The 56101-nt window shown below is 60.5% G+C and carries 55 protein-coding genes and 1 pseudogene (1 of these 56 cut by a window edge); 43 read left to right on the plus strand and 13 right to left on the minus strand.

Translation table 11 applies throughout. The features are described 5' to 3' along the window. The 4 genes from traN to F1C16_RS20785 all read left to right on the plus strand — a co-directional run bounded on the left by traN (position 1) and on the right by F1C16_RS20785 (position 3350). Complete coding sequence (gene traN / locus F1C16_RS20770; RefSeq protein WP_185284579.1) at positions 1 to 1107, plus strand: conjugative transposon protein TraN; 1107 nt, start codon at positions 1 to 3, stop codon at positions 1105 to 1107. Positions 1108 to 1233: 126 nt separating this feature from the next. Next, entirely contained in the window at positions 1234 to 1422 is a 189-nt protein-coding gene (locus F1C16_RS20775; protein ID WP_139252276.1) for a hypothetical protein, read from the plus strand. 207 nt (positions 1423 to 1629) lie between these two features. Beyond that, complete coding sequence (locus F1C16_RS20780; RefSeq protein ID WP_073285669.1) at positions 1630 to 2379, plus strand: DUF6088 family protein; 750 nt, start codon at positions 1630 to 1632, stop codon at positions 2377 to 2379. After that, positions 2364 to 3350, plus strand: coding sequence for a nucleotidyl transferase AbiEii/AbiGii toxin family protein (locus F1C16_RS20785; RefSeq protein WP_084549025.1), 987 nt, complete (start codon positions 2364 to 2366; stop codon positions 3348 to 3350). Before F1C16_RS20780 ends, F1C16_RS20785 begins: the two co-directional genes overlap by 16 nt. Before the next feature lie 44 nt (positions 3351 to 3394). On the opposite strand, the gene F1C16_RS20790 is transcribed toward F1C16_RS20785, so the two are convergent. From F1C16_RS20790 to F1C16_RS20810, 5 genes are all read right to left on the minus strand, one after another. Beyond that, on the minus strand, positions 3395 to 4924 hold the full coding sequence (locus tag F1C16_RS20790; RefSeq protein WP_185284580.1) for a hypothetical protein: 1530 nt from the start codon (positions 4922 to 4924) through the stop codon (positions 3395 to 3397). A gap of 315 nt (positions 4925 to 5239) precedes the next feature. Next, entirely contained in the window at positions 5240 to 5863 is a 624-nt protein-coding gene (locus F1C16_RS20795) for an AraC family transcriptional regulator (protein ID WP_244535947.1), read from the minus strand. A gap of 11 nt (positions 5864 to 5874) precedes the next feature. Further along, positions 5875 to 6252 (minus strand): cupredoxin domain-containing protein, encoded by a 378-nt coding sequence (locus tag F1C16_RS20800; protein WP_073285678.1) that lies wholly within the window; start codon positions 6250 to 6252, stop codon positions 5875 to 5877. Positions 6253 to 6264: 12 nt separating this feature from the next. Beyond that, the gene (locus tag F1C16_RS20805; RefSeq protein ID WP_073285681.1) at positions 6265 to 8529 is read right to left on the minus strand and encodes a heavy metal translocating P-type ATPase; all 2265 of its coding nucleotides are present in this window, start codon (positions 8527 to 8529) and stop codon (positions 6265 to 6267) included. A gap of 134 nt (positions 8530 to 8663) precedes the next feature. Then, entirely contained in the window at positions 8664 to 9575 is a 912-nt protein-coding gene (locus tag F1C16_RS20810; RefSeq protein WP_139252278.1) for a trypsin-like peptidase domain-containing protein, read from the minus strand. A gap of 390 nt (positions 9576 to 9965) precedes the next feature. Between F1C16_RS20810 and F1C16_RS20815 the strand changes: the two genes are divergently transcribed. From F1C16_RS20815 to F1C16_RS20890, 17 genes are all read left to right on the plus strand, one after another. Further along, complete coding sequence (locus F1C16_RS20815; RefSeq protein ID WP_073285686.1) at positions 9966 to 10433, plus strand: hypothetical protein; 468 nt, start codon at positions 9966 to 9968, stop codon at positions 10431 to 10433. 128 nt (positions 10434 to 10561) lie between these two features. Next, positions 10562 to 10693, plus strand: coding sequence for a hypothetical protein (locus F1C16_RS23165; protein ID WP_258049174.1), 132 nt, complete (start codon positions 10562 to 10564; stop codon positions 10691 to 10693). Between the two features lie 45 nt (positions 10694 to 10738). Then, on the plus strand, positions 10739 to 11686 hold the full coding sequence (locus F1C16_RS20820; protein WP_185284581.1) for a heavy metal-binding domain-containing protein: 948 nt from the start codon (positions 10739 to 10741) through the stop codon (positions 11684 to 11686). Between the two features lie 49 nt (positions 11687 to 11735). Next, the gene (locus F1C16_RS20825; protein WP_073285692.1) at positions 11736 to 12443 is read left to right on the plus strand and encodes a DUF305 domain-containing protein; all 708 of its coding nucleotides are present in this window, start codon (positions 11736 to 11738) and stop codon (positions 12441 to 12443) included. 55 nt (positions 12444 to 12498) lie between these two features. Then, positions 12499 to 13041: a heavy metal-binding domain-containing protein gene (locus F1C16_RS20830; protein ID WP_073285695.1), complete on the plus strand. Its 543-nt coding sequence runs from the start codon at positions 12499 to 12501 to the stop codon at positions 13039 to 13041. 103 nt (positions 13042 to 13144) lie between these two features. Continuing rightward, entirely contained in the window at positions 13145 to 14389 is a 1245-nt protein-coding gene (locus F1C16_RS20835) for a TolC family protein (RefSeq protein ID WP_073285698.1), read from the plus strand. Position 14390: 1 nt separating this feature from the next. Next, positions 14391 to 15005 (plus strand): hypothetical protein, encoded by a 615-nt coding sequence (locus F1C16_RS20840; protein WP_073285701.1) that lies wholly within the window; start codon positions 14391 to 14393, stop codon positions 15003 to 15005. Next, positions 14989 to 16134, plus strand: a complete 1146-nt coding sequence (locus tag F1C16_RS20845; protein ID WP_073285703.1) for an efflux RND transporter periplasmic adaptor subunit — start codon at positions 14989 to 14991, stop codon at positions 16132 to 16134. The genes F1C16_RS20840 and F1C16_RS20845 overlap by 17 nt, the downstream gene beginning before the upstream one ends. 65 nt (positions 16135 to 16199) lie before the next feature. After that, entirely contained in the window at positions 16200 to 19421 is a 3222-nt protein-coding gene (locus F1C16_RS20850; RefSeq protein WP_073285706.1) for an efflux RND transporter permease subunit, read from the plus strand. A 9-nt stretch (positions 19422 to 19430) separates the two neighbouring features. Further along, positions 19431 to 20072: a helix-turn-helix transcriptional regulator gene (locus F1C16_RS20855; RefSeq protein ID WP_084549026.1), complete on the plus strand. Its 642-nt coding sequence runs from the start codon at positions 19431 to 19433 to the stop codon at positions 20070 to 20072. A gap of 60 nt (positions 20073 to 20132) precedes the next feature. After that, positions 20133 to 20471: a four-helix bundle copper-binding protein gene (locus F1C16_RS20860; protein WP_073285712.1), complete on the plus strand. Its 339-nt coding sequence runs from the start codon at positions 20133 to 20135 to the stop codon at positions 20469 to 20471. A gap of 137 nt (positions 20472 to 20608) precedes the next feature. Continuing rightward, positions 20609 to 20818 (plus strand): heavy-metal-associated domain-containing protein, encoded by a 210-nt coding sequence (locus F1C16_RS20865; protein ID WP_073285755.1) that lies wholly within the window; start codon positions 20609 to 20611, stop codon positions 20816 to 20818. A gap of 287 nt (positions 20819 to 21105) precedes the next feature. Continuing rightward, positions 21106 to 21564: a DUF305 domain-containing protein gene (locus F1C16_RS20870; RefSeq protein WP_073285715.1), complete on the plus strand. Its 459-nt coding sequence runs from the start codon at positions 21106 to 21108 to the stop codon at positions 21562 to 21564. Between the two features lie 368 nt (positions 21565 to 21932). Next, on the plus strand, positions 21933 to 22109 hold the full coding sequence (locus F1C16_RS20875; RefSeq protein WP_185284582.1) for a hypothetical protein: 177 nt from the start codon (positions 21933 to 21935) through the stop codon (positions 22107 to 22109). Between the two features lie 6 nt (positions 22110 to 22115). Beyond that, the gene (locus tag F1C16_RS20880; protein WP_073285718.1) at positions 22116 to 23924 is read left to right on the plus strand and encodes a ThiF family adenylyltransferase; all 1809 of its coding nucleotides are present in this window, start codon (positions 22116 to 22118) and stop codon (positions 23922 to 23924) included. Next, positions 23921 to 24406 (plus strand): Mov34/MPN/PAD-1 family protein, encoded by a 486-nt coding sequence (locus F1C16_RS20885; RefSeq protein WP_170865260.1) that lies wholly within the window; start codon positions 23921 to 23923, stop codon positions 24404 to 24406. The genes F1C16_RS20880 and F1C16_RS20885 overlap by 4 nt, the downstream gene beginning before the upstream one ends. Positions 24407 to 24507: 101 nt before the next feature. Beyond that, the gene (locus F1C16_RS20890; protein ID WP_073285721.1) at positions 24508 to 25467 is read left to right on the plus strand and encodes a tyrosine-type recombinase/integrase; all 960 of its coding nucleotides are present in this window, start codon (positions 24508 to 24510) and stop codon (positions 25465 to 25467) included. Between the two features lie 33 nt (positions 25468 to 25500). Here the strand turns inward: F1C16_RS20890 and F1C16_RS20895 are convergent, their stop codons facing one another. Beyond that, positions 25501 to 28590: a DEAD/DEAH box helicase gene (locus F1C16_RS20895; protein ID WP_185284583.1), complete on the minus strand. Its 3090-nt coding sequence runs from the start codon at positions 28588 to 28590 to the stop codon at positions 25501 to 25503. Positions 28591 to 28941: 351 nt separating this feature from the next. Between F1C16_RS20895 and F1C16_RS20900 the strand changes: the two genes are divergently transcribed. From F1C16_RS20900 to F1C16_RS23265, 3 genes are read left to right on the plus strand one after another with little or no spacing between them, the layout of a single operon-like run. Then, complete coding sequence (locus tag F1C16_RS20900; RefSeq protein ID WP_185284584.1) at positions 28942 to 30528, plus strand: site-specific DNA-methyltransferase; 1587 nt, start codon at positions 28942 to 28944, stop codon at positions 30526 to 30528. Positions 30529 to 30540: 12 nt separating this feature from the next. Beyond that, a complete protein-coding gene (locus tag F1C16_RS20905) occupies positions 30541 to 33093 on the plus strand; it encodes a DEAD/DEAH box helicase family protein (RefSeq protein ID WP_308461665.1) in 2553 nt (850 codons plus the stop codon). Then, positions 33086 to 33208 carry a hypothetical protein gene (locus F1C16_RS23265; protein WP_308461666.1) on the plus strand — a complete coding sequence of 41 codons (123 nt, stop codon included), beginning with the start codon at positions 33086 to 33088 and terminating at the stop codon, positions 33206 to 33208. Before F1C16_RS20905 ends, F1C16_RS23265 begins: the two co-directional genes overlap by 8 nt. A 45-nt stretch (positions 33209 to 33253) precedes the next feature. Here the strand turns inward: F1C16_RS23265 and F1C16_RS20910 are convergent, their stop codons facing one another. Continuing rightward, positions 33254 to 34102 carry a phospholipase D-like domain-containing protein gene (locus F1C16_RS20910; RefSeq protein WP_185284585.1) on the minus strand — a complete coding sequence of 283 codons (849 nt, stop codon included), beginning with the start codon at positions 34100 to 34102 and terminating at the stop codon, positions 33254 to 33256. Between the two features lie 170 nt (positions 34103 to 34272). Between F1C16_RS20910 and F1C16_RS20915 the strand changes: the two genes are divergently transcribed. From F1C16_RS20915 to F1C16_RS20950, 8 genes are all read left to right on the plus strand, one after another. After that, complete coding sequence (locus F1C16_RS20915) at positions 34273 to 34743, plus strand: DUF4236 domain-containing protein (protein WP_073285395.1); 471 nt, start codon at positions 34273 to 34275, stop codon at positions 34741 to 34743. Next, complete coding sequence (locus F1C16_RS20920) at positions 34736 to 35497, plus strand: IS5 family transposase (protein ID WP_073285398.1); 762 nt, start codon at positions 34736 to 34738, stop codon at positions 35495 to 35497. Before F1C16_RS20915 ends, F1C16_RS20920 begins: the two co-directional genes overlap by 8 nt. Before the next feature lie 713 nt (positions 35498 to 36210). Next, complete coding sequence (locus F1C16_RS20925; RefSeq protein WP_044518448.1) at positions 36211 to 36762, plus strand: DUF4158 domain-containing protein; 552 nt, start codon at positions 36211 to 36213, stop codon at positions 36760 to 36762. Positions 36763 to 36767: 5 nt separating this feature from the next. Next, a complete protein-coding gene (locus F1C16_RS20930; RefSeq protein ID WP_084549014.1) occupies positions 36768 to 37880 on the plus strand; it encodes a sensor histidine kinase in 1113 nt (370 codons plus the stop codon). After that, positions 37877 to 38656: a LytTR family DNA-binding domain-containing protein gene (locus F1C16_RS20935; protein ID WP_044518450.1), complete on the plus strand. Its 780-nt coding sequence runs from the start codon at positions 37877 to 37879 to the stop codon at positions 38654 to 38656. The genes F1C16_RS20930 and F1C16_RS20935 overlap by 4 nt, the downstream gene beginning before the upstream one ends. Before the next feature lie 267 nt (positions 38657 to 38923). Beyond that, entirely contained in the window at positions 38924 to 39241 is a 318-nt protein-coding gene (locus F1C16_RS20940) for a DUF305 domain-containing protein (protein WP_258049180.1), read from the plus strand. Positions 39242 to 39374: 133 nt separating this feature from the next. Then, the gene (locus F1C16_RS20945) at positions 39375 to 40781 is read left to right on the plus strand and encodes a YncE family protein (RefSeq protein WP_044518525.1); all 1407 of its coding nucleotides are present in this window, start codon (positions 39375 to 39377) and stop codon (positions 40779 to 40781) included. 42 nt (positions 40782 to 40823) lie between these two features. Then, positions 40824 to 42296, plus strand: a complete 1473-nt coding sequence (locus tag F1C16_RS20950) for a YncE family protein (RefSeq protein WP_185284586.1) — start codon at positions 40824 to 40826, stop codon at positions 42294 to 42296. A 101-nt stretch (positions 42297 to 42397) separates the two neighbouring features. On the opposite strand, the gene F1C16_RS20955 is transcribed toward F1C16_RS20950, so the two are convergent. The 5 genes from F1C16_RS20955 to F1C16_RS20975 all read right to left on the minus strand — a co-directional run bounded on the left by F1C16_RS20955 (position 42398) and on the right by F1C16_RS20975 (position 45913). Beyond that, positions 42398 to 42682 (minus strand): DUF202 domain-containing protein, encoded by a 285-nt coding sequence (locus F1C16_RS20955; RefSeq protein WP_073285404.1) that lies wholly within the window; start codon positions 42680 to 42682, stop codon positions 42398 to 42400. Between the two features lie 11 nt (positions 42683 to 42693). Then, positions 42694 to 43356, minus strand: a complete 663-nt coding sequence (locus F1C16_RS20960; RefSeq protein WP_073285406.1) for an MBL fold metallo-hydrolase — start codon at positions 43354 to 43356, stop codon at positions 42694 to 42696. A gap of 62 nt (positions 43357 to 43418) precedes the next feature. Continuing rightward, the gene (locus F1C16_RS20965) at positions 43419 to 44489 is read right to left on the minus strand and encodes a YeiH family protein (protein ID WP_230687945.1); all 1071 of its coding nucleotides are present in this window, start codon (positions 44487 to 44489) and stop codon (positions 43419 to 43421) included. Between the two features lie 283 nt (positions 44490 to 44772). Then, positions 44773 to 45684, minus strand: a complete 912-nt coding sequence (locus tag F1C16_RS20970) for a LysR substrate-binding domain-containing protein (RefSeq protein WP_073285409.1) — start codon at positions 45682 to 45684, stop codon at positions 44773 to 44775. A gap of 88 nt (positions 45685 to 45772) precedes the next feature. Continuing rightward, complete coding sequence (locus F1C16_RS20975; protein WP_179225616.1) at positions 45773 to 45913, minus strand: hypothetical protein; 141 nt, start codon at positions 45911 to 45913, stop codon at positions 45773 to 45775. Between the two features lie 458 nt (positions 45914 to 46371). Here F1C16_RS20975 and F1C16_RS20980 point away from each other — a divergent pair, with 458 nt between their 5' ends. The 3 genes from F1C16_RS20980 to F1C16_RS20990 all read left to right on the plus strand — a co-directional run bounded on the left by F1C16_RS20980 (position 46372) and on the right by F1C16_RS20990 (position 48289). Beyond that, positions 46372 to 47070 (plus strand): SH3 domain-containing protein, encoded by a 699-nt coding sequence (locus F1C16_RS20980; protein WP_073285412.1) that lies wholly within the window; start codon positions 46372 to 46374, stop codon positions 47068 to 47070. Between the two features lie 227 nt (positions 47071 to 47297). Further along, positions 47298 to 47723, plus strand: coding sequence for a hypothetical protein (locus tag F1C16_RS20985; RefSeq protein WP_073285415.1), 426 nt, complete (start codon positions 47298 to 47300; stop codon positions 47721 to 47723). Continuing rightward, positions 47720 to 48289 carry a recombinase family protein gene (locus F1C16_RS20990; RefSeq protein ID WP_073285417.1) on the plus strand — a complete coding sequence of 190 codons (570 nt, stop codon included), beginning with the start codon at positions 47720 to 47722 and terminating at the stop codon, positions 48287 to 48289. Before F1C16_RS20985 ends, F1C16_RS20990 begins: the two co-directional genes overlap by 4 nt. Before the next feature lie 29 nt (positions 48290 to 48318). Here F1C16_RS20990 and F1C16_RS23430 read toward each other — a convergent pair. After that, positions 48319 to 51339: pseudogene (locus tag F1C16_RS23430) on the minus strand (Tn3 family transposase). An 86-nt stretch (positions 51340 to 51425) separates the two neighbouring features. Between F1C16_RS23430 and F1C16_RS21000 the strand changes: the two are divergent. The 8 genes from F1C16_RS21000 to F1C16_RS21035 all read left to right on the plus strand — a co-directional run. Beyond that, a complete protein-coding gene (locus F1C16_RS21000) occupies positions 51426 to 51701 on the plus strand; it encodes a hypothetical protein (protein WP_125433150.1) in 276 nt (91 codons plus the stop codon). Beyond that, complete coding sequence (locus F1C16_RS21005) at positions 51688 to 52038, plus strand: helix-turn-helix transcriptional regulator (RefSeq protein WP_073285423.1); 351 nt, start codon at positions 51688 to 51690, stop codon at positions 52036 to 52038. Before F1C16_RS21000 ends, F1C16_RS21005 begins: the two co-directional genes overlap by 14 nt. Before the next feature lie 40 nt (positions 52039 to 52078). Beyond that, on the plus strand, positions 52079 to 52543 hold the full coding sequence (locus tag F1C16_RS21010; protein WP_073285426.1) for a DUF6428 family protein: 465 nt from the start codon (positions 52079 to 52081) through the stop codon (positions 52541 to 52543). Positions 52544 to 52615: 72 nt separating this feature from the next. Continuing rightward, a complete protein-coding gene (locus F1C16_RS21015) occupies positions 52616 to 53389 on the plus strand; it encodes a metallophosphoesterase (RefSeq protein WP_073285429.1) in 774 nt (257 codons plus the stop codon). A 32-nt stretch (positions 53390 to 53421) separates the two neighbouring features. After that, the gene (locus F1C16_RS21020) at positions 53422 to 53865 is read left to right on the plus strand and encodes a DMT family transporter (protein WP_073285432.1); all 444 of its coding nucleotides are present in this window, start codon (positions 53422 to 53424) and stop codon (positions 53863 to 53865) included. A 36-nt stretch (positions 53866 to 53901) separates the two neighbouring features. Beyond that, complete coding sequence (locus F1C16_RS21025) at positions 53902 to 54474, plus strand: GNAT family N-acetyltransferase (RefSeq protein WP_073285435.1); 573 nt, start codon at positions 53902 to 53904, stop codon at positions 54472 to 54474. Continuing rightward, positions 54461 to 55591 (plus strand): ACR3 family arsenite efflux transporter, encoded by a 1131-nt coding sequence (gene arsB / locus F1C16_RS21030; RefSeq protein ID WP_073285438.1) that lies wholly within the window; start codon positions 54461 to 54463, stop codon positions 55589 to 55591. Before F1C16_RS21025 ends, arsB begins: the two co-directional genes overlap by 14 nt. Then, on the plus strand, positions 55588 to 56101 hold the 5' portion of the coding sequence (locus tag F1C16_RS21035; RefSeq protein ID WP_073285441.1) for a universal stress protein. Its footprint extends 299 nt past the window's final position; 514 of the gene's 813 nt are visible here — the first part of the coding sequence; it begins with the start codon at positions 55588 to 55590; its stop codon lies off the right edge, out of view. Before arsB ends, F1C16_RS21035 begins: the two co-directional genes overlap by 4 nt.

Here is a 56101-nt window from a genome sequence, read left to right on the forward strand (position 1 = left end):
GTGGCGCCCGCCCTCGCCCAATCCACGACGCTGGCCAGCACCCAGCCCGCAGCGCCGGCGAAGCTCGCGACGTATCCGCTGTTCGTGTCGGAGCAAAAAACCACCCACCTGGTTTTCCCGTCCCCGGTCACATATGTTGATTTGGGCAGCGCCGGGCTGATTGCGGCCAAGGCTACGGGCTCCGAAAACATCGTGCGGGTCAAGGCGGCCGGCAGCGGCTTCAGCGAAACCAACATGACCGTGCTCACGGCCAGCGGCAAGCTCTACTCCTTCGTGGTGGGCTACCAGCGCAACCCGCGCCAGCTGGGCCTGGACCTGGGCGCAGCCAGCGCGGGCCCGGCCAAGCTGCCCGTGCTCCCGCTCTACGTCTCGGACCAGAAAACTACCCACCTTGTGTTTCCCTACCCGGTCACCTACGTCGACCTGGGTAACTCGGGCATTCTGGCCGCCAAGGCCACGGGCGCCGACAACATTGTGCGCGTGAAAGCGGCCAGCAACCACCTGACCGAAACCAACATGACCGTGCTTACCTCCGGGGGCAAGCTGTACATGTTCGTTGTCAACTACCAGCACGACCCCAAGGTGCTAAGTCTGGACCTGAGCACGATGACCAGCTCCACTGCCCAGGCCGGCAGTGGCAGCGAGGCCATCCTGTCGAACACGCCCATTCCCCAGGGCAACCTGGATGCCTATTCTAAGCAGGCCCTGGCGCGCGGCGGCTCGGCGGCCAGCGACACGAAAAACCAGCTCAGCGTGCGCGCGGGCAGCGTGGGCTACCAGCAGGAAACTTTGTTTTTCCCGCTCCACCTGCGCAACCGCTCCAATGTGACGTATGACGTGGATTTCGTCAAGTTCTACATCCAGGACAAGAAGATAGCCAAGCGCACGGCCGAACAGGCCATTGAGCTCACGCCCACCTATGTCTACAACGGCAACCTGAAAAAGATTGAAGCCGACGGAAAGCTCCAGCAGGTATTTGTTTTCAAGAAATTCACTATCCCCGACCAGAAAAACCTGGTCGTCGAGGTGTACGAGAAAGGGGGCGGGCGCAATATTACGCTCAAGCTTTCCAACAGCGACCTGCTCCGCGCCCGCGGCTTCCGGTAGCCTTAATTCTCCTACGTGCCTTGCTTATTGGCATCGTTGCGTGCACCAAACCAGTATCATTTCGTTTACCTAGTAGAGGAAACAGGGCGAACGACCGGCTCGGTACTCACTTTCATCCCTACTGTTATGCGTATTCTGCTGCTTATCGCCTTAGTTATCTTTCTCTATTCATCCTGGGCGCCAAGTTGGGGAGCCCAGGTGGCCACCTGGGGCCTGCTGCTGTATTTCGGCTACAAGTTCTTCCGCCTTTCCAGCTCCGTCATGCACCGGGCTTCCCGTAGCCCACAGGACCGCTACGACCCTTACAACCACTAGCAGCTCCACTTGGGTTGATATTTCCTGAACACCCTCGTGTTGCCTTGGAAAGGTAGCGGGAGGGTGTTTTGCATTTAGGTATTTGGTGAAACCACTAATAGATCTGCTACTGCCTGAGCCGCAAATTACCCGGAACACAGAGAATGATTTGTAATGTTTTACAGCAAAAAAACTTTACATTAAGTGTATCTTTACTGGCCGTAGCAGATGGAAAAATCGACCAAATCCACGACCGCCCGTCAGAAAATCATCAACCGCTTGCAGAAGCTGGAGCCGGGCGCCCTCGTGCGCTACCAGGATTTCGCCAGCCTCGGCATCGCGCCGGGCACGGTGGCCGTGAACCTGAGCAGGCTGCGCCAGGAAGGCGTGGTGCAGCAGGTCACCAAAGGCACCTACCGCCTCCCCTTGCAGAGCCGGTTCGGCCCGGTACCGGTTTCCGAGCAGCAGGTGTTGCAGGTGCTGCTGCAAACCTCCAGCAAAAAGCTGCGGGGCTACCCCACCGGCGTAGCGGCCTTCAACCGCCTGGGCCTGACCACGCAGGTACCGCAGGAAATTCAGATCGCTACCTCCCGGCCGGGGCGGCCGAAGAAAGTCGGCAACGTGCGCGTGCGCTTCGTGCGCAGCCGGGCCGATGTGAAGCCGGAGGAAGTAAAGCTCTGCCAGTTGTTGGATGCCCTACGGCAGATTAAGCGCCTGCCGGACACCTCGCCGGCCGTGGCCCTGCTGCGCCTGCGCGAGCAGGTAAAGCAGCTGCCACCGGCTGAGCAGGCCACCTTGGTTAGCCTAGCGCAGGACTACAATCCGGCCACGCGCGCCCTGCTGGGGGCCCTGCTGGAAGGGCTGGGTGAAGTCAAGTTAGCCACTACGCTGAAAGCCAGCCTAAATCCCTTATCCACTTATAAGCTTGGGTTGTCCGAACAAGCCTTACCCAACCGTGCGCAATGGCAAATCCGATGACCCTGCACACCCACGAGCAGGACTTTCGCAACCTGATTACCATCACGGCGACGGCCCGGGGAATGCGGCAAAGCTTTATTGAGAAGGACTACTGGGTAACCTGGGTACTGCGCAACCTGGCCGATTCGCACGTGGCCGACCACGTCGTGTTCAAGGGCGGCACCTCGCTTTCCAAAGGCTACGGGCTAATTGAGCGGTTCTCAGAAGATGTGGACCTGGCCGTTATCCTGCAGGAGCAGCAAAGCGACGGCGCGCTGAAACGGCTCATCCGCGACATCCACAAAATTGCTGCTGGCGACTTGCCCGAAGTAGACATACCGGGCTCTACCAGCAAGCGCGGCCACAACCGGCTCGTGTACCATCAGTACCCGCACCTATTCACCGACCCGGTGCCGACGGCTACGGAGCACATTCTACTGGAAATAACGGCCTTCGGAGAACCGGAGCCGCATAGTAAGCGGCCCTTGATTTCTTACCTAGGGCAGTACCTGCTCGACCATGGACAGCCGGAAGCCGTGCAGGAGTACGGCCTGGCAGCCTTCGACTTCAACGTGCTGAGCCTCTCGCGCACGTTTGCCGAGAAAATCATGGCCCTAGTGCGCGCCTCTTACGAAGAAAACCCGCTCGCAGCCACGGGCCGCAAGGTGCGCCACCTCTACGACCTGCACCAGCTGGCCAGCCAGCCCGAGGTGGCTGCCCTGCTGGCTGGCCCCGGCCTAGCCCAGCAGCTCGCGGCCGTGCAGCGCGACGATGCGCGGGCGGGCGTCATCGGCCCGACGTTGGAATGGAAAACCAAGCCCCTGACCGCCTGCTGGGCTTACGCCGAGGAAGCGGCAAACTTGCGTCAGCTTCAGCAGCATTATGAGCAGGAGCTGCCAAGTCTGCTGCACAGCCCACTTCCCGCGTTTGACCAGGTGCTACATGTCATCCAGCGCATCGCGCAGCAGCTACGTGCCTACGATGGACTATGAACAACATGGGTTTATGAACTGGCCCGCCGAAATGCCTACTCTGCCTAGTCTTCCACCTCTCGGTTGATGATGGGCAACACCTGATACAGCATCTCCTTGGGTATGCCCAGCATGTCGCGCTTTTCAGCGTAGTTCTCCAGGAACAGGGCAAAGGGGTGAATGCTCTGCATCTGCCGCTGTTCGTCCTCCGCCTCGCTGATACCAGTCCACGCCGGGGCCTGTAGATAAGCCAGGTACTCCTCCAGCACGTCCTCAAATACCATGCGGCCGTCCCGGAAATCTTCGTGGTAGGCCAGCAACGTATCCACGTCGACAATAATCAGCGGGCGAACGTTGTACACCGGCAGCCCCTGCTGCTCCAGCTTCGCCAGTTCTTCTTGGAACCAGTCGTTGACAACCACGTTCAGGCCGGGCTGATTGTAGAGCCGGTCATGCACCACCAGCACCGGGTCGATTACCAGCTCTGCCGGGTCAAAGTCGGTGTCGAATGGTAGTTGCTTGCGCAGCAAGCGTTCCACGTTGCCGGCCAGCTGCCGGGCCGCCTTGGGGTGCTGCTTTTCATCCTCGTAAAACTTCTTCTTAACCTCATCGAGGTAGGTGGCGAAGTCGTGGCCCGCTTTGGCATCCTTGTGTACCAACACGTCCTTTGACTCAAACAGCACGGCCCGGTTCTCGTGGCGGAAATAGTAGTCCGGCTCGGACTGGCCTTTCAGTTTCCAGCCTTCCAGAATGGCTCGCCCGCTCAGGGCGAGGCCTCGCCCCCGAAAAATGGCATCCAGTAGCAGATAAAGCAGGTATTGCTCCGAGAACAGGTCGCAGTAAACGGAGCGCCAATCGGTTTCCCGCTGGCCCTTAGGAAGCGAGCGGTTGGCAATATTAAACTGAAAATATAGCCCTTTATGCAGGGTTTCGAGCACCAGGACGGGGTACTCTAGTACGAACGTGCCTGGTGATTCTTCGCACAGCGGCGTGGTACGCAGGCTGGTGAAATCAGCCATGTCTAATGGCTGGCCCTCCGGCAGCGTAAAATGCCGCAGAAATGCGCACGCCTCGTCGTAATCCGGGCCGGGCGGTACCTCTACGGCAATACGGCCGGGCTTGTCGTTTTCGGTAACAGGTTTGATGATGCCGCTGAGCTGGCGGAAGAAATCCTGCCAGGTAGCACACGCAAACCGCTGCAGAAAGGCGCGGAGCAAGTGTTCAAAGCGGGCGTCAGCTTCCAAAAATTCAAACAGGCGCACCGACTTGATTATCTGCAGCATGGCAATATTCGGTAAGCGGTGGTTCAGCAACTCAAAGTCGGAGAAGGTACCGGCCAGCGCAATAGCGGCGAGGGGCTGCTTCGGTAACAGTTGTTGAGCAACCGTCATAGCCTGATACTGCTCCCGGATGTAGGCCTCGTTCAACGCCAGACACGCGGCAAACATGCTGCGCTCAAAGTCGGCATCGGACTGGCCAGCGGCCCCGGCCGGCAATCCGAAGCAGGAGCCAAAGAGTTGGAGCACCGGTTTGGGGTGGAAGAAGTTGAGCTTTTTACTGATACGGTCGGCCAGCGCTTGCGTCCGGTGGTACACTTGCCCGGCAAATGCATCGTTGCTGGGCCCAAAAAATTTGCTGCATATCCGTCACAAAGTCCCGCTTCGAGGCGGATGTCTGGCTCAGGTAGCCCAGCAAGTGTGAAACGCCCTGCAAACCATCTAACCGGCTAACTCCGATTAAACAGGCGGCCACCGATGGGGTGGCGCCAGTAAACAAATCATGGTATTCGACTAGTAACTGGCGGTTCATAGCAAGGCGGAAAAACGGTAAAGATTACCTTCTGCGCGTATGAACACAAAAAAGCAGGAGCCCGTTAGGAAGCTCCTGCTTTCGTGCTTTACACCAAGACATTAGATCAACGAATCCAAGCTGCGCCGGGCGTGCGAGGCCGGCCCCAGCTTCTGGAACTCGGTCGGGGTGAGGCCCGTCACTTGCCTGAACTGCCGCGAGAGGTGAGCCGGGCTGCTGTAGCCCAGCTGCTGGGCCACTTCGGCCATGCTTAGCTCGCCGTAGCCGATGAGTTCCTTGGCTCGCTCCACCTTCTGACGGATGATGAACTTCTCGATGGTGAGACCCTCGGAAGCGGAGAACAAATGGGAAAGATAGTGGTAGTCTTTGCCCAGGTGCTCGACTAGGTAGGCGGAGTAGTTGAGCAGACGCGGGCCGGGCGGCGGGTAGTGAATTAGGGCCACCAGTAGCGTCTTGATGCGGTCTACCAGCTGGGCGCGGGGGTCTTCCAGCAGTTCGAAGCCGGCCTCCTGCAGGCTGGTGCGGATGGCATCGTAGTCAGGGGCTGCGCCGTTGGGCATCGACACGTCGGCCTCGCCCAGGGCCACGCGGTGCACCTGCAGGCCCAGCGCGGCTAGCTCCTCGCCCACCACCCGGATGCACTGCGGGCACACCATGTTCTTTATCAGCAGCCGGTGCGCGTCGGGCGGCGGTAGCACGTGGGCCATGCTAATGTCGGCTTGCATGGGATGCGCGCTCATTTCACCACCAGATTGCCCCGCAGCATGCCCATGCCGCAGGTAAACGTGAAGGTGCCCGCCTGCTGGGGCAGCAGTTCCACCAGAGTGGTTTTGAACGCCGGCAAGTCGCGGCGCACGTTGAAATCGGGCATTAGCAGCTCCTCCGAGCAGCTGTTTTCCTCGTCGCGGTAAAAGCTCAGCTGCACGGGCTTGCCGCGCTCCACCTCAACGACGTCGGGCGAATAGCCACCCTTCACCGTGATGGCCACTTCCTGCACGCCGCCCGACGTGGACACGGCGCTGGCCGTCTGACGGGCTGAGAAGAAGAAATACCAGATGACAAAAGCGGCCAGGCCGACACCGGCAATGGTCACAATAAAAGCCGTCGTATCCATAAGGAGCAGGAATTAATGAGCAGCAAACGCCCGCAGGCGCAGCGAGTTGGTCAGTACCGACACCGAGCTCAGGGCCATAGCGCCGGCGGCCAGCATGGGCGAGAGCAGGATGCCGAAGAAAGGGTAGAGCAGCCCGGCCGCGATGGGAATACCCAGCGTGTTGTAGATGAAAGCGAAAAACAGGTTCTGCTTGATGGTGCGGATGGTCTGGCGGCTCAGCTCTATGGCCGTGACCACTCCGCGCAGGTCAGAGCGCATGAGCGTGATGCCGGCGGCTTCCATGGCCACGTCGGTGCCCGAGCCGATGGCCAGGCCGATGTCAGCCTGGGCCAGCGCCGGCGCGTCGTTGATGCCGTCGCCCACCATGGCCACGGTGCGGCCCTCACCCTGCAGTTCTTTCACCTTGCCGGCCTTGTCCTGGGGCAGCACCTCGGCGAAGTAGCGCGCAATGCCCACCTGGCCGGCTACCTGCGCGGCCGTCTGGGGGTTGTCGCCGGTCATCATTACCACCTCGATGCCCAAGGCCTGCAGCTGCTTGATGGCGGCGGCTGAGGAGTCGCGCACGGTGTCAGCCACGCCGACGAGGCCCACGGCCTGCCCGGCCACGGCCACGTAGAGCACCGTTTTGGCCTGGGCCAGCAGCTGCTCGGCCTGGGCGGAGAGAGCAGAGGAGAGGGCAACGCCTTCGTCGTTGAGCAGGCGGCGGTTGCCGATGAGTACGGCCTGGCCCTCAACAGTAGCAGCGGCACCTTTGCCCTCCACGGCCCGGAAATCCGTCGCCGCCCCGGTGCCCGCGCCCTGCGCGTCGGCGTAGCGTACCACGGCTTCTGCCAGCGGGTGCTCACTCTGCCGCTCCACAGCGGCCACCAGCTGCAGCAGGCGCGCCGTATCTTGGCCCGGGGCCACGAAGTCGGTCACGGCCGGCTCCCCGCGGGTGATGGTGCCGGTTTTGTCGAGCAGCACGGTGTTTACCTGGTAGGCTTTTTCCAGCGCTTCGGCGTTGCGAATCAGCACGCCGTGTTCGGCCCCCTTTCCGGTGCTCACCATGATGGCCGTGGGCGTGGCCAGCCCCAGCGCACAGGGACAGGCAATGATGAGCACGGCCACGAAGTTGACCAGGGCCAGCGGCAGGCGGTGCTCCACTGGCGCCAGGTCAAACCACAGCACGAAGGTCAGAATAGCAATGACCACCACCGTGGGCACGAAGATGGCGCTGACTTTATCGGCCAGTCGCTGGATGGGGGCGCGGCTGCCCTGGGCATCCTCCACCAGTTTTACAATCTGCGAGAGCATGGTATCGGCACCCACCTTGGTTACCCGAAAGCGGAACGCGCCGGTCTTGTTCAGGGTGGCCCCGAACACGGCGTCGCCCGGCTGCTTTTGCACGGGCAGGCTCTCGCCCGTGAGCATGGCCTCGTCGAGGGCCGAACTGCCTTCCGTAATCAGGCCGTCGGTGGCCACCTTCTCGCCGGGGCGCACCAGCACGATGTCGCCCAGCTGCACCTGCTCGACGGGCACATCCACCTCCGCGCCGTCGGGGCGCACTACGCGGGCGGTTTTGGCCTGCAAACCCATCAGGCTGCGGATGGCGGCCGAAGTCTGGGTTTTGGCGCGCATCTCCAGCACCTTGCCCAGCAGAATCAGGGCAATGATGGTGGCCGTGGTATCGTAATACACCTCGGGCATCAGGCCCCGGCTGGTGAAAAAGCCAGGCACTACAGTGGCCGCCAAGCTATATAGGAAAGCTGCCCCGGTGCCCACGGCAATGAGCGTGTCCATGTTAGCGGCCCGGTGCTTGAAGCCGTTCCAGGCCGACTCGTAAAACTCGCGCCCGCTGTAGAGCAGCACCGGCAGCGTGAGCAGCAGCAGCGCGTAGTTGAGCCACTGCATGTTCACGCGCTCCATCATGGCCGGCCAGAGCATGAGCATGCTCAGCGGCATGATGATGACGGCCAGCCCCACGGCTACCCAGAAGCGGCGCTTGAGCTTCTGGTAGGCTAGGGCTTTCTGCCGGTCGATTTCGGCGCTGCGCTCGGCGGCGCTGGTATCCGGCGCCCGCTCCGCCACACCGTAGCCGGCGTTGAGGACGGCTTCTTTCAGGCTGGCCGGCGAGGCCTGCGTAGGTACGTAGTCGACGGTCGCCTTTTCGGTCGCAAAATTGACCATGGCCCGCTGCACGCCCGGCGTGCGGCTGAGCGACTTCTCGACAAACGCCGCGCACGAGGCGCAGGTCATGCCTTCGATGTCCAGGGTTTCGGTCTTGGTAGTCGGTTCCATAACTAGTAGGTTACTACATGATTGCCTTACCGGGTAGCTTACCGGGCAAGGCAATCAATCACCCTACAAAGGAACGGTCACCCGTCAAGGAAGTTAGTACGCAATCCAGCCCCTGAATTGCATAATTTGGCTTACTAAGCAGAAGACGTTGCTGCCGCGGCCGCTTGCTTGGCTTGCCAATCAGTTAGCCGCTGTAAGCCTCGGCCCAGATTGACTTTCACCGTGGTAGACACGGGAATGTTCAGGTTGAAGCTTTGGCGCATGAATTCCAGCAGCACGGTGGTGCGCGTTACTAGCAAGTATTTATGGCGGCGCAAGGTCAATTCCTCTGTCACGATCCCCACAAGCTTGCGCTCGTGTGCTGGGTCACCGAGCAGAAAGTTACCCGTGTCCCAGAGCCCACTGCCGCTGATGCCCTCCATTTTAGGGCGCCGATGGGGTTGGGGATTGGCGGCCGAAAGCACATCACCAGTAAAGTCAAGCACCAAGTGTGTGCCTGGGTGGAGCCGGAGCCCGGCGTAGTCAAACTCCTTCGTCTGCTGCACCTGCAGTGGGTAAGGCGCCGTTTTCACGTGCCCGTTAAACGAGCGGGTTTTTGCCGCCGGGAAGCCCACGGACAGGTACACGTCCGTCAGATGCCGAGGGCTGGTCGACAGCTCATTCAAAGTCAGGAACTGATAAGCCTCCTGCAACCGGGCGATTTGGCCTTCGTCAGTCAACTCCAGTACTGCCAAATCAATCTTGTCGTCTTGGCGCCGACCCGGAGGCGGTGGGGACGTGGTCAGCAACGTACCAGCCAGTGTCACTTCGTTCGGTGGTAAGATGACGAAGGTTGTGTAGGCCTGACCCGCTAGCACGTGCGCCGCCGTAACAACAATGAAACGGTTATCTACTGTTAGCAGGACGCCACTGCCGCACGCCGCGATACGGCCTTTGCGCGTGTAGAAGAACTGAATAGTGGAACGGAGTATCGCCGCCGTGGCGATGCTCAAGGGGTGGGCTTTTACTTCTTGTAAAAGCGATGAAGGAGTAGGTGTTGCAGCCATGGGGTAAAAGTGAAAAAATGAAAGTTATTGGTCTGGGCTGCTAACCAAGTGTAGACTGCCGTTTCCAACTTGGAATACGTAGTTGGCACCTTCTTCCCACAAACCACCCTTACCTTTGTTGCGTCGGCCAGCACTTTTCTCAGGCAGTTACGCTCGGAAAGCTTATGAAATCAGGTCAATCACTTGCATAATTTTGCGCTCTTGGCAGCTTGCCTCTGGTAGGCAAGAATAGCTTAAAACGCCTCTGCGGCAATTTGCTGCCTGTTCTGCTGTCGTCTAAGCTAGGAATGCTCCACCTGCCAGCGGAACCAAATCGCCCGTTTTGCAGTAAGGACCGGGTATTGCACTTTCCAAGCGACTTCTACTTTTGCGGTTGCTTAGTACCCTCGCATGTTCCATAGCCTGTTCCCCTTCCGCCGTTTGCTGGCGACGAGCTTTCTGCTCGTCTTCGTCAACGTGTTCGTGGGGCAGTGCTGGTGTGCTACGGTCAATCCGCCCCAGGCCGCCCGGCCGGCAGCGGCGCACCACCAGGCCGAGAAGCCCACGCACCCCGGCTGTAAAGGTCACGGCGCGGTGGCCGAGCATCACGGCAAGAAGGGCGCCCACCCGGCCAAGCCCGCCCGCAGCCACGACTGCTGCAAAGATAAATCGGCTTCGCTGCTGTCGTCGCTGACCTCGCCGGTACAGAAGCAGCTGTTTTTACCGGCACCGGCGCTTGTACCGGTTACCCTGGAGTTTTATTTCCGGCCCGCCGCCGGCAAGTGGGACCGTAACCGCGCGGTAACGCTAGTGCCCAGGGAGCACCTGCCGCCCAAAATTCCCGACATCCGCATTTTCATCCAGTCGCTGACTGTCTGATACTTCCGACGCGCTAAGGCTCGCGCCGGCATAGCTGTGCTATGTCCGGGGCGGGCCTTTTCGTTTGCTCGCCCGCGTGCCTGGTCCACGCCCCCTTCTCCCCACTTCTTGGTTTTTTCTCCCCCGCAATGAAGAGTTGCTGTCAGGAGGCCGGCGCGCCGCCCCCTCGTGGGCCGGGCCGTCGCTGGCTGTCCTACCTGCTCTACGCCGTGGTAGCTGCCGCGCTGGGCTTCGTGCTCTGGCAGCAGTGGCAGGCGTAGCCGCCGGACGCTGACGCCCGATTTCTTCCCATCTCATTTCAGGTTATGAACCGCCTTCTCATTTCCGCGCTGGCCGCTGCCAGCCTGTTTACCGCCGTGAGCTGCTCGACCGATTCGGCCAGCAGCAGCGCCACCAATACTGTTACCACTCCCACCGGAACCGAGGCCGGCAACGCCGCCGAGCACGCCGGCGGCCACACCTACGCCTGCCCCATGCATCCGGAGGTGACCAGCACCAAGCCCGGCGAAAAGTGCCCCAAGTGCGGCATGGCGCTGGTGCACAACGACCAGGTGTCGAACGGCAAGAGCTACCAGATGCAGTTTGAGCCCAAGCCCATGCAGCTAATGGCGGGCCAGCCCGTGACGCTGACCTACACCCCCCAGGAAGTGAGCAACGAGAAAGCTCCGGTGCCACTGGCCGTGGTGCACGAAAAGAAGATTCACCTCATCGTCGTCCGCAAGGACCTGTCGGCGTTCTACCACGAGCACCCCGAGTTCACGGCCGACGGCAACTACAAGGTGCCATTCACCTTTGCCAAGGGCGGCGACTATGTGCTGTTTCAGGACTATACCCCGGCCGGCGCCGGCCACCAGCTGGGCCGCCAGGTGGTGAGCGTGCAGGGTCCAAAGTACACGCCCGTCAAATTCAGCAAGGACCAGCTGCAATGGAGCCAGGACGGCTACCAAGCCACATTGGCCTTTGATAAGGAGCTGAAGGTGGGCCAACTGCTAGGCATGAAAATCACAATCCGCAAGAATGGCCAGCCCGTGACTGACCTCGACAACTACCTCGGCGCGCTGGGCCACGTGGTGGTCATCAGCGAGGACACCGAAAACTACCTGCACGTGCACCCCAACGACCAGGCCGACAAGGGCCCGGTGATTGGCTTCAACACCAACTTCGAAAAGCCCAGCCTGTACCGCGTGTTCCTGCAGTTCAACCACGGCGGGCAGATTCACACGGGCGACTTCACCATTAACGTCAAGGGCTAGCCTGACCGGGCCGCCCCACCTTTTTCACCATTCAACCAACCTACACCCCGTGAAAACCTCCGCATTCCTGCTGGCCACCCTCTGCTCGGGCACCCTGCTGCTGGGCAGCTGCAGCTCCGATAATAAAGCCGACACCACGGCCACCGAAACGACCACGAATCCGGCTGCTGATGATATGGCGGGCATGGACCATTCCAAGATGAGCGAGGGCGCCGCCGGCAGCTCGCCCCTGACGGCCTCCATGAACAACATGATGAGTAAAATGGAGGCGATGCCGATGAAGGGCAACACCGACCACGACTTTGCCCACATGATGCTGGAACACCACAAGGGCGCGGTGGCCATGGCCGACATCGAGCTGCGCGACGGCAAGGACGCCACCATGCGCCAGATGGCGGAAAAAATCAAGGCCGACCAGCAGCAGGAAATCAGCGAGCTGGAGGCCATTGCCCAGCGCCTGGACTCAGCCCCCACCAACTACAAGCCCAAAGACCCGGCTGACCCCTTCACCGCCCAGATGAAAACCAGCATGGACCACATGATGCAGAACATGCCCGCTCCGGTAGCCGATGCGGACATGAACTTCAACATGCTCATGACGGTGCACCACCAGAGCGCCATGGACATGGCCGAGGCTGAGCTGGCCCACGGCAAGGATACCAAGCTCAAGGAGATGGCGCAGAAAATGGTGGACGCGCAGAAAATGGAAATCGAGCAGTTCAAAGCCTGGCACGCCAAGAATGCCGATAAGATGTAGCCCGGGCGGCCTGTCAATACGCTTACCTCACTCCACTCACTTACCTCCATTTAAGATGAAATCCGTTCGTTCTCTGCTGGCCATCACGCTGCTGGCGGCCCCGCTTTCCCTCTTCGCCCAGCATACCCACCAGGCCGGGGCCGCCCACGGCCATAACGCCGCCGGCGAAACCCACGGCCACACGGCCCCGCACGGGGGCATCGTGCGCACAGCCGGCAAGTACCACGTAGAACTGGTGCTGGCCGGCTCGCAGATGACCGTGTACCTGCTCGATGGCAAAGAGCAGACGCTGGCTACCAAAGGCCTGACCGGCACGGCCATGGTGCTGCAGGGCGGCAAAACGACCTCCGTGCTCCTGTCCCCGTACGGCAACAACCAGCTGCGCGGCGGGCTGCCCGCCGGGGCCACGCCGACGACGGCCATCATCACCCTGCGGCGGGGCGGCGAAACCATCAGCGCCCGTTTCGACAAGCTGGCCAGCACCAGCGCCAAGGCCAAAGCCACCAGCTACATCTGCCCGATGCAGTGCGAAGGCAGCGCCAGCACCAAGCCGGGCGCGTGCCCCAAGTGCGGCATGGCCCTGGTGAAAAAGGCGTAGGCGGAGCCTGTTTTTCGGACGCGCGGCGTCCGGACCCGCTCCGTCCCGGGTCGTCCGCGGCTGCAACCGCGGGCGGCCCCCTGACGAGCTCTAATCTGACCCTATGAAGTATCTGAAGATAAAAAGCCGGGCGCGTGCTGTGCTCCTGCTGCTGGGGCTGCTGATTGGCTGGATGCCGGCCCGGGCTCAGACCACCGTCATCGGCCTTGACAGTGCCGAAGCCCAGGCCTTGCGCCGCCACCCGCGCCTGCGCCAATCCGACGAGGAAATCGCCGAGCAGCGGGCCCTCAAGCGGGGCAGCTTCGCGCCGGCCAACCCGGACTTTCTCTGGTCGGCGCCGACGGGGGAGATGTGGGCGCCGGGTGTGGTGCAAACCCTTGACCTGCCCAACGTCTACCGCCGGCAGCGGCAGGTAGCCCAGGCCGGCGTAGTGCTGGCCGAGCGCAACCGTGACGTGAGCCGCGCCACGGTGCTGCGCGATACCCGCTTGGCCTACCTCGGCCTGCAGTTTGCCGAAGCGCAGGTGCGGCAGTACACCTACCAGGACAGCCTGTACCGGACGTTGCGGCTGGCCACGGAGCGGCTGTTCGCGGCCGGCGAAGTCACCTCCCTACAGCGCATCAGCACCGACGCCGAAGCGCGGCAGGCCACCGTGCAGCTACAGCAGGCCACGGAAGATTTGCACGCGGCCCAGCGCCGCTTGGCGTTGCTGCTGAGCCAGCCCGGCACCGAACTAGCTACCAGCACCGACCTGCGCCGCAGCGGCCCGGAACTCGCCCAGACGGGCGCGGCCCTGCTCGGCACACTGCCGGCAGCGGACAGCAGCGCCCTGGTGCGCAGCCCTACCCTGGCGGCGGCCACCCAGAACGTGGCGCTCAGCCAGTCGGGCATCAGCCTGGTGCGGGCCCGCCGTACCCCGGCCCTGACGCTGGGATATCAGAACCAGGCATTTGAGAATTCCCAACTCAAGTACCGCTTTCAGTTCGGCGTATCAGTCCCCATCTGGTTTTGGACCTACCGGGCGCAGCTGCAAGCGGCCACGGCCCGCTCGCGGGCGGCTACTTATCAGCTGCAAACCCAGCGTCTGGAGCTGGGCACGCAGTACCAGCAGGCCCTGGCGGACACCCGCAAGTTCTCGGTCTCGCTCGCCTATTACGAGCAAACCGGCGTGCCCCAGTCCCGGGCCATCATCAGCCAGTCCCAACGGCTGTTCCAGGCGGGCGAGGTCAGCTACCTGCAGCTGATTATGAGCCTGAACCAGGCCTTTGCCATTCAGAATACCTACCTGACCACCATCCGCGACTACCGTCAGGCCCTGGTGGAACTCTCTTACCTACGGGGTGAATAACATGAAACAGCTCATCATTTTGCTGCTGGGCCTGCTGCTGCTGAGCGGCCGGGCCCGGGCCCACGGGGGCGAAGACCACGGCGACGCCGCGAAGGCGTCGACGCCCGCCGGGGCCACCTCCTTCTCGGTAGCGGCCCTCTCGGAGCAGTTCGAGGTGCTGTTGCGCTACGAACCGCTGGAAGGGGGCAAGCCGGCCGACCTGCGCCTGTTTCTGTCCGATTACGCTACCAACGTGCCCATCAAGGGCGCCAAGCTCACGCTCACCAACCCCGAAGACGCCGGCCTGAAGTGGGCGGTGACGGAGAAAGGACCGGGCGAGTATTTGGTGGAGGGCGAGTTTCCGGCCAATAAGGCCTACAGCTTCGCCCTGAACGTGGTGGCTGGCGAGCGGGCCGACCTGCTGCTGCTCGATGGCATTAAAGTGGGCGCCAAGCTGCCCGCGGCCGTGGCCCCGGCTGCCGCTACCCCCTCGCTCTTCTCTTCTTGGAAAACCATTCTGGCCCTGGTCGGCGCCTTCTTGCTCGGTGTCGGCCTGACGGCGCTGCTGCTGCGTCGCCGCCAGCGCGCCGGGACCTCCTCCACTGCTACGCCCGTTGTCTATGAAAACCAAGCATAAAGTTCTGCTCGGCACGGCTGCCGCCAGCCTGGCGCTGACCGTGCTGCTGCCCCCGACCGCGGCCGTGTTTGGTCACGGGGGCGAAGACCACGGCGGCGAGGCCAAGGCCAGCACCGGCGTGGCCCTGACCGACGAGGTGCTGCTGCCCAAGGAAAGCCAGTTTCTGTTTCAGGTGCGTACCAGCCTGGCCACGTACTCGGCCACCTACAGCCGGGCCACGCTCTACGGCACCGTGTCGCCGGCCGCCGGCGGGGAGGGGCGCATTGTGGTACCACAGACCGGGCGCATCGTAAGTCTGGCGGCGCAGGTAGGGCAGGGGGTTCGGGCCGGCCAGGCGCTGGCCGTCATCGAGCAGACCCTGGACGCCACCCAGCAAATCGGGCTGAGCACCGAACGGGCCAACGCCCAAGCCGAGCTGCGCGCTGCGCAGCAGGACTACGCCCGCCTGCAGAGCATTGCCGACATTGCCGCCCGCAAGGACGTGGTGGCCGCCGAGCTGCGCCTGCGTCAGGCCCGGCAAAACGCGGCCATTCTGAACGGGCAGGCCCGCCAGCGCCGCGTGACCATCACCTCGCCTATCAGCGGGACCGTGGACGTGTTCAACCTGGCCGTGGGCCAGCAGGTAGGCCAGGGCGATGAGCTGTTCCGGGTGCTCAACCCCGGCAAGCTGCGGGTGGAGGCCCAGGTGTTTGCCCAGGATTTGGCGAAAATCACGCCCGGCGCGCAATTTCGGGTGGAAGGGCTGCAGGGGCAGGCCGGCGCACCCGCTAAGCTGGTGGTGTTCAGCAACGTGGTCAATCCCGTCAACCAAGCCCGCCAGCTCATTCTGGAGCTGGACCAGACGGCCGCCAGCGGCTACCGCGCCGGACAGGCCGTAAACGTGCAGGTGCTGGGCCAGAGCGAAGGCGGCAAAAAAGAGTTGGTGGTGCCGACCTCAGCCGTCACGGACTTGAACGGCAAGCCCGTGGTGTTCGTGCATACCGAGCCCGAGCACTTCAGGATTCGCTACGTGCAGCCCGGCGCCGTCAATGGCGAGCAAACGGTGCTGTTGCAGGGGGAGGTGAACGAAAACGACCGGGTGGTTACCGCCGGCACCTACCAGCTCAAATCCATCTACCTCAATCAGTAGCGACGGCCAAGATTCCTACCCCGGCCTCGACCGGCCCACCTGGGGCTGCTTTTGCTTTTTTGACGATGCTTGATAAAATCATTCGCTTTGCCCTGCAGAACCGGCTGCTCATGCTGGCTTTTGCCCTGGGCCTGCTGCTAGCCGGCACCTACACGGCCCGCCAGCTACCGGTGGACGTGCTGCCCGACCTGGACCGTCCCCGCGTTACCGTGTTCCTGGAATCCCCGGGCATGGCCCCCGAAGAAGTGGAGGCCCTGGTCACGCTGCCCGTGGAGACGGCCCTGAACGGAGCTACCGGCGTGTCGGCGGTGCGCTCTAACTCGGCCATCGGCCTGGGCATGGTGTTCGTGGAGTTCGACTACGGCACCGATATCTTCACCGCCCGCCAGATTGTGTCGGAAAAGCTGCAGACCGTGGGTGAGCAGCTGCCGACCGGCATCACCCCGGTGCTCGGCCCCATTTCCTCGGTAATGGGCCAGATTATGCTGGTGGGGTTAACGGGGGGCCAGCAAACCAACGCAGCCGACCTACGCACGCTGGCCAACTACACCGTGCGCCAGCGCCTGCTGTCCATCCCCGGCGTAGCCCAGGTGATTCCCATCGGCGGCGACAACCTGCAGTACCAGGTGCTGCTGGACATGGCTCGCCTGAGCGCCACGGGGCTGACGGTCAACCAGGTGGAGGACGCGCTGCGCAAGTCCAACCTGAATACGACCGGCAATTTCTTTGATCGTAACGGCTCGGAGGTGCTCATCCGCAACCTGGGCCGCCTGCGTTCGGTGCAGGACATCGAGAACATCATCGTGGGCTACCGCGACCAGTCGCCGGTGCGCGTGGCCGACATTGCGAAAGTGGAGTTCGGAGCCCGCTTCAAGCGCGGCGACGGCAGCGTGAATGGCAAGCCGGCGGTAATTCTAAGCATCGAAAAGCAGCCGGGCGCCGCCACCGTGAGCCTAACCGCCGCCGTGGAAAAAGCGCTGGTGGAACTCAAGCCTTCCCTGCCCAGGGACGTGCATGTGAACACCCGCCTGTTCAAGCAGTCGGAGTTTATTGAGTCCAGTATCACCAACGTGGAGGAGGCGCTGCGCGACGGCGCCATCCTGGTAGTCATCGTGCTGTTCGCCTTCCTGCTGAACGTGCGCACCACATTTATCTCGCTGGTGGCCATACCACTCTCCTTGCTGGTCACGGCCCTGGTGTTCCGCCTGGCCGGCATCAGCATCAATACCATGACCCTGGGGGGCCTGGCTATTGCCATCGGGGAGCTGGTCGACGACGCCATCGTGGACGTGGAAAACGTGTACCGGCGCCTGCGCGAAAACCGGCACCTGCCCCAGCCCAAGCCGGCATTGCAGGTCATCTACGCGGCCTCCTCGGAAGTTCGTAACTCCATCGTGTACGCGACAATCATCGTGGTGCTGGTGTTCCTGCCGCTGTTTGCGCTGGAAGGCATGGAAGGGCGCATTTTTGCCCCGCTGGGCATTGCCTACATCACCAGCATCGTGGCCTCGCTGTTCGTCTCGCTCACCGTCACGCCGGTGCTGTGCTACTACCTGCTGCCGAAGATGAAGCAGATGGACCATGCCGAAACGGACGGGCCACTGGTCCGCTGGCTGAAACGCAAGGACACGCGGCTGCTGAACTGGGGACTGACGCACCCCAAAGTAGTACTCACGGTGACGGGCGTTTTGTTTGCCGCGTCGATGGCCCTGATTCCCTTCTTCGGCACCGAGTTTTTGCCGCCCTTCAACGAAGGCTCGCTGACGGTAAACTTCTCGGCCCAGGCCGGCACCTCCCTGGCCGAGTCCAACAAGCTGGGCACGCTGGGTGAGCAGCAGATGCTCCAGATTCCGGAGGTAGCCTACACCGCCCGCCGCACTGGTCGGGCCGAACTGGACGAGCACGCCGAGTCGGTCAACAATTCTGAAATCGAGGTGGCCTTCAAGACCGAAGCGGAGCTGGAACGAGAGGGAAAAAAGATGCGCAGCCGCGACGAAATCCTGGCCGATATGCGGCAAAAGCTAAGCCTGATTACCGGGGTGAACGTGAACATCGGCCAGCCCATCTCGCACCGCCTCGACCACCTGCTCTCGGGGGTTCGGGCGCAGGTGGCCATCAAGGTGTTCGGCAACGACTTGCTGGAGCTGCGCCGCTATGCCAATGAGATTCGCGCGGCCGCTGGCACCGTGCCCGGCGTAGTGGACCTGCAGGTCGAAAAGCAGGTGCAGATTCCGCAGCTGCTCATCCGCCCCCGGGACCAAGCTTTGCAGGCCTACGGCATGGCCCGTGGCGAGGTGGTGCAGGACCTGGAAACACTGTTTCAGGGCACGGTGGTCTCGCAGATGCTCGACGGGCAGAAGCGCTTCGACCTGGTAGTGAAGCTGCCCGAAGACCAGCGCAACGATATTGCCGCCATTGGCCAAACCCGCATCGAAACGCCGTCGGGCGCCCTGATTCCGGTCAGCCAGGTGGCCGACATCGTCTACGAGCCGGGGCCCAATACCGTCAACCACGAAAACACCCAGCGGCGTATCACCATCTCGCTGAACGTGGCCGGCCGCGACCTAGGCTCCACGGTCAAGGAAATTCAGCAGAAGGTCAGCCAGCAGGTAAAGCTGCCGGCGGGCTATTACCTGACCTACGGCGGTCAGTTTGAGAGCCAGCAGTCGGCCTCGCAAAAGATTCTCTGGCTGAGCCTGTTCTCCTTGGCCGGCATCTTCCTGGTACTGTACTCGCACTTCAAGTCTACCTACATGGTGGGCCAAATCATGCTCAACATCCCGCTGGCCCTGATTGGCTCGGTGGTGGCCGTGCTGCTCACCGGCGGCACGTTCAGCATCGCCTCGCTGGTGGGATTTATCACCCTGACCGGCATTGCTTCGCGCAACGGCATCATGATGATTTCGCACTACATCCACCTAGTAGAGCACGAAGGGGAGCGATTTAGCAAGCAGATGATACTTCGCGGCTCCCTGGAACGTCTGGTGCCGGTACTGATGACGGCCTTAGTAGCCGCGCTGGCGCTAGTGCCGCTCACGCTGGCCAAGGACGCGCCCGGCAAGGAAATTCTCTACCCGGTGGCCACCGTCATTCTGGGCGGTTTGCTCTCCTCCACCTTCCTCGACATCATCGTGACGCCGGTGGTGTTCTGGCTTGTGGGCGAAAAGGCCCTGGCTCAATACTTCGCTTCGCACCGAGAAACGGGCTTGGGCGAGCACCCCGAGGAGCTCGACACCCCACCCCTCACGCCGCCGGCCGACCTGAACCCGGTGCAGCCCACCACCTAACCCTTCCTTATGGCCGCCCCACTTCCCACTATGCCTGGTGCTCCCAGCTGTGTGCTTTACATCAAGCACATGGTATGCGCGCGCGGTATTCGGGTGGTGCGTCGGGAGCTGGAAGGCTTGGGGCTACGCGTACTCGACGTGCGGCTGGGCGCGGCCACGGTGGCGGGCCAGGCCGAAGACCTGGACTGGGCCAGCATTCGGCACGCCTTGGAAACAGCCGGGTTTGCGCTGCTGGAAAGCCCGCACGAGGCCCTGGTAAACCGCGTGAAGCGCACGGTCGTGGAGCTGTTGCAACGTCCCGCAACCGTGCGGCACCGCGACTTCGTGCCCACGTTGGCCCACGAAATCGGGACCGACGGCCGCCGGCTGCACGCGGCCTTCGCCCGCCTGCCCGGCCACGAAAGCCTGACCAGCTATATCACCGGGCAGCGGCTGGCCTACGCGCAGGAGCTGCTGCGCACCTCCCGGCTCGACGTGGGCCGCATCGCCCGGCAGCTGGGCTACGGCAGCCTGGCCCATTTCTCGGGCCAGTTTCGCCGGTACGCGCAGTGCTCCCCGTCGGCTTACCGGCAGCAGTTGGAAGCGGAAGTCGAGCCGTTGCTTTCTCTAAATGATGCAAGTTCGAGCGCAAATGGTGTAAAACCAGCGTAGTAGAGGAGGGTATAAGCATTATCGGGGCATTCGCTCCATTCATGCCTAAACCGCCTTACCATGCATACCCAGAACCAAGCCCTTCTCGACGCCCTCAACGCCTGCATCGCCGCCTGCGAGCATTGCGCTTCCGCCTGCCTGAAAGAAGACGACGTGAAGATGATGGCCCGCTGTATCAGCATTGACCGTGACTGCGCCGACATCTGTGCCCTGACTGCCCGCTTCGTGGCCCGCGGCTCCGAGCACGCCCAACACCTGCTGGGTGAGTGCGCCGAAATCTGCAAGGCCTGCGGCGACGAGTGCGCCAAGCACACCCACATGCAGCACTGCCAGGAGTGCGCCGAGGCGTGCCGCCGCTGCGAGCAGGCCTGCCGCGCCGGCTTGGGCGTGGCCGCCTAAGCCGGGCCTTTCGGACGGCGGGCCGCAAATCATGCAAGTCTACGACCCAATTCTGTACCCTCTTCGGGACACCTTGGCCGCAGCTTTGCGTGTTGTATTTCCAGCGGCCCGGCTTGGGCCCCCAAACGCAAATCGTCATGAAAACCCTGCATTTCAAAACCAACATCAACTGCGGCGGCTGCATCAAGGCCGTTACGCCGACCCTCAACGAGCAAGCCGGTGCCGGCAACTGGCAAGTGGATACAGCTAACCCCGACAAAATTCTGACCGTCAGCTCGGAACGACTTACCACCGAGCAGGTGGTAAAGGCCGTCGAGCAAGCCGGCTTTTCCATCCAAGCCGTTTAAGCGGTTTTTCCATCTGGGCAAGACGCCCGGCCAGCTTGGTCGGGCGTTTTCATTGGTGTGCGGCGCGCCCTGATTGAAGCCTAGCCATACTTCTTGGTTTGGTGCAGTTCCATGATTTAGGCTGCACCAAGTGCTCCTTTCGCCACTGATATCCTAGAGCCCACCAGCACCAAATTATGCAATTGCAAACACCCTGCGCGAATAATCCAGCCCGCTAGCCAGCCGTACTTATCAGTGCACATCTCATGCTGCGCCGGAGCCGGTTTTTATCACCCATCTTTCTCTCCATGGAGCACTCTAAGCCATACTCCCGTTTTTTTCTGATGCTGGCCGTCTCGCTCGTGGCCATGTACGCCGTCATGTACCTAAACGTGTACGAATGGGACCACGTGTACTTCAGCCTGACCCGCCTCTACATGGCCGTGCTCATGCTCGTGCCCATGACCTTTATCATGATGGGCTTTATGTGGAGCATGTACCCCGACAAGCGCCGCAACCTGTTCATCATGGCTGGAAGCTTGGTGGTATTTGTGGTCGTTACCATCATGGTCCGCTCCCAGATTTTCGTCGACGACCAGTTGTGGATGAAAGGCATGATTCCGCACCACTCCATTGCCATCTTAGTCAGCAAGCAGGCCACCATCAAAGACCCTGAAGTGCGCACTCTCGCCGACAGCATCATCAGCGCCCAACAGCGCGAGATTAGCCAGATGAAGCGCATTCTCCACCGGCTGCAACAGCAATAACTTGGTTTTCTGAACACCAGAATTCAAAGCCGATGCCTGTAATGTGTTGATCACAAAATCATTCTGATACCAACTGGTAAGGCCACCTTTTTCTCCGTTTAAGCTTCTAAGGCGTTGCATGCAACGTTGTAAATGGCGATAGAGGGCTAAACAATGTACAATAGCTGGATATAAGAGTTTACTCTACACTAAGATAACTTACTAGTTCTATCCTGCACCTCTAGGTTGAGCTTATCTAAAATGTACGACAGCAAGTTTATAGGATTGATTAAATTTTTAGCAATTTACCAAACCCTTTATCAAACGACCCTCGTTAAAAACAACCAATCTCCCGATATACGGTGAGAGGCTAAATCACTTTTCTCACTATGCCACAGCCCGATAATCCCGGCAAAGGTCCTGGCACTCCCGGCCACCCTAACCCTCCTGGCAACCCAACGCCTCCTGGTAATCCTACAGGTCCTGGTATCCCTCCCGGCAAGCCCGACCCCGGACCGCATAACCCGCCTAAACCCCCTAAGGACCGTCCCGTAGGCCAGCAGTAAGTTCGCATGCCCTATCAGTCCTGGTTTGAAGCCGATCCAGATCGGCTGCAACGAGAATTAAATGCCCTGGCCGCGTGCGGCGTTGACGCTACTGTTGACGCTACTGCCCGTGACCAGGGCATTTTAAGGCTCTCCTTCTCGATAGACGGTACGAATCCATGCTTTGGCCTTGCCGGCTTAGTAGATTCGGTGGAACTGGTGGCTACCTTTCCGGACAATTACCCTTATTTCCGACCGGAAGTAGCCGCTACCAACCTGACCCTACCGCGTCACCAACACCCGCTGGGCAGCAATTTGTGTTTGCTGCCCCGGCCTGCAGACAATTGGGCGCCTCAATGGCAGTTGGCGACGTATCTGCAGGAGCAGCTGGCCAAGGTGTTGCGCAAAGGAAACATCACCGATCCGGCCCTGCTGGCTGCAGATCCGGATGAGCAGGCAGAACCTGCCAGCGAATACTTTCACGCCCGTAATCTGGTTGTTTTCGACGACACAGGTTTACCAGCTGTCGACCCGATACTACCGGCGGTTGCCGTACTCGGCAAGATGTTAATCGGCCTGCCGAAAAAAGCTGGCGTAGCTTCTCGTCTGGCCGTGCTCGAAACTACAGACACCGCCGGCCGTACGCACCGGTTGCCCCAAGCATTATGGGAGCAGTTTCCGTTGCACTTTATCAGCGGCCATTTGCTACACCTCTCTCAAGCACCACCTTATACCGATTCGCAGTCCGTATTGCGCTGGCTCCTGGATCTGGCCGCGCAGCATGGTATCGTCTCGTCCTTTGCGGGCAAACCCCTGCCCTTATCCGACGGAACGACGCTTAAGCGGGTAATCGGGTTCCGTTTTCCGGAGGAAGTAGCCCCAGGCCAGATGGGCACGGGCTGGTTGTTTTTGCTTGAAATGTCCTTTAAACAGATGGTACCGCATGGCCCCAAGGGCAAGTTAGTACCGCAGGACATGCGCTACATCAATTTCGGCAAAGCGGCACGAACTACCCCAGCCGATTTGCAGCTCCGCATTCCCGCCCTGAAGGCCCTGAGTCAGCATACCATCGCGGTGGTGGGATTAGGCGCATTAGGTGCCCCTACTGCTTTGGAACTGGCCCGTAACCAAGTAGGCGAGCTGCGGGTGATGGACTTTGATCATGCGGAGCCCGGCCCCAGTGTGCGCTGGCCGCTCGGCCTGGCTGCGGCTGGCTTGCTCAAAACCGATGCTATTCGGGATTTCCTCGCGCTGCAGTACCCCGCCACCCGTGTGGTACCCGTCAACCATAAGATAGGTGCGTTACGGAATGAGAATGAGCCGAGTGAACAGGAAATCATGGACACGTTTTTGGATGGCGTTGCCTTGCTCATTGATGCCTCCGCCGACAAGGGCATCAGCCACTTCCTGGCCCGGACAGCACAGGCACGCCGTATTCCGTTCATATCCCTGTACGCTACGCCAGGCGCATGGGGTGGCCTAATAATGCGGGTAGTTCCCGGGCAGACGGCTGGCTGCTGGATGTGCGCGCAATATCACCTGTTCGACGGGAGCATTCCCGTTCCCCTGGCCGATGAATCTACAGGTAGTACGCAAGCAGCCGGGTGCGGCGACCTGACATTTACCGGGGCGAGCTTTGATTTGCAGAACGTCGCCTTGGCGGGCGTTCGACTGGCCGTTTCTACTTTGAGCGCTGGTGGCCCGGAAGACTATCCCCTTACGTCATGGGACGTGGGCGTGGTACAACTCATGACGCCCGAACGCCAGCTGCTGCCCCCAACTTGGCATACCTTCTCCTTGGAAGCACATCCGTCTTGCCCTTACTGTTCGCCGTGATTGAAGCTGAATTTACGCTCTGGTTATCAGAATCGGCTTACAAGGCTATTTTGCTGGAAGCCATGCGCAGGATGCCGTGCGAAACGGGCGGCATCCTGCTGGGCTATTGGAGCACCCCTCAGGAAGCGGTTATCACCGCCATTATCGGTCCCGGACCAAAAGCGGTACACCGCAAACGGTCCTTTCAGCCCGACAGCACTTATCATGAACGGGAAATAGCACGGCATTATGAGGAATCCGGTCGCACCGAAACGTATTTGGGTGACTGGCATACTCATCCTAAGGCCGGGGCTTACATGAGCAGTAAGGATGAATCCACGTTACGGGTGCTGGCTGACTACGCACCAGCCCGGCTCTTGACACCCATCATGATGATCTTAGGAACTGATCCGCCTAGCTTGAAAGCGTGGATACACACATACAGAAGAAAGCTGCTATTCAAAACTTCGGCTTTTCACACTTGCAAGATCTTACACTATTAACAGCAGTGGATAAGGTATGATAAGCTTTACTTATCATACCTTATACTGTACCTTTGGCAAGCGCCCATTTTTCGGGTATTCACTCCTTATAATAGGCTGCCGTGAGCACCGTACCCGTCGTCCCGCCTTCGCCCGCCTCCACCAGCCTCGCGCACCTGGCCGAGCAAACCGCCCGCTACGTCGAAGCCGGCCTGCAGGGCGCGCCCAACACGGCCCGGGCCTACGCCGGCGACTGGCGCCGCTTCACTGCGTGGTGCACCGAGCACGGGCAGGTCGCGCTGCCGGCGTCGGTGGATACGCTCGCCGGATTTGTGACGCACCTGGCCGAAGCTGGCAAGAAGGTGGCCACCATCCAGCGTCATTGCGCGGCCATCAGCAAAGCCCACGCGCTACGGGACCTGGCCTCACCCACGGACGATAAGAAATTCAAGGTGCTGCTCGAGGGCATCAGCCGCGTGAAGGGCACCCGCCAAAAGCAGGCGCCGGCGTTTTCGCTCGCCAACTTTAAGCGCACCGTCAAGCACATCGACGCCTCAACACCAGGTGGCCTGCGCGACCGGGTGATTTTGCTGCTGGGCTTTACCGGGGCCTTTCGGCGCTCAGAACTATCTGCGCTCGACTTGGAGGACCTCACGTTTTCGGACGACGGATTGACCATTGACCTGAAGCGCAGCAAGACCAACCAGTTGGGAGAGGCCGAAGAAAAAGCCATTTTCTATTCTCCAGACCCATCGCTCTGCCCCATCCGAACGCTGCAGGCCTGGATGCGCATGCTCGGCCGCACCGCCGGCCCGGTGCTGGTGTCCCTACGCAAGGGTGGACGGCTGACGGAGCGCCGGCTGACAGATGTGCACCTGAACAAGATTGTGCAGCGGCACTTAGGCCCGAAGTTCACCGCCCACTCTCTACGCGCTTCGTTTGTGACGGTGGCCAAGCTCAACGGCGCCGATGATAGTGAGGTAATGAACCAGACTAAGCACAAGACAAGCTCCATGATCCGGCGCTACACCCGCCTCGACAATGTGCGGCAGCACAATGCAGCTCAGAAATTGGGATTGTAAGTGCGTGGGTGAGGCTTTACAAGCTCGGTTCACTTACGAAGCAAGAACCGAGAGTGTGCAAGACCCTATTGTCTGCAGGTATGCATGAGCACCGGAAAACAACTTTCTGATGCGCTGATAAGCTTCTACCTGAGTACCGCTGTGATTCGTGGTTTTCAAGCCAGGCTGCACAATCACAATATCCACTGTAAGGTTAGGATTGTTGATGCTCATCAGTATCTCCTTCAGCTTGTCAAGCGACCCTTTCTTCACCCTATTCCCAGTATCTCCTTTATTGCGATAAACCAACCGGTTGAGCAACACTTTTTTGTTTGTCCAAACCGCTGATTTTACTGCTTGACCACATACCTCGTAGATATCATCAACGGAACATCTGGGTTCTTCTCCACTCTGCTTTTTGCAGTGGAAGAACTTGATGCTATCCGGACGAAAGGCTAAGATATCCGCTACCTCCAATGAGGCATGGTCATAGTACACCACATCATAATCAGGTAATACCATTTGCTCAATGTAGTCGTGAATCGACAGCCTGGTATCACCAGCTAACGTATTCGCGGTGATGTCATCTGCTGTATAAAATTCCCGATTCACATTAACCTGTAAGCCTGACCATCCTATTGCTTGTATGGCACCGTCAGGCATGAGGTCAAACCCGGTGTTAAAGTCCATCAAAGTGCGACCGGCAAGCTTTGACCAGTCTTCGAAGTAAAAATTGATGGGAGCATCCGTAAGCAAGGTGAACAGGCTTTTCTGGCGAAGCACGTTGTTACCTCGTGTCTCGTGTAACTTACAGGGGGTCGATTCGAGGTAGTAGAATGCTATATCCGGCTTAATACGGTAGCCAATTTTTGCATAGGCTTGACCTCGCTTAACAAAGAACACAAGCTGATTTTGTGTACACTCCTCGCGGCAAATGCTGATTTCACAAGCCACAAGCAAAGCCTCTTCCACAACTTCATCATCTGCGTCCACGAAGGCCACACGCGTTTCCCTATTATAAATCGACCCGTCCCAGTCAGCCGCTACCAGAGCGTTATCGTCGCTTATGGGGAACTCACTGATGTCCCGTCCACAATCAAGCTCGGTTAGCGGCGATTTAAGGTTGTCCATCTCGGCATCCGAAATCTTGCGGCTCAGTTTATTAAGCCAATCAAGCAGTTCAGGCACTTTCCCATCTACTATCGACCACACTTTGGAGCTGGTACTAATACCGAGTAGCATCTCTTCCTCTAATACCGAATCAAAGCCAGCACCAAAAGAATGACCCCGGGTATAATTGAAGGCGTCTGCAGCGGTCAGTAATTCTTGGGTACTACCACCTAGAAGCTGACGATAGGACTCGTTGCTCCCTTTAGCCTTCCGGCTACGCATACCAATGTTGTAAAACTTGCACCCTTCCCAGCCGGCCAGAACCCGCTTAAGCATCGGCAATGAGAGAATCTCCGCAAAAGCTAATCGGTCAACCACGTAGCTATGAGCTAATTCTTTATACAACTCATTATCCTTCAAGGAAGAGCAGAAGTAAAGCAAATTGTGTGGCTTATCGTAGTAAGCGAGGATTAGGCTGTTTTTGACATCTTTAAGATTGTCATCAGCACCATACCACGCTGGCGTAATCAGTTCACCCAGAACAAATACCGCGAGTCGGTACTCCGTACTGACATGGTGATGCCTTAAAATCACTCGGCTCATGTTAGCAAGCCCATTGAAATTAGGTACGACACTTAAGTCGACTAAATCAGGCTCCTCCTCGTCTTCGTCTACTTTAGCAACTTCCTTTGGAATTAGACGATAAATTTTAGTGTGATAAAAGGGCTTTAACTCTTCGTTTTCAAGGAGCAATGCCTCTTCTGTATCAACCACATAAGTGTCATCTGGAGGTGTAACTTCTTCTAAGGTGTCGAAGAAATGTTGCTCCTCCTCTGTGCGGTCAGTTCTTGCGCGATGCAGCTCAGGTAAGATAGCCGCCCAATCTCGGGTATCCTTGAATAATTGAATTTTATCAATCTCGAAATCGTGCGTGCTTGCGACAACGTGTGCAGTATTCGCAGCTGCTACATTTGTACGGCTTATGCGGCCTACAAACTGTAGGGTAATAGGTAGCGTTCTGTGAGGAGCATGAATTGCAGCAATTTTCAAGGAAGGGAAATCGTAGCCTTCCCCCATCATATCCACGCAGATAACTCCATCTGCTTCCCCCTCTTCGAGCTTTTTCATGCGCTTATCTATAGTGGATTGCGCAAGCTTGCTATAGATGAGCACTAGCTTTAGTGCGGTCTGCGAGTCGTATAGCTGCTTCAACTGTTCAGCACGGGTCCGTGAATCCGTCCGTATGATGATTTTGTGGCCATGTTGTTGATGGCTACCGAACACCTCCTCGGTCTTTTTGGCAATGGCAAGGTCGCGGTCAGTTGGCTCCTGAATACCAGCTGTTTCTACCGCTACATATTCAATTTTACTGAACTGCCCTAGGTCGTATGCTAGTTTTAACGGGTAATTATAGACCAAGCGGGCCTTTAAATCCTTTTTATCGTTTCGGAAAGCTGTTGCCGTAACAAGAATCCTTTTAGCTGGCGAAAAGTGATTTAGCAAGTAGGTCCACGATTTTGCCCGGCTGTGGTGTGCTTCATCTACCAGCACCACGTCGAAAGCATTGGCCTCCAGCACCTGGGGTAACTCTTCTATTCGGTTCAGAGTATCTGGTATACCCACCACCACGTCATGATTCGCTAGAATATCGTTCCATTCCGCCTTGTTATGAATGACGTTCTTTAACTCATAGACGCGGGGTTCTGGGGCATCAGGGCTCAAAACCTCATTATTGATCAAGTCCCTGCGAAGCTTAAAGTGCCTGGCAATTTGCTTCCGAACCATCTGGCTAGGTGTCACGACCAAGACTTTACTTGCCCGGAGCGCGTAGCAGGCCGCTATCATAACGGCTGTTTTACCCGTCCCCGTGGGCATACTGACCAGCGCAGCATCTTTCCGGACACTGAAATGAGCTAGGATAGCTCCTACTGCTCCCACTTGGTTCTCGCGTAACCCTTTCTGCACTACCTCTTCCCCTACTTTGATTTGTTGCTTGAGCCAGAATTGCTGGTATGCGCTCGAGAAGGCTGACATTAGGAAAGATTGATAGTGAAGAGAAAGGTAGCTGACCATTACATCATGCCAGATGGGCAGCTGTATGCGTCGATTCCGCGGTACACGGTATTGTTCAGTGGGTGACTTTGCTGTACAAAATTTGGAGCAGCGACATAGCACAATCTATTAAGTTAGATGCCCTTGCCTAACAAGACTAGCACAAGCCGGAATGCTAACGAAGATAGTGCTTTCGAGGACTGATTTTTAGCTTGAGGTCAGAGAGTTAATGCGATTAGGTCCCTCTTAACTAGCTTTTTTAGCTACCAGGCAGGATTAGTTTTGGGTTTTGGGCTTCCGTACCTTCGTCTTTACACTCATAGTTACCCCCGCATGCCCACGCTCCACTGGATTGGTAAAGACAAAGTCATCAACCACCACCAGGACGTTCCGTTCCGACTTCTTGACCACCAGTACGGCGCCCTCGCCGACGGCACCCAAACCACCGAGCCCACCGGCAGCGGCAACCGCATCATCCACGGCGACAACCTCGAAGCCCTGAAAGCCCTGCTACCAGAGTACGAGGGCCAGGTAAAGTGCATCTACATCGACCCACCCTACAACACCGGCAATGAGGGCTGGGTGTATAACGACAACGTCAACGACCCCAAAATCAAGAAGTGGCTTAGCCAGGTAGTGGGCAAGGAAGGCGAAGACCTTTCCCGCCACGATAAGTGGCTGTGCATGATGTACCCGCGCCTCAAGCTGCTGCACAAGCTGCTGGCGGAAGATGGGAGCATTTGGATTTCCATTGACGATGTGGAGTATGCCAACCTTAAACTCATGTGCGATGAGATTTTCGGTGCGGGCAACTTTGTAACGAACGTCATCTGGCAGAAAAATTACAGTCCCAAGAACTCTGCTAAGCACTTCTCCGTGGACCACGATTCTATTCTGGTTTATGCTCGGAATGCTGATTCGTGGCGTCCTAAGCTAATGTCGCGCAGTGAGGAGCAAAACAGCCGATACAAAAATCCTGACAACGACCCACGAGGACCATGGAAGTCAGGTGACTTGTCCGCTCGAAACTTCTACAGTCTCGGCACATACGCTATAACGACTCCATCTGGGAGGGTTATCGACGGACCTCCTAAGGGCCGTTACTGGGTCATTAATGAAGAAAAGCTATGGGCATATCATAAAGACAATCGTATTTGGTGGGGCAAGGATGGAAAGTCTAGCCCATCTATAAAACGCTTCTTATCAGATGTTCAGGATGGAGTTGTACCGCAAACACTTTGGTTTTACACTGAAGTTGGGCACACCCAAGATGCTAAGAAGGAGGCCAACAAGATTCTGCATGATGTTGACACCTTTCCAACCCCAAAACCCACCAAGCTGATTGAGCGGGTGCTTCAGTTAGCCACCGACAAAGATTCCATCGTCCTCGACAGCTTTGCCGGCAGCGGCACCACAGCCCACGCCGTGCTCAAGCTCAACCAGCAGGACGGTGGCAACCGCCGCTTCATCCTCACGGAAATGGAAGATTACGCCGAGCGTATCACGGCGGAGCGGGTGAAGCGCGTCATGCAGGGCTACGCCGGCCAACCTGGCACCGGCGGCAGCTTTGACTACTACACCCTGGGCGCGCCCATCTTCACCGAGGCCGGCGAGCTGAACGAGCAGGCCGGCCTGGCGGGCCTGCGCCAGTACCTCTATTACGCCGAAACCAAGCAGCCCCTGCCCGCTCCCTCGGCCGACGACAACGCGGCCTTTCTGGGCCTGCACGACGATACGGCCTACTATTTCCATTACCAGCCCGACGCCGTTACCACACTCAACCACGAGTTTCTGGCCACCATGCGCACCCGCGCCGGCCAGTACATCATCTACGCTGATAACTGCCTGCTGCCGGCCGAGTTCATGACCCAGCACGGCATTATTTTCAAGAAAATCCCTCGCGACATTTCGCGCTTCTAACCCCCGGCCGATATGGAGCTGAAACCCTACCAGCAGGAAGTCATTACGGACCTGGCCCGCTTCCTCGATTGCGTGCAGGCCACCAAAAACCTGCCCGACGCCTTCCACGACTTCTGGGCCACGCACCCGCGTACGCCCCTGCAGCCCTTTCCCGGCGCGGCCGTGGAGCCCTACAAGAACACCGTGCCCGGCGTGCCGCACGTGTGCGTGAAGTTGCCCACCGCTGGCGGCAAAACCTTTCTGGCGGCCAACGCGCTGCGCACCATCTTCGCCGCCTTTCCGCCCGACCGCCCTAAGGCCGTGGTGTGGCTGGTGCCCTCCGTCACCATTCTGGAGCAGACGCTGCGCCACCTGAAAGACCCCAGCCACCCCTACCGGCAGAAAATTAACACCCACTTCGCCGGCCGGGTGGAAGTGTACGACAAGGCCGCCCTGCTGCAAGGCAGCGGCTTTTCGGCCAGCTCCGTGCAGGAGCAGCTGAGCCTGGTGGTGCTCAGCTTCGACTCGCTGCGGGCCCGCAACAAGGAGGACCGCAAGGTGTACCAGGAAAACGGCAACCTACAGTCCTTCGGCACGCTGCTAGGCCCCGGCGACGAGGATATTACCCTCATGCGGGTGATTCAGGCCCTGAACCCGGTGGTGGTAGTCGACGAAAGCCACAACGCGGAAAGCGAGCTGAGCGTGGACATGCTCAAGAACCTGAGCCCCTCGTTCATCCTCGACCTGACGGCCACCCCGCGCAAAAACAGCAACATTATCAGCTTCGTGGATGCGCTGGCCCTGAAAAAGGAGCACATGGTGAAGCTGCCCGTCATCGTCTACAACCACAACGACCGCACGGAAGTCATCAACTCGGCCCTGCAGCTGCAACGCAACCTGGAGCTGCAGGCGAAGAAAGAGCAGAAGGAAGGCGGCCGCTACATCCGGCCCATCGTGCTGTTTCAGGCCCAGCCCAAAACCGCCGATGACAACACCACCTTCGAGCTGCTCAAGCAGAAGCTCATCGACCGCAAGATTCCGGCCGAGCATATCCGCATCAAGACGGCGGGCCTGAACGAGTTGAAGAACGAGGATCTGTCGTCGCCGAAATGTCCGGTGCGCTACATTATCACCGTAAATGCCCTGAAAGAAGGCTGGGACGCGCCCTTTGCCTACATCCTGGCCTCGCTGGCCGATAAGTCGTCGGCCGTAGACGTGGAGCAGATTCTGGGCCGCGTGCTGCGCCAGCCCTACGTGGCCCCGCACCAGGCACCCATGCTCAACATGAGCTACGTGCTGACGGCCTCCAGCAAGTTTCTGGAAACGCTGGATAAGATTGTGGTGGGCCTGAACAAAGCCGGTTTCAGCGCCCGCGACTACAAAGTGGCCGACGCCACTACCCTCGCGCCCAAGCCCGACCCGCTGGCCAGCTTCGTGCAGGCCCCGCTCAACTTCGACGCCCCCGCCCCCACGCCAGCCATCGATGATCTGGCCGACATTGACTTCGGCCGCATTGCCCCAGTGGAGCCTGTCACCGATGAGGCTGCGGCGGCCGTGTCGGTCACGCAGCCGCAGGTGGCCTCCACGGCCCCGGCGGCGGGCTCCTTGCAAGCCATTGCCCAGGCCGCTCTGGCCCAGCAGGCCGAGTTCGAGCAAACCGTGGCTGCGAGTACGGCCAGCGGCACTACGCCCCCTCCCAGCGCCCTCCAATCCCTCGTGAAAACCTATCCGATCAAAGAGATTTTCCGCGAGCAGGCCACGGCCCTGCGGCTGCCCCAGTTCTTCTGGAAGAAACCCGCTGCCACGCTCTTCGATGGCGACGCCGGCAGTACCAGTGTGCTGCTGGAGAAGGATTACCTGCTCGAAGGCTTTCAGCTCGGCAAGGAAAACACTGACATCAAGTTCGACGGCGTGTCTTCGGAGCTCTACCGCGTGGACCTCGACGACACCAAGAAAGAAGCCACGCCCACCTTCACCCGCATCGACGGCGACGCGAAGGAGCGCATCATGACGTTCATCCTCGACCCGACCCGCAAAGACAGCCGCGTCAAGAACTTCACCAGCCGCATCATGGGCCTGATCGGCAACCTCTACCCCATTGCCGACAAGGAAATTGAGCGCTACGTCCGCCGCATCCTCGAAGACTTCACCGACGAGCAGTTCACGGATTTCGCCAACCACGAGCACACCTACACCCAGAAGATCAAGGACAAAATCCGGCAGCTTTCGGAGGCGTACGCGCTGAAGCAGTTCCGCAACTTCCTCGACCAGGATAAAGTCTCGATGCAGCCGGCCTACGCGCTGCCGGCCCAGATTACACCCGGCGACACGGGCAAGGACATTACCAAGTCGCTGTACGAGAAGGAGGGCAAGATCAACGGCTTCGAGGAGCGGGTCATCAACGAGCTGGCCAACCTGCCCAACATTGCCTTCTGGACGCGCAACCTAGAACGCAAAGGCTTCCGGATTAATGGTTTCCTCAATCACTACCCCGACTTCATCATCCAAACCAAGAGCGGCAAGACTCTGCTGGTAGAAACCAAGGGCGACCACCTCGACGCCGAGCAGAAAAATCAAATTGGGTGAGTACTGGGTGCAGAAAGCCGGCAACGACTTCCGCTACTTCATGGTCTATGAGCGCCGCGTGGTGGACGGGGCCTACAAGCTGGATGACTTCCTGAACTTGGTGAAGGGTATTTAAGCTGTCATCTTCTGCTAATGAAGCTTAATTGTAACTGTGCTGTTTTCAAGCGTCTTTAAAAGCTCGCACACTTTTAATGAACGTCATCACCTCTGCTAACAATTGCTTCTTTTCGGGCAGTCGCAGGTTATCTAGGTATGCTGTAGACAACCGGGGCTGGTAGGCGCCTTCCACCATGCTATAGTGTCCTCGGTCACCCCTATCCAAATCATAACGGAAAGATGGAGACGTAAAGAAAGTTGAGCGCCGCGCCTCAAATGCGCCGGCCTCAGCTTCCGAAACAATTGCACTCAGAAAAAGCCGATTCGTAGCCTTGTCCACGTACAAGAAGAACGTGTTCGATACCGCCCGGATTTCGAACTCGTCCTTTTGGAAGGTAACCCGCGCGTCTCGCCGGGTCTGGTCGGCAATGTAGTGTTCCAAGGCCACGCTGAACCGCTCCTTGGTCAGGTACAGGTCGGCCTCCGTTGGCCGCTCGCTCATTTCGTGCGGCACCACGAAGCGCTTCACAAAGCTTTTGAGTTCGTCCAGCTCCGTCTGGGTTTCCAACTTGCAGCCTATTTCGATGGAGTTGCTGTTGGAGCTAGCCAGTAAGTTCATGGAGGAAATGACCCCGCTGGTTTCACTGAAGTAGAACTTTGCGTGCAGGTTGCTTACTAGCCGCGCTTTCAGCCCCAGCGCCTCTACCTGCTCCCAACTGCCCGCATTATCGGGGTCGTTACGCACGAAAAAGTCAATCCGTACTCCTCGCCCTTTGGCTGCCGTTAGGGCTGCGGCCAACTGCTGCCACTGGGTTAGTTTTACGTAGGGCGACACTAGAATTAAGTACTGCTGGGCGGAGTGAATCACCTCTAATACTTCACTGCTGATTTGGTGGGGCTGGAGAATCTTCATGTAACGAATGCCGGCAATCAACGCGCAATTTAGAGTTTGATAGCTCACGTGCCACATGGGCTATCACGAGATAAATCGACTGTGGCTACATGACTAATTTCCTCGCAAGAAGTGAGTTGGGACATTCATTGACCCGTGTATATTGCGAATAGACTTTCTATCCATTATCCATGGGATTCTCGTTTCGCAAATCCATTAGCTTCGGCCCAATGCGGGTCAATTTATCTACCCGGGGCATTGGCTACTCCGTGGGCGTGAAAGGTGCCCGGATTAGGGTCAATCGGCGGGGCACTTACGTTTCGCTGGGGGCTGGTGGCATTCAGTACCGCAAATACATACAGCAGACGACAACTCACAGCCCGTCTTATCCACCCGCGCCGCTGCCGCCCACGGCTCAGGGGCACCTGCACACTATTACCTCCGATGAGATAACTCAACTTAGTGACGTTGACTCGCAGGATTTCATCAACGAGCTAACTGAGAAAGCCGCCAAGATTTCATTTGCCAAGTGGGGTACGCTGGTCTTGGCTCTACTATTGGCCTTGGTTAAGAGCCTGTTTGGGAATTGGCTTGGGTCTAAAGAAAAACGAGCCAGTAAGTTGCAGGCGGAGTTCCTAGGCTCCGGTCTGCATTATGGTTGACGGCTATCAACCCCTCACTGACTCGCAGTGGCAAGTTATGCGCTGCTTACTGCCGCTGCAACGCAAACGGCGCCTGTGTTTGCGCCAGGTGGTGGACGCGTTGCGCTACGTGTGCCGCTCAGGTTGCCAGTGGCGCAGCCTGCCGGCGGCATTTCCCAAGTGGACGGCCGTGTATTATTACTTCCGCCGCTGGCAGCAGGACGGCACGCTGCAGCGCTTGAACCGGACTTTGAACGAAGCCGACAGGCAAGCGCAGGGGCAGCCGGCCACACCGACCGTGCTGTGCCTGGACAGTCAAAGTGTGAAGCTCGCCCCGCGCATCGCCGAGCACCGCGGCATCGACGGCGGCAAGTGTGTGAACGGGCGCAAGCGGCAGCTGCTGGTGGACCGGCAAGGGCGCGTGTGGGCCTGCCGCGCGCACGCGGCCAACCAGAACGACAGCCGCGGCGCGGCCCCGTTGCTGCGGGAGCGGCGCCACTGGGGCCCGCACCTGACCACCGTGGTGACCGACCGCGCCTACCGCGGCCACTTTGCCGAAGGGTTGCTGGCGCGTGGACTACGGCATGAGGTCAGCAGCCGGCCGCCGTCGGCGCGCGGCTTTGTCCCGGTCGGCTGCCGCTGGGTGGTCGAACGCACCTTCGCCTGGCTGAACTTCTTCCGACGGGTGGTCATGGACTACGAGTACACGCCCGAAAGCCACGCGGCTTGGATCCTCTGGGCTAACGTAACCCTTTGCCTCAACCGACTATATTGATTTCCTAACAGGCTATTAGAGCCAATGGTCATTAGGGCCGACACGTTCGCTCGGCCCGATTACTGTGTTAAACACTAATTGGGGCACAATTAGGGCGAAACATGCGTGTCCCAAAACCAGAATCAAAGTATACAGCACATACACACCTCCTTGTCTTAACGCCCTAAGAGTGCTTGCCACTGTAAGGCCCAAAGCCACAACTACGTTTAAGCACGTACCTATTATCAAAGCAAGTTTACTTAGTTGCCATTGAGTGTACCTAATGTCTTTGGGATGGTCAAGGCAGCTTAGAAACCAAGGCATTACGTTACGCGCTAACCTTGATGCAGTCTTAGGTTCGTATTCGAATACAAACAGCCACATTTTTGGAAGCATATAGGGCACATATACACAGCAAAAGCTAAGAAGAAGCATCAAAAATGCTATTAGTATGTCTCTTTTTTTCAGGCTTGTCATCGTATTCATCTTTATCATAAGTGCAATAACGACCTCTCTTCCCTAAGAACCTGTTGGTAAATCGATTTGCGATTAAAGGGAACGATTCCCCAACAGGCTCTAAAAGTTTGGTACAAAAGTTAATCGGCGGCCTTGGCAGCGGCTGGCTTTCGGTGGGCGTGGATGACCACTTTACGGTGGCGTAAGTACTTATAAAGGGTAACCTTCGTTTTAGTGAACAAGCCAGCTGGCTATTTTTAGGATTTCCTTCCTGCTCCATGGCCCGCTACTTGTTTTTACTCGACGCGACCCAGCGCCGTGCCTTCGACCAGCCCCCTGTTTTCAATCCGCCCCAGCGGCAGCTCTTCTTTGCGTTGCCCGACTGGGCCACCCGGTCTCTGGCTACGCTGCTGGCCCCGCACAGCCGGGGCGGCTTCGTACTGCAGGTCGGCTACTTCAAGACGACGGGGTGCTTCTTTCCCGTGGACCGGTTCCTGGCGACTGACCAGGCGTACGTGCAGCAGCGTTACCACTTGGGAGCGGTGGAGTGGACGCGCTACGGCAAGGTCACCCGCTTTAACCACCAGCAGCAGATTCTGCAGCAATTCGGGGTTCCGCCCTTCGAGCAGGTCGAAGCCGCCGTGCGCCAGCAAGTGACGCATTTCGCCCGCCTATTAGGACCGCCTTTTTCCGTATCTATTCAGGCACTGTCCTGCCTGCTTTGGCTGAAATCATTTTCTCCGATGCTGACCCGAAGGCCCGTTGACCCGCTAAAAAGGCCATCCTGGAGGCCAGGCCAGCGCGGCGGCGGCGGGTTTCGCTACCTTTAAAGCGCATGAGTACGACCGCACGGCCCCTGGAACGGCAACTATCTCCGCCCCTGGTGAGCGGCTCCACCATTGCCCTGGCGTGGCTGCTGTTCAGCGGGTTCATGGTGCTGCTGATTTTTGTGCAGAACCTCTCGGCCGGCACGCCCACTGACTGGCGCGAGGCCCTGGGCGGGCGGCTGTTGCACAGCCTGATTTGGGGCCTGCTCACGCCAGTGGTGTTCGCCCTGGCGGCCCGCTTCAACCTCACCGAACGCCGGCACCGCCTCTGGCACCTGCTGGCCCACGCGGCGGCTAGCTACGTCCTGACCCTGGTGTACCGCCTGGGCTACGCCGCCGTGATGCACGGCAGCGGGGCCACGCCGGGCGGCTTCTCCCTGCATACCGTTGTGGCCAATGCCAACAACTGGGTGCCCATCTACTGGATGCTGCTGTGCATCGCCTACGCCGTGCAGTACCGCGAGCGGTACCGCGAAGGCCGGGTGCGGGCCGCCCAGCTCGAAACCCAGCTGGTGCAGGCCCAGCTGCAGGCCCTGAAAATGCAGCTTCAGCCGCACTTTCTCTTCAACTCGATGAACGCCGTCTCAGCCCTGATGACCCAGGACGTGAAGGCCGCCCGGCGCATGTTGGCCCAGCTCAGCCAGTTTCTGCGGCTGGTGCTGGAAGGCACCGACGAGCAGGAGGTGACCCTGGAACAGGAGCTGCGCCTCACGCGCCTCTACCTCGAAATCGAGCAAACCCGCTTCCCCGACCGGCTAGCCGTGCGCTACGACATCGCCCCCGATACCGAGGGCGCGCTGCTGCCTGCCCTGCTGCTGCAGCCGGTGGTGGAAAACGCCGTGCGCCACGGCCTGGCGCCCCGCGCCGGGGCCGGCGAGCTGGCCGTGCGGGCCGAAAAACAGGGCGACCGACTCGTGCTGCAAGTGCACGACAACGGCCAGGGCGCGGCCGATACCGCCGCCCGGGGCATCGGCCTGCGCAACCTGGAAAGCCGCCTGACTACGCTCTACGGCCCAGACTACGCCCTGGCGGTGGAGTCGGCCCCGGCGTGCGGCTACTGCCTGCGCCTGTCCATCCCGTTCCGGCTGGCAGCGGCCGGGGTTACGCATCTATCCGCATGAGGCCCATCCGCACGCTGCTGGTCGACGACGAGCCGCTGGCGCGCAGCCTGCTGCGGGAGCTGCTGGCCGATTTTCCGGCGCTGACCGTGACGGGCGAAGCCGCGAACGGCACCGAAGCCTTGGCCGCCCTGCAAACCGGCGCGTACGACGTCGTCTTTCTCGATGTGCAAATGCCCGACCTCGATGGCGTGCAGGTGCTGGGCCGGCTGCGGGAAGCCGGCCAGCCGCTCCCGCTGGTGGTGTTCGTGACGGCCTACGACCAGTACGCGGTGCAGGCCTTCGCGCTCCACGCTGTCGATTACCTGCTCAAACCGCTGGACCCCGACCGGTTTGCCGACTGCGTACGCCGGGTGCAGCAGCAGCTACGCCTGCGCCAGTACCAGGCCCGCGTCCCCGAGCTGGAGGCCCTGCTGCACAGCTGGACCGCCCCGGCAGCTGACTACCAGGACCAGTTCCTGGTGAAGCTGCCGGAGCGCAGCTTCTTCGTGCCGGCCGCCGAGGTGTGCTACTTCGAGGCCAGCGGCAACGGCGTGCAGCTACACGCGGCCGGCCGGCACTACCCGCTGCGCACGGCCCTGGGCCAGCTGGCCGAGCGGCTCGACCCGGCCGTGTTCCTGCGCATCCACCGCTCGTGCATCGTCAACCCGGCCCACATCGTGGACTTCAGGCACTGGTCGCACGGCGAGTACCTGTTTCGCATGGCCAACGGCCAGCACGTCACCTCCTCGCGCAGCTACAGCGCCGGCGTACAGCAGTTGCTCAAGCGATTTGCCTGAGCCGGCCCGGAACCTGGAAGGCCAGTTCACCCCGGGATAGGTCCAGTTGGCCCGTGTCGGGCGTTCATTTTTGGAAGTTGCCCGTTAGTGCACCAGCCCCCCACTCATGGGACGGCAACAGCGCACGACATGACCAAACCCTTCCTCTTTTTGCTGGCCTTCACCTTCGGCGGAGTCGCGACGGCCCGCGCCCAACACCATACCCCGGCTGGTACTACATCAATGCCGGGCACGACCCACTCCATGACGGGCATGACCGGCCTGAAGATGGACCACACAGCCGCGCCCGGCACCCCGGTCGCCGCCTTCCAGCACGGCATGGATTCGGTGATGGTGGTGATGGACGAGGGCATGCGCCGCATGGAGGGGGCCCGCCCCGACGACATCGACGCCAGCTTCGCGGCCATGATGCTGCCCCACCACCAGGGGGCCGTGGACATGGCCCGTCTGCAGTTGCTGTACGGCAAGGACCCCGCCCTGCGCCGCCTGGCCCAAAGCATCATCGCCGAGCAGCAGGTCGAGATTCAGCAGATGGCTGCCTGGCTGAAACAGCACCCCGTGGGCACGCAGAACCCTGGCAAATAGTACCTAATTCCGTTTAAACCGTCATGCTGAGCTTGTCGCAGCATCGCTACCGCTTCGTTGAAGAAGTGTTGATTAGTAAAGAGGTAGCGATGCTGCGACTTCGTTCAGCATGACGTTCTTTTTTCCCTATCCCATGAAATTCCCTCTCCTCCCCGGCCTGCTGCTCATTTCCAGCGTGGCGGCGGCTCAGGTCGTCAGCCACCGCGACCGGGTGTACACCGCCGACCAGATTTCCAACACCGTCTCGGTTATCGACCCCATGGATAACAAGCTGCTGGGCCAGATTATTCTGGGTAAGCCGCAGCCCGACTTGCTCTCGGCGCTCTACAAGGGGCAGGCGCTGGTACACGGCCTGGGTGCTTCGTCCGACCATAAGCTGCTGGCCGTGGTGTCGGTGGGCTCCAACAACGTGACCTTCATCGAAACGGCCACTAACGTCATCAAAGGCAGCGTGTACGTGGGGCGGGCCCCGCACGAGGCCACCTTCCGGCCCGATGGCAAGGAGGCCTGGATAACGGTGCGCGGCGAGGACTACCTATCGGTGATTGACGTGGCCACGATGCGCGAAACCCGCCGTGTGCCCGTGCCCAACGGCCCCGGCCAGATTGCCTTCAGCCCCGACGGCAAGCGCGCCTTTGTGTGCTCCAGCTTCTCGCCCGAGCTGGCCGTGGTGGACGTGGCCACTTACAAAGTCATCAAAAAGGTGCCGGTGGTGAGCCCCTTCTCGCCCAACATCTTCCCCACCAAAGACGGCCAGCAAATCTGGTTCACCCACAAGGATGTGGGCAAGGTATCGGTACTGGATACCAAGACGCTCACCATCAGCGGCGTGCTGACAACCGGCCCCGTCACCAACCACGTGGCCACGGTGGATGTGGCGGCCGGCAAGCTGGCCTACGTGACCGTAGGCGGCGAGGACGTAGTGAAGGTGTACAGCCGCGCCCCGGGCTTCAAGCAGCTGGCCACCATTCCGGTGGGGGCTAATCCGCACGGCATCTGGCCCTCGGGCGACGGCAGCCGGATGTACGTGGGCCTGGAAAACGGCGACTCCGCCGTGGCCATCAGCACGGCCAGCAACCGGGTGCTGGCCAAAATCAAGGTAGGCCAGGCCCCAATGGCGCTGATGTACGTGCCCAACGCCGTGCCTGCCGGCGCGGCCACAAACACCGGCCTCGGCCGGCAGCTGGTTGACCAGCCCGCCGTGGTGCGGACGCTCAAGCCGCCCACCGCTGGCCCCGCCACCGGCACCATGACGCTGCGCTCGGAAGGGCTGGTGGATTTGGCCACCTTCGCCCTGCGCGGCCTGACGCCGAACACCGACTACGACATCTTCCTGACCAGCGGCACCAAAGCGCCCTACGCGCGCGACTACGCCCTGACCACCGTGCGCACCGATGCCAAAGGCGGGGCCATGGGCCAGGCCCTGGGGCCGGTGCAGCGCATCGCGGGCGGCGAGTTGAACCCAGCGGGCAAAAAGTTTTCGCGGGTAATCGTCGCACCCAAAACCACTGACGGTGAACCCGCTTTACTGGCCGAATAGTCCGGCTTAGACTGGGCGGCAAAACCAGCATTTCATCCCTCCATGCGCATCACTACCTTATCCACCTGGGCCCTGGCAGCCACGCTGTTGCTCGGGGCCTGCTCGAAAAAGAACAGCGAGGAAACCGAGCCCGACATGGTCATTCCGCCCGACCCCGGCCCCATCGCAGCCAGCGCCGCCGACCGGGTGTACCTGGCCGACCAGTCATCGAACACGGTGTCGGTGCACGACCCGAGCACCAACCGGCTGCTGGGCGTGATTCGCTTGGGCAAGGGCCGGCCCGATTTTCTGAGCCCGCTCTACGACATGGAGTCCAACGTGCACGGGCTGGGGGTGTCGCCCGATGGCAAGACGCTGGGCGTGATTGCCACCCTCACCAACGCGGTGATTTTTATCGACCTAGCCACCAACACCGTCAAGGGCAAGGTATACGTGGACCGCAACCCCCACGAGGGCTTTTTCACGCCCGACGGCAGACAGTTCTGGGTGGCGGTGCGCGGCAAGGATTACGTGACGGTGATTGACGTGGAGAAAATGCAGGTGGTGAAAAACATTGCCACCGAGCACGAGCCGAGCATGGTCGTGTTCCGGCCCGATGGCAAAGTGGCCTTCGTGGACCACTCCGAAACCGCTACGCTCGACGTAATTGATGTGAAGAAGCGCGAGGTCATTGCCCGGGTGCCGGTGGTGAGCAAGTTCTCGCCCAACCTGGTGGTGACCGAGGACGGCCAGCAGGTCTGGATGACCCACAAAGACGTGGGCAAGGTGACCGTGGTGAACGCCCAGACCTACGCCGTGGAAGGCGTGATTGACACCGGCCCCGGCACCAACCATGTGAACATGGCCGGCCCCGGCGGCGGCACCCGCTTCAGCGGGGCCAGCGCCGGCGACTTCGCTTACGTAACCGTGGGCGGCGAAAACGCGGTGAAGGTGTATTCGCGCCAGCGCCAGCTGCTGGCCACTATCCCGGTGGGGGCCAACCCGCACGGTGTGTGGCCCAACGGCGACGGCAGCAAGCTCTACGTGGGCCTGGAAAACGGCGACGCGCTGGTCAGCATCGACACCAAAACCAACACCAAGCTCACCGAAACCGGCAGCGGCCAGGCCCCGCAGGCCCTGCTCTACGTGGTGAAAGCCGGCGGTGGCAGCCCCGGCGCCAGTGGGCTGGAAGCCTTCACGCCGGTGACGCCGGTGAACATCCGCCTGGTGCCCGTGGGTACGCAGCCGGTGCCCGGCGTGGGCGGCGGGGCCACCATCCGCCCCACCGAAGACCTCGACGAAATGGTACTGGCCCTCAAGCAGCTGGCCGCCAACACCACCTACACCCTGTACCTGTCGGACAGCAAAACCGCATTGGTGGCCCCGGAGCCGGTCATTTCCTTCAAAACCGATGATGGTGGCGCAGTCGAAGTCAACGCCTACTACCAGATTCGGCTGCGGCTGGCAGGCCGGTTCGCCGTGGTGGTGCTCGGCGACAAAAACCCGGCCGGCGCGGTCACGCTCACGCAGCCGTAAGCCGGCTGCTGACCAAGAAGGCCCCTGGTGCATGTCGCATCAGGGGCTTTTTTAGGGGCGCAAACGCTTTTGCTTCGGGTAGCACCGGGGTTTTTTGTTGCTCAACTACCTTCGCCGCTTGCTAGCTGGCAGGCCGCCAATTCCCGGCAATGGGCCCGAAAGCGCAGCAGCCCGACCGTCAGCACCAGCCCCGCCACCGCCAGCGCGGAGTAACCCAACCGGCCGCCCCGCTCGGGGTGAAACTGAAGGAGCGCCAGCCCGAAGCCCACCAGCGCCAGGCTGGTGCGCACGTAGGTGAGCAAAGTGCGCTCATTGGCCAGCCGGGTCCGTTGCAGGGCCAGCCGGTCCGAGAGGGCGAGTGGGTTGGTGGGGGGGGGTAGCGGCATAAGGGAGTAGGCTACGGGAGGGTAATGGCATCGCCCGGTTCGGCCAGCCGGTGAAACACGATGCCGTGCTTCTCAAAATACGGCCCGTAGTTCTCGTAGCGCTGCTGGATGAAGAAGGGCTTGAGGTAGCCGTCGTGTACGGGCAAAATTTGCCTGGGACGCATTTTCAGGGCGAAATCGGCCACCACCAGCTCCGTGAGAAAAGGCGCGGTGACGGGCAGCAGGAGCATTTCCACCCCCGCGAAGGGCAACAAATTGTTAGCAAAAGAGTCGGCGGGATTTAGCACCTTGCCATTCACCAGCCAGGCGGTCATTTGCGGCAAGGGGCTGTCGAGAATGGCCTCGTGCTGCACCGGAAGGGCCAGCAGCTGAAACACGCCCAAGTCTAGGCGACCTTCCTCGTGGATTTGCACCGTGAGGCCGTGCGCTTTCAGTTCGGTTGCCACCTCGCGGTTAGAGATGATAATGACCTGACGCAGGGCCACGATTTTCTGAAGCGCCGCCACGTCGAGGTGGTCGGGGTGGTTGTGGGTGATGATGATGACCGATACGTCTTTGAAAACCTCGGGGTGCACCAAGCCTTCGATGAAGGAAAACTTGCCCGGGTCGAAAAGAATCTGTTGGCCGTCGAGTTCGAACAGCAAACAGGAATGAATGTATTTGGTGATGCGCATGGCATTGAAAATGAGGTTGTTCTAGCTGCTTCGGTAGTCCAACTTCCTCCGTGCGCTTTGCGCTATACCGTGTGCAGAATCACGTAGAGCGAGCCAGTCGAAATCACCAACCAGAGCAGGATGCCCAGCACGTAGGGCTTGATGCCCACCGAGCGCACCACCTTGGCCGACAGGCCCGCGCCGATGAAAAACAGCGTCACCGTGAGGCCGATTTTGGCCAGGTTCACCATCACCGGGCCCAGGGGCTTGGCGGCGGGCACGAAGGTGTTGAGCAGCATGGCGGCGATGAAGCCGAAGATGAAATAGGGAATTTTCACCTTGACGCCCTTCTGCTTGAAAATCATGGCCGTGCCAATGGAAATCGGGATAATCCACAGGGCCCGGGCCAGCTTCACGGTGGTGGCTACTTCCAGGGCTTTATTGCCGTAGGCGGCCGCCGCGCCCACCACCGAACTGGTGTCGTGGATGGCAATGGCGCACCAAAGGCCGAACTGGTTCTGAGTCATGGCCAGCGCGTGGCCGATGGGCGGGAAGGCAAACAGGGCCAGCGCGTTGAGCACGAACACCGTGCCCAGGGCCACCGACATCTCCTCGTCCTTGGCCCGCAGCACCGGCCCGATGGCCGCGATGGCCGAGCCGCCGCAAATGGCGGTGCCGCACGAAATCAGATGCACCACGTGCCGGCCCAGCCCCAACCACCGGCCCACCACCAGGCCCAGCAGCAGCGTGCCGAAGATGGACACCACCGTGAACAGGATGCCCTCCTTGCCGGCCTGCACCGCCGCGTGGGCGTTCATGCCGAAGCCCAGCCCGATAACCGAGAACTGCAGCAGCTTGGCCGTGGCCTTTTTGGTTTGGGTAGTGAAGGGGTTGCCGATGGTCTGGGCCAGCACCAAGCCCAGGGCCAGGGCAATGGGCGGCGAGGCCCAGGGCGTGAGGCAGAACACGAAGAACAGCACGAACACCACCTGCTTCAGGGTGAAATCCTGCCCGAACAGCACGCGGGGCGTGTGCAGGTGGCGGAAGAAGCCGGTGGTTTCGTTGAATTCAGGAGCGGCCGGTTCCTGCGCCGGAGCGGGAGCGAGCGGCGAATCAGGGGCTTGCGGAGTTGCGGAATGAACCGGGAGTGCCATGAGCGGGAGGGGGTTGTTTCTGAGGCAAATATACGGCGACCCCTACGCAAAGGATTATCCAATCGTGTTATCCTGCATAACCAAAAGTTATTTATAGAATAGCTGATTTTTGCATTCCCGCCAGTCTTGAGCCGCCCGGATGGCCGTGGCAGCAGTTGTTACGGCACCGGCAGACCTGTGCCATCGCCAATCTGCCGTTGGACGAACCACCCGGTTCACCTCCTGCTGTATAAGTACAGCCGCTGCCAGCTGACACCGAATGGTTATCCGGCATCGCCAGCCTTTATTTGGCCCCCTTGAATTGCCCCTGCACGAAGCTCAGAAACCGCTGGGCCGGCCGGGCCAGCACCTGTCCCTGCACCCAGAGTGCCTCGAACTGCCGGGCCAGGTGCAGCCCTTTGATGGGCACGATTTCGAGCAGTCCAGCCGCCAGCTCGCGGTCCAGGGCCCGGCGCGACACGAATCCCAGGGCCGCCGGCGCGGCTTCGAGGTAGCGCTTGATGGCTTCCGTATTGTCCAGGTAAAGGGCTACGGAAAGGCTGCTGAGCTTAATGTGCTGCGCCCGCAGAGCAAATTCGAGAATTTCCAGCGTGCCCGAGCCCCGCTCGCGCAACACCAGCGGGTGGGCCAGGGCCTCGGCCAAGGACAGCGGCGTGGCGAGCGGGGAACCGGGCGCGACGCGGCGCACGGCCACCAACTCGTCGGGCAGCAACGGCTCGTAGTGCAGGTCGTGGCTTTTGGTGCGGCCTTCTACAAAGCCCAAATCCAGCTCGCCGCGTAGTAGGGCATCGGCAATGCGCTCGGAATTGGCGTTCAGGAACGAGAGCTGCACCTGCGGGTAGCGGGCCTGAAAGGCGGGCAGCAACCCCGGCAGCACGTACTGGGCCAAGGTGGTGCTGGCCCCCAGGCGCAGGCGGCCGGCGGCCTCTTCGGGGTCACGCAGGGCCAGGAGCTGGTCTTCGAGCTGCTGCTGGGCGGCGGCGGCGGCATCGGCGTGGGCGTGCAGCAGGCGGCCGGCCTCGGTGAGGCTCACGCGGTTGCCGCGCCGCTCCAACAGGCGCTGGCCGTACTGGGCTTCCAGCTCACGAATGTGCTTGGTGACGGCCGGCTGGCTCACAAACAGCTCCTGCCCGGCCTTGGTAAAGCTCAGATGCCGGGCCACGGTGGCAAATACGCGCAGACGAAAATCGGACATGGCGGCAAGGTAGGCAGTTTGCTATAACCTCGGGGCGGACCCTCCCCGCTCATTTCGGGCACTCATCCGCCCACCCTGCCAACGCCGCTTACCGAACCAGCTTCTCCAGCGCGGCCTTGAACTCGGGGGTGTAGTACGCGGCCATGCCGTCGTGGCAGGTGACCACCTGGCCGTCGGGGCCGATGATGACGGTGGCAAGAATGGAGTTGGAATCGAATGGGGCAGGCACTTCGGCTTTTCAGAGGCCGATATAGTACAGCGAGGCGAGGCCCAGCGAAAGCCTGACGAAGCGGATACTACCTTCCCAAGGCGCTGGTTTACGCCGAGGTGCAGCAGGTTGATAGACACGAAGTAGGCGAGAAATTGGTCGGACGCATTTCGGAGTGGCAGACACAGGTGTTTCGGTGCGCCGGGCGGAGCCGTGCCGGCCGCCTCCCTTACCATCCAGACCAAACTCCTTATCTCTCCCTCAATGGTCTACACTCCGTCGGCGAGGTACGGCGTACGCTGGCGCAGTACCAGCAACGGCTCAAGTTACGGCCAACCAAATGAGTGTAGTAAGCAGGTATAGGGTAACCAGAGCGTGACGCTGACGCAGCAGCATTAGCACAGCTTACTGCCCAACGTCCGTTCTAATTTGGCAAAGGGCGTTTAACCTTTGTACTAAACTTTTAACCAAGGCCACTATTGGGCTTTGGCTTGTTCAGCTACTTCGGCCAAGTCACGCGCACGGAGGAAACCATCATCCCGAAGGTGGAAATTACCGCCTCCAGCGGCATCAAGATTCGGCAGCAGCCCGACCCAGAAGCTTCTGTGGTCGGCTCGGCGGTTTACGGTAGTCTGCTTCCCCTCACGGACAGCACCATGAACCATTGGTATGGGGTATCTACTGGGCAGTACGTCTCCAAAAAATTCGCCCGCATTACCCGCGTTCCGGAAGTCAAACAATACCTGCGCTTAGACGATCAGCCTAGCTTATTCTGGACCGGTCTTGCCTTTTGCCTGGCGGCTGTGCTAGCCGCTTACATGTATCTGTCACGGGTTGACAAAAGGCGTCTGACACTGGAAATCAACTATGAGTTCAACGATGATTTAGCCCAGGTACACGCCGACTTCCTGAAAGCCTTTGGCCAGATTTCCAATTCGCACAGAGTCTGGCAGTATTTGCACTCCGAACGTATCAACGACCGACGGCGCAATGCCGGGGCCAGTAATGCCATTTCGCGCATCGGCCTTGGGGGCGTTTCCTTAAATAGAAAGCCCTCCCGTCACTTGCAAACCAATGTTCCCATTCCGTATCTGGGTCTGCGCAACACCGAACTATACTTTTTTCCTGAACGCTTGGTCATTCGTCGTAATAACCAATTCGCGGCCGTCTTGGGGTAGCACTAGAGTAGGAACAGAAATTCCCGCTAAGAGTATATAGTATATAATATATTAAATACTATGAATGTCGGTGCGGAAAAGCAGTTGGCAGCTTATATTATATTTCACTCAGCACGCGGGCCGAAAGAAGCGTTCGAAAAACCTTCCCGAAAACCGGTCCTCAAAACGCCGTTCTTAGTACCGGCACGGCCGGTAGCAAACTCGTTCGAGAAACAGTAGTTTTGCGAATGAGTATTCAACGCCTATACACTACCGAGCGTGTCGTGCGAGGTATCTATAAATTTCATCCTGATGCCATCTATCCTAAGGGAGGTAAAAGGATTATGAACTGTGAAGACAAGCTCAGAGAGCATTGTCATCGTTTCGCCGTGATTGCCATTGAGGGAGAATATTGTGTTGGCGTCATGCTCACGACTTCAGCAGGCTACGGTAATATTGAAATGGCCCCTACGCATTTCGAAGCAGGGTTTTCGTTTGGTTTCCACGAAAAAAAGGGGTCGTACTTTGTCAATCAGCCACTGCAAAAGGTGTATGAGCTGGCAGAACTTGTTGGCATGCTGAGTGCCGATGGATTTAGGAAGGTGTCCGATCGTATGCATGGGCCGCCCGTAACATGGCGTGAACACGTACAGAACACCTGCAAAGACCGATGAGGGCCGCGATTTACGCCCGTGTCAGTACTAAGGACAAAGGGCAGACTAACGAAAACCAGCTACGGGAACTGCGGGACTTCGCGCGGCGGCTGGGCTACGCTATTTATAAGGAGTACACGGATCAGGAAAGCGGCGGCAACGCAGAACGTCCCCAGTTCCAACAATTGTTCGTGGATGCGCACCAGCGCCGTTTTGATGTAGTGCTATTCTGGGCGCTGGACCGCTTTAGCCGCGAGGGCGTAACCGAGACGCTCAATCACCTGCAGCGGCTCACCGCCGTCGGGGTGCAGTTCAAGTCTTTCACCGAGCAGTACCTGGACAGCACGGGTTTATTCCGGGATGCCATCATTGGCTTTCTGGCCGCCATTGCCAAGCAGGAACGGGTACGTTTTTCGGAGCGCATTAAAACCGGGCAGGCGCGGAGCAGCAAAAAACCGGGCCGCCCCGCCCTGGCTCCGGAGATGATTGCCGAATTACGCCGGCTGCGCAGCACGGGCCTAAGCTTTAAAAAGATTCAAGTGGCGACCGGCGTCCCCGTGGCGACGATGCACAAATACCTGGTGTAGTGACTCCGGTCGGTCTGCTATCCGCTCCGTTATTCTACAGGAACAAACCGCTCCTGCCAGTTTTCGGGGTTGCGCAACGGGCGCAACTGCCCCGCCGCAATGCTTTCGGGCAGCGTAAAATCGTAGCGGCCCAACATATTGACGTGCTCGTGCAACAGGGGCGACAGGCGCGCCACATCGTCCGGTAGTAGGGCCGCTTCCGTTGCTGGCCACTCTTGTAGGGCTTGCTGCAAATACCGCGTGTTCCATAGCACCAACGCATTCACCACCAGGCCCAAGGCTCCCAACTGGTCCTCCATGCCCTCCCGGTAGCGTTGGCGCAGCTCGCCCTTCTTGCCGTGAAAGACGGCCCGGGCCAGCGCGTGCCGACCTTCACCCCGGTTGAGTTGCACCAGAATACGCCGCCAGTACGCCTCATCGTGCACATAGGCCAGCAGGTAGAGGGTTTTCTCCACCCGCCCCAGCTCGGCCACCGCCCGCCCCAGACCCGAGAGGGAGCCGGCCCGTTGCAGGGTGCGCATGACGGCCGTAGCCTTGACCTTACCCAATTTGAGCGAACCAGCCAGCCGGAGCATATCGTCCCAGTGCTCCGAAATGAGCCGGGCATTGATGACGTGACGACTCAACTCGTTGAGCGGACCATAGTCATCCTCTTTATGGAGACGCCAGAACCGCTGGTCCGGCAGATCGGCCAGCCGGGGGCTGAAGCGGAAGCCCAGCAGCGAAAAGAGCCCGAATACTACTTCGCTGAAACCGTGCGTATCGGCCATAATTTCGCGGGGGTCTAGGCTGGTTTGTTGTTCCAGCAGCCCAGCCAGAATAAACAAGGAGTCGCGCAGCGTGCCGGGAATGACAATGCCGTGGATGCCCGAGAACTGGTTGCTGGTGAAATTATAATAGGTAACCCCCCGCTGGGAGGCGAAGTACTTGCTGTTCCAGCCCGCGTAGATGGTGCGCACGGGCACGACGAAGCGCATCCCATCGGCGGAGGCCACCTCCCCGCCGCCCCAGGCCTGGGCCAGGGGCAACTGGGCTTGGCCGTCCACCAGCCGGGCATTGGCCGCCGTCAGGGTTTCGGCGCGCAGGTAGTTTTGCTGTACCCACGAGAGGCGGGGCAGCGTCAGGGCGGGCACATCGGCCCGCGCCACCGTTTTCAGCCCGATGTTGCAGGCCTGGGCCAGCAGTACGGCGCAGATGCTCAAGGGCAGGTCGGTCGCAGCGGTTTGCCCGTCGGCCACGTGCGTAAAGGCGCTGGCAAAGCCGGTGAAGGCCTCCACTTCCAGCAGAAGAGCGGCCAACTCGACCGGGGGCAACTTCTCCGCCAGCTGTTCGCGTAGGCGCGTCAGGCTGGCCAGCTCCTGCTGGGCCGCCAGCGGAGTCAAGGTAATGGACGGTTGACCGTCGATCTGCAGCAGTTGCAGGGCCGTATTCCGGGCCAGGTTAGCGCTTACTTCGGTATAGGCGGCATGCAGTTGCTGTTGCAGGCGGGCCAATTCTACGGCGGGGTCGATGGAGCGGTCCAGGGCACGGGCCACCGAATCCCGCGCCTCCGCCCAGGCCTCGCCCCGGAGCAATTCGGCGCGTGGGTCGCCAAACCGTTCGCTGCGCGGCACGAAGACTTCTCGGCGGCGCAGGGCCTGGTGCAGCCGGTCCAGCACGCACAGCGTGTACGCATGCGGGTTGACGTCCCCTTAGCCGGGAAAGACGCGCCGGGCCCAGCTTTTCGGAATAACCGCCACGGGGGCGGTGGCCCATTTAGGCCGGCCCCGACCGGGCTGCTCTTGCTGCTGTAAAAAGTGCCAGGCATCAAGCAAGGACTTGGCCGACGGAGAGCCCTCGAAGACCAGGCCGCCGAGCAGTGCGGGCAGAAAGCGGCGAACCGTGGCGTAGCTGCCGGCCAGCACCTGGAGCATCGGGTCGTCCTCGCTGCTGGCCAGGTCCTGCACGGCATCGGCCGCCTCCCGGAGCGCGGTTTCGCCCAGGGTGCTGAGTACCCGCTGCCGCAGGGCCGCATCAGGTACCGTCTCGTCCAGCAGGATGCGCACGGCCTGTTGTAATAGCAGCGCGGCCTCGTCCAGGTCTTTGAGGGAGCGCAGCCGCTCGCGCCGCCGTTTCGCCTCCCCGCGCAGGGCCAATGCACTCATCAGCCCGTCAAACAATTCCAGAATGTCATCGGTAGCGGTGCGTTCCAGCGCCTGCACGAAAGCCAGCAATGTGGCGACCCGGCGTTCCGTCCCCATGCGCAAAAGCGGCTGGGCCCAGGCCAGCTGCGCGTGCCGGGCCATGCGCGCCAGGCGGGCTTCCGGCAGGTCGCTCAGGGGCACGTCGCCGACACCGAGGGCGCGAATCTGGTCTAGCCGTTGTAGCGCGGCGACCAGCGCGGGGGCGGAAACGCGGGTAGGGGACGTGCGCAATACTTCCAAGAGGGTGAGCCGCCCGCCGGGCAATACCACGAGCAAGGTCTCCAGGGCGTTCTGTTGCGTCGCATTCAACCGTGCAACCACCTGGCGGTAGATATGACGACCAGTGCGCTCACGCACCCGCGCAATGAGGCGGGCCAGCACCGTGACGCCGGGCAGTACCACGCGTAGGGCGACCAGGTGGGCGGTGGCCAGGTCAAACAACACGCTGGGGCGTACGGTGCTGGTGGTGACCTGTGCGTAGAGCCAGCGTGTAAGTCGAAACGCCTGTGCGGCTTCGAAGGGGACATAGTGCAGGTAGGCCAGCACCGCCGTCTGGTGTTCGTACCATGTGCTGACGCGCTTACCGTACGCTGTCCACTCGGTGGGGTCGACCTGTAACTGTGCGGCCAGCGTCTCCACGACAACGGCCGGCACCTGGGTAGGTTCAGGCAGGAAGGTCCCCAAATAGCGTAGGGTGCCAAGTTGCACGGCACAGCCGAGCTGGTTGGGCCGGCGTCGTCGCCGGGCCACGAATGCCCGATCATCCGGGCTCAGGTAAAAGAAACGGGCCAACTGCTCGGGGCTGGGGTCGGCAAAGAAGCGTCCGTAGCGAGCGGCTTGCTCGTCACTCAGAAATTCTACCGGCATACGAAGAAGAAAGTAGGTGCGACGTAAACATACGTCATGCAATGTCGTATATTTGCGACATACTTCCTGCCTGGCTACCTGCTGCTATGTCTTCCTCCCCTGATACGCCGGTTCATCCGTTGCTGCGCGTCGTGCTCGAACGGGTACTGCGCACCGAATGCCTAGTGCTGGAAAGCCTGCGCCTGCAAACACAAGGCGGCTACAACGGCCTGCCGGGCGGGGGCGACGAGCAGCGGCTCAAAGCAGCTGAGCAGCGCGCATACCAACGTGCCGAAACCCTGCTTACCCAACTGCTGACGGCGACGGCAGTGCCTTCTACTTCCCCCGAACCACTTCCGGCTTCCTCCCATGACCTACGCTAAAACCGCCGCCTTTACCGAAGAGCAGCAGCACTTGTCCCGCGTGGCCAAGGCCCTGGCCCACCCGGCGCGAGTGGCCATCATTCAGCTGCTGGCCAGCAAGCAGACCTGCATATCGGGTGATATCGCCGCTGAGTTGCCGCTCTCCCGCACCACCGTTTCCCAGCACCTGCAGGAGCTGAAAGCCCTGGATCTGATACGCGGTGAAATCGACGGCCTCACCGTCTGCTACTGCCTCAACACCGAGCTGCTGCAACGGGTCCACCAGCAGTTCACGGCCTTTTTCCTAGAAGCCACCAGCGGCGCGGCCTGCGGCCCCGACGATGCCTGCGCCTGCTAGGCCCCATCCCTTTTTCATCCTCTTATCAACACGTAACGCCATGAAAATCTCTGAAATCAAGCAGGCTTTGGCCGAAGTGGAAGCCGTCAATTTCCGTTTGCCCACGGGCGAGTACCTGCCCGCGCACTTCCACGTTACGGAAGTGGGCTTGGTGAGCAAGCACTTCATCGACTGCGGCGGCGTGGAGCGCCAGGAGCAGGTCGCCAACTTCCAGCTCTGGGAGGCCGGCGACTACGACCACCGGTTGGCTCCCCAGAAATTCCTGCACATCCTCAACCTGTCGGAGAAAATCCTGGGCACCGAAGACCTGGGCATTGAGGTGGAGTACCAGCAGGCCACCATCGGCAAGTTCGGTTTGACCTTCGACGGCACCGATTTCGTGCTCACGGCCAAGCAAACGGCTTGCCTGGCTCAGGATGCCTGCGGCATTCCGGCGGCTCAGCAAATTGTCCTGCCTCAGGTGCAAACGGCTGGCGGCTGCACGCCGGGCGGCGGGTGCTGCTAGACTGACAAACGGCGCAGCCCTCCCGGGTTGCGCCGTTTTGCTTTTTCCTTCCTCCACTCTGTTTTACTTCTTATGACGATTGCCTTTTTCTCCGACGTGCACGGCAACCTGCCGGCCCTCGAAGCAGCGCTGGCCGATATGGAGCAGCGCCGCCCGGACATGATTTTCTGCTTGGGTGACTTGGTGGGCTACGCGCCCTGGCCCAACGAAGTGGTGAACGAGGTACGCCGCCGGGGCATCCCCACGCTGGCCGGCAATTACGACCAGGGCATCGGGCTGGCCAGCAGCAACTGCGGCTGCGCCTACAAAACCGACACGGAAAAAGACCTGGGCGCGCAAAGCATCGCCTACACCAACCACGTCGTGGGCGACGACGAGCGGCGCTACCTGCGCCTGCTGCCCAAGCACATGCGCCTGGAGTTTCAGGAGGAGCCCTGCACGCTCAGCCTGCTGATGGTGCACGGCTCACCGCGCAAAATCAACGAGTACCTGTTTGAGGACCGGCCCGAAGCCAGCTTCCTGCGGGTGTTGCAGGATGCTAACGCCGACATCATGCTGTTCGGCCACACCCACAAGCCCTACCACCGCACCTTCGCCTACGAGGTGGAGGGCGAAACCCGCTACCGGCACGCCCTCAACATCGGCTCGGTGGGCAAGCCCAAGGACGGCGACCCCCGCGCCGCCTACCAGCTGCTGCACCTGGACGAGAACACCACGCTTACCGACCCCAACAGCGTACGCTCGGAACTGATTCGGGTGGAATACGACGTGGAGAAAGCGGCGCAGGCAGTAGAAGCCTCGCCGCTGCCCAACGAGTACGCCGACATGCTGCGCAAGGCCTACTAGGGCCGCGCACTCGCTGCCCGGTCGTTTCCACCATGAAATATCTCCCTTTCCTCGTGCTGGTGCTGGCCGGGTCCGCCCTCACCACGCAGTCGGCCGTGAACAGCCAGCTGCGCGGGGGCCTGCACAGCGTGATGTGGGCCGTGCTGGCGTCCTATCTGGTCGGCACCCTGGCCGCGGCCCTGGTGCTGGCCAGTACCCAGACGCCGCTGCCGACGCTGGCCGCCGTGCAGGGGGTGCGCTGGTACCAGTGGACGGGCGGGGCACTGGGCATGGTCTACATCGCGGCCATCACCTTCTCGCTGCAGCGCGTAGGCGCCGCCTCGCTCTTCGCCCTGGTCGTGACCGGCCAGCTGCTCACCGCCCTGCTCTTCGACCAGTTGGGGTTGCTGGGCCTGGCGCGCAGCCCCCTTACGCTGAGCCGGCTGGCCGGGGCGCTGCTGCTCGTCGCCGGGGCCTACCTGCTCAACCGCAAATAACCGCCCATCATCGTTCCGCTTCTGCATCTTTTCCTTATGCAACTGCTTTCCATGACCGCCGCGCACTGGCCCGCTGTGCGCCGTATTTACGAGCAAGGCGTGGCCACGGGCCAGGCCACGTTCCAGACCGAAGCCCCAACCTGGGCCGAGTGGGACTACGCCCACCTGCCCCATAGCCGTCTGGTGGCCGTGGATGCCGGCTACGGCGGCAGCGGGCAGGTGCTAGGCTGGGCGGCCCTCTCGCCCGTGTCGAGTCGCTGCGTGTACGGCGGCGTGGCGGAGGTGAGCGTGTACGTGGCCGCTGATGCCCGGGGGCGGGGCGTAGGCCGGGAGTTGCTGGCGGCACTCAGCACCGAATCCGAGGCCTACGGCATCTGGACGCTGCAGGCCAGCATCTTCCCCGAAAACACGACCAGCATCAGCATTCACCTCGGGGCCGGCTTCCGCGAAGTCGGCCGCCGCGAGCGGATTGGCCAGTTGCACGGCCTCTGGCGCGACACGCTGCTGCTCGAACGCCGCAGTGCCGTGGTTAGCGTCCCCCCGGCCCTGGTGGCTGCCTTTTCACCTTCCGAATCATCCGAACTAGCTAACCCGCATGTCAACGCATAATCACTCGGCTTCCCTCGAAGCCCCGGCCCCCACGGCTTTGGCCGAAAAGAAACTCTCCGGCCTTGACCGGGGCCTCACGCTCTGGATTTTCCTTGCCATGGCCCTAGGCGTGGGCCTGGGCTACTTCGTGCCCGGCATCAACGGGGCCATCAACTACTTCTCGGTGGGCACCGTGAACGTGCCGCTGGCCATCGGCCTGATTCTGATGATGTACCCGCCGCTGGCCAAGGTGAAGTACGAAGAGCTGCCCAAAGTCTTCAAAAACACCCGCATCATTGGCCTTTCGCTGGTGCTGAACTGGATTGTGGGGCCGCTGCTCATGTTCTTCATCGCCATCTGGCTGCTGCCCGACAAGCCCGAGTACATGATGGGCCTGATTCTGATTGGCATTGCCCGCTGCATTGCCATGGTGCTGGTGTGGAACGACCTGGCCGACGGCTCCCGCGAATACGCGGCCGGGCTGGTGGCGCTGAACTCCATCTTTCAGGTGCTGTTCTACTCGGTGCTGGCCTGGCTGTTCATCACGGTGCTGCCGCCCTACTTCGGGCTGAAAGGCTACGCCGTGAACATCGGCATCGGGGATATTGCCCAGAGCGTGCTCATCTACCTGGGTATTCCCTTCGCCGCCGGCTTTCTCTCGCGCACCATCCTGCGCCGGCTGAAAGGCAACGAGTGGTACGACACGGTTTTCATCCCGGCCATCAGCCCGATTACGCTGGTGGCGCTGCTGCTCACCATCGTGGTCATGTTCAGTTTGAAGGGGGAAACCATCGTGCAGGTGCCGCTGGACGTGCTGCGCATCGCCCTGCCGCTGGCCATCTACTTCGGGGTCATGTTCGTGCTCAGCTTTGCCGCCGGCAAGTGGCTGGGGGCCGACTACGCCGAGAATGCCAGCATTGCCTTCACGGCCACCGGCAACAACTTCGAGCTGGCCATTGCCGTGGCCATCGGCGTGTTCGGCCTGAACTCGGGCCAGGCCTTCGCCGGTGTGATTGGGCCGCTGATTGAGGTGCCGGCGCTGATTGCGCTGGTCAACCTGGCCTTCTGGTTCCGCCGCCGCTGGTACGGTGGTAAAACGGTCGTTGCTTCCTCTACCACTTCCACCCCGGCCGCATGAACCAGCTGCTCGTTCTGACCGACTTTTCCGCCGCCGCCGATAATGCGCTGGCCTACGCCGCGCAATTGGCCCAGCCCCTGCGGGCCGGCCTGCTGCTGCTGCATGTGCGCCGCACCTCGCTGTTGGACCCCGAAGCCCTGACGGGCAAGTACCCGGCCCGCACCGAAGCCGAAGCCCGCGCCTTGCTGCAGCAGCAGGCCGCGCACTGGCAGCAGCAGGGCATTGCCTGCACCGGGCAGGTAGCCGCCGGCGACGTGACCGAGGAATTTGTAGCCGCGGCCCGGGCGCACGGCGTCCTGCTGGCGGTGGCCAGCAAGTGCGACACCGAGGAATTGCCCGATGAGCTGGTCAACAGCACGGTGCTGCGTTTGCTGCGCCACACGCCCTGCCCGCTGCTGGTCGTGCCCGAATCCTACCGGCAGCACGCGCTGCCGCTGCACTGGCTGGTAGCCCTCGACGAGCAGCCCGCCCAACTGGGGGCGCTGGCGACGGCCGCACAACCCTTGCTCG

This window comes from Hymenobacter sp. NBH84 (assembly GCF_014217645.1).
GTDB classification, from domain to species: domain Bacteria; phylum Bacteroidota; class Bacteroidia; order Cytophagales; family Hymenobacteraceae; genus Hymenobacter; species Hymenobacter profundi.

What these genes read in the sequence shown, in the direction of transcription:
- F1C16_RS20810 (WP_139252278.1), bottom strand. Translation starts at nt 9,575, where the DNA reads ATGGCTGCAACACCTACTCCTTCATCGCTTTTACAAGAAGTAAAAGCC.
- F1C16_RS21015 (WP_073285429.1), top strand. Translation starts at nt 52,616, where the DNA reads ATGACGATTGCCTTTTTCTCCGACGTGCACGGCAACCTGCCGGCCCTC.
- F1C16_RS20875 (WP_185284582.1), top strand. Translation starts at nt 21,933, where the DNA reads ATGCCACAGCCCGATAATCCCGGCAAAGGTCCTGGCACTCCCGGCCAC.
- F1C16_RS20835 (WP_073285698.1), top strand. Translation starts at nt 13,145, where the DNA reads ATGAAGTATCTGAAGATAAAAAGCCGGGCGCGTGCTGTGCTCCTGCTG.
- F1C16_RS20840 (WP_073285701.1), top strand. Translation starts at nt 14,391, where the DNA reads ATGAAACAGCTCATCATTTTGCTGCTGGGCCTGCTGCTGCTGAGCGGC.
- F1C16_RS21000 (WP_125433150.1), top strand. Translation starts at nt 51,426, where the DNA reads ATGTCTTCCTCCCCTGATACGCCGGTTCATCCGTTGCTGCGCGTCGTG.
- F1C16_RS20970 (WP_073285409.1), bottom strand. Translation starts at nt 45,684, where the DNA reads ATGTCCGATTTTCGTCTGCGCGTATTTGCCACCGTGGCCCGGCATCTG.
- F1C16_RS20950 (WP_185284586.1), top strand. Translation starts at nt 40,824, where the DNA reads ATGCGCATCACTACCTTATCCACCTGGGCCCTGGCAGCCACGCTGTTG.
- F1C16_RS20850 (WP_073285706.1), top strand. Translation starts at nt 16,200, where the DNA reads ATGCTTGATAAAATCATTCGCTTTGCCCTGCAGAACCGGCTGCTCATG.
- F1C16_RS20865 (WP_073285755.1), top strand. Translation starts at nt 20,609, where the DNA reads ATGAAAACCCTGCATTTCAAAACCAACATCAACTGCGGCGGCTGCATC.
- F1C16_RS23165 (WP_258049174.1), top strand. Translation starts at nt 10,562, where the DNA reads ATGAAGAGTTGCTGTCAGGAGGCCGGCGCGCCGCCCCCTCGTGGGCCG.
- F1C16_RS20930 (WP_084549014.1), top strand. Translation starts at nt 36,768, where the DNA reads ATGAGTACGACCGCACGGCCCCTGGAACGGCAACTATCTCCGCCCCTG.
- F1C16_RS21025 (WP_073285435.1), top strand. Translation starts at nt 53,902, where the DNA reads ATGCAACTGCTTTCCATGACCGCCGCGCACTGGCCCGCTGTGCGCCGT.
- F1C16_RS20785 (WP_084549025.1), top strand. Translation starts at nt 2,364, where the DNA reads ATGGCAAATCCGATGACCCTGCACACCCACGAGCAGGACTTTCGCAAC.
- arsB (WP_073285438.1), top strand. Translation starts at nt 54,461, where the DNA reads ATGTCAACGCATAATCACTCGGCTTCCCTCGAAGCCCCGGCCCCCACG.
- F1C16_RS20940 (WP_258049180.1), top strand. Translation starts at nt 38,924, where the DNA reads ATGGACCACACAGCCGCGCCCGGCACCCCGGTCGCCGCCTTCCAGCAC.
- F1C16_RS20820 (WP_185284581.1), top strand. Translation starts at nt 10,739, where the DNA reads ATGAACCGCCTTCTCATTTCCGCGCTGGCCGCTGCCAGCCTGTTTACC.
- F1C16_RS20915 (WP_073285395.1), top strand. Translation starts at nt 34,273, where the DNA reads ATGGGATTCTCGTTTCGCAAATCCATTAGCTTCGGCCCAATGCGGGTC.
- F1C16_RS21020 (WP_073285432.1), top strand. Translation starts at nt 53,422, where the DNA reads ATGAAATATCTCCCTTTCCTCGTGCTGGTGCTGGCCGGGTCCGCCCTC.
- F1C16_RS20990 (WP_073285417.1), top strand. Translation starts at nt 47,720, where the DNA reads ATGAGGGCCGCGATTTACGCCCGTGTCAGTACTAAGGACAAAGGGCAG.
- F1C16_RS20870 (WP_073285715.1), top strand. Translation starts at nt 21,106, where the DNA reads ATGGAGCACTCTAAGCCATACTCCCGTTTTTTTCTGATGCTGGCCGTC.
- F1C16_RS20880 (WP_073285718.1), top strand. Translation starts at nt 22,116, where the DNA reads ATGCCCTATCAGTCCTGGTTTGAAGCCGATCCAGATCGGCTGCAACGA.
- F1C16_RS20935 (WP_044518450.1), top strand. Translation starts at nt 37,877, where the DNA reads ATGAGGCCCATCCGCACGCTGCTGGTCGACGACGAGCCGCTGGCGCGC.
- F1C16_RS20775 (WP_139252276.1), top strand. Translation starts at nt 1,234, where the DNA reads ATGCGTATTCTGCTGCTTATCGCCTTAGTTATCTTTCTCTATTCATCC.
- F1C16_RS20855 (WP_084549026.1), top strand. Translation starts at nt 19,431, where the DNA reads ATGGCCGCCCCACTTCCCACTATGCCTGGTGCTCCCAGCTGTGTGCTT.
- F1C16_RS20920 (WP_073285398.1), top strand. Translation starts at nt 34,736, where the DNA reads ATGGTTGACGGCTATCAACCCCTCACTGACTCGCAGTGGCAAGTTATG.
- F1C16_RS20780 (WP_073285669.1), top strand. Translation starts at nt 1,630, where the DNA reads ATGGAAAAATCGACCAAATCCACGACCGCCCGTCAGAAAATCATCAAC.
- F1C16_RS20800 (WP_073285678.1), bottom strand. Translation starts at nt 6,252, where the DNA reads ATGGATACGACGGCTTTTATTGTGACCATTGCCGGTGTCGGCCTGGCC.
- F1C16_RS20895 (WP_185284583.1), bottom strand. Translation starts at nt 28,590, where the DNA reads ATGTCAGCCTTCTCGAGCGCATACCAGCAATTCTGGCTCAAGCAACAA.
- F1C16_RS20955 (WP_073285404.1), bottom strand. Translation starts at nt 42,682, where the DNA reads ATGCCGCTACCCCCCCCCACCAACCCACTCGCCCTCTCGGACCGGCTG.
- F1C16_RS21005 (WP_073285423.1), top strand. Translation starts at nt 51,688, where the DNA reads ATGACCTACGCTAAAACCGCCGCCTTTACCGAAGAGCAGCAGCACTTG.
- F1C16_RS20860 (WP_073285712.1), top strand. Translation starts at nt 20,133, where the DNA reads ATGCATACCCAGAACCAAGCCCTTCTCGACGCCCTCAACGCCTGCATC.
- F1C16_RS20795 (WP_244535947.1), bottom strand. Translation starts at nt 5,863, where the DNA reads ATGCAAGCCGACATTAGCATGGCCCACGTGCTACCGCCGCCCGACGCG.
- F1C16_RS20845 (WP_073285703.1), top strand. Translation starts at nt 14,989, where the DNA reads ATGAAAACCAAGCATAAAGTTCTGCTCGGCACGGCTGCCGCCAGCCTG.
- F1C16_RS20805 (WP_073285681.1), bottom strand. Translation starts at nt 8,529, where the DNA reads ATGGAACCGACTACCAAGACCGAAACCCTGGACATCGAAGGCATGACC.
- F1C16_RS20965 (WP_230687945.1), bottom strand. Translation starts at nt 44,489, where the DNA reads ATGGCACTCCCGGTTCATTCCGCAACTCCGCAAGCCCCTGATTCGCCG.
- F1C16_RS20960 (WP_073285406.1), bottom strand. Translation starts at nt 43,356, where the DNA reads ATGCGCATCACCAAATACATTCATTCCTGTTTGCTGTTCGAACTCGAC.
- F1C16_RS20900 (WP_185284584.1), top strand. Translation starts at nt 28,942, where the DNA reads ATGCCCACGCTCCACTGGATTGGTAAAGACAAAGTCATCAACCACCAC.
- F1C16_RS20830 (WP_073285695.1), top strand. Translation starts at nt 12,499, where the DNA reads ATGAAATCCGTTCGTTCTCTGCTGGCCATCACGCTGCTGGCGGCCCCG.
- F1C16_RS20910 (WP_185284585.1), bottom strand. Translation starts at nt 34,102, where the DNA reads ATGAAGATTCTCCAGCCCCACCAAATCAGCAGTGAAGTATTAGAGGTG.
- F1C16_RS20985 (WP_073285415.1), top strand. Translation starts at nt 47,298, where the DNA reads ATGAGTATTCAACGCCTATACACTACCGAGCGTGTCGTGCGAGGTATC.
- F1C16_RS20945 (WP_044518525.1), top strand. Translation starts at nt 39,375, where the DNA reads ATGAAATTCCCTCTCCTCCCCGGCCTGCTGCTCATTTCCAGCGTGGCG.
- F1C16_RS20905 (WP_308461665.1), top strand. Translation starts at nt 30,541, where the DNA reads ATGGAGCTGAAACCCTACCAGCAGGAAGTCATTACGGACCTGGCCCGC.
- F1C16_RS20815 (WP_073285686.1), top strand. Translation starts at nt 9,966, where the DNA reads ATGTTCCATAGCCTGTTCCCCTTCCGCCGTTTGCTGGCGACGAGCTTT.
- F1C16_RS21010 (WP_073285426.1), top strand. Translation starts at nt 52,079, where the DNA reads ATGAAAATCTCTGAAATCAAGCAGGCTTTGGCCGAAGTGGAAGCCGTC.
- F1C16_RS20925 (WP_044518448.1), top strand. Translation starts at nt 36,211, where the DNA reads ATGGCCCGCTACTTGTTTTTACTCGACGCGACCCAGCGCCGTGCCTTC.